At 71.3% G+C, this 57,671-nt stretch carries 46 protein-coding genes and 1 pseudogene (1 of these 47 running past the window's edge); 29 read left to right on the top strand and 18 right to left on the bottom strand.

Features of this window, described 5'->3' with window-relative positions:
• Positions 1-968: the 3' portion of an aldose epimerase family protein gene (locus KUM49_RS32505; protein ID WP_217240542.1), read on the top strand. Its footprint begins 4 nt before the window's first position; the window shows 968 of its 972 coding nt (coding positions 5-972); the start codon falls outside the window, past its left edge; the stop codon is at positions 966-968.
• Positions 969-1,070: 102 nt separating this feature from the next.
• Here KUM49_RS32505 and KUM49_RS32500 read toward each other — a convergent pair whose 3' ends face one another.
• The gene (locus KUM49_RS32500; protein ID WP_217240541.1) at positions 1,071-3,500 is read right to left on the bottom strand and encodes a glycoside hydrolase family 3 protein; all 2,430 of its coding nucleotides are present in this window, start codon (positions 3,498-3,500) and stop codon (positions 1,071-1,073) included.
• Between the two features lie 103 nt (positions 3,501-3,603).
• On the opposite strand from KUM49_RS32500, the gene KUM49_RS32495 reads away from it, so the two are divergent.
• From KUM49_RS32495 to KUM49_RS32485, 3 genes are all read left to right on the top strand, one after another.
• Positions 3,604-4,182 (top strand): TetR/AcrR family transcriptional regulator, encoded by a 579-nt coding sequence (locus tag KUM49_RS32495; RefSeq protein ID WP_217240540.1) that lies wholly within the window; start codon positions 3,604-3,606, stop codon positions 4,180-4,182.
• Between the two features lie 49 nt (positions 4,183-4,231).
• Positions 4,232-4,495, top strand: coding sequence for a hypothetical protein (locus tag KUM49_RS32490; protein ID WP_217240539.1), 264 nt, complete (start codon positions 4,232-4,234; stop codon positions 4,493-4,495).
• A 93-nt stretch (positions 4,496-4,588) separates the two neighbouring features.
• Positions 4,589-5,842, top strand: a complete 1,254-nt coding sequence (locus tag KUM49_RS32485; protein WP_217240538.1) for a pyroglutamyl peptidase — start codon at positions 4,589-4,591, stop codon at positions 5,840-5,842.
• Between the two features lie 254 nt (positions 5,843-6,096).
• On the opposite strand, the gene KUM49_RS32480 is transcribed toward KUM49_RS32485, so the two are convergent.
• Positions 6,097-6,912, bottom strand: a complete 816-nt coding sequence (locus tag KUM49_RS32480; RefSeq protein WP_217240537.1) for an EI24 domain-containing protein — start codon at positions 6,910-6,912, stop codon at positions 6,097-6,099.
• A 266-nt stretch (positions 6,913-7,178) separates the two neighbouring features.
• On the opposite strand from KUM49_RS32480, the pseudogene KUM49_RS32475 reads away from it, so the two are divergent.
• Positions 7,179-7,556: pseudogene (locus tag KUM49_RS32475) on the top strand (peptidase M28); the annotation flags it as partial.
• On the top strand, positions 7,553-8,713 hold the full coding sequence (locus tag KUM49_RS32470; protein WP_217240536.1) for a serine hydrolase domain-containing protein: 1,161 nt from the start codon (positions 7,553-7,555) through the stop codon (positions 8,711-8,713). The pseudogene KUM49_RS32475 and the gene KUM49_RS32470, both read left to right, overlap by 4 nt.
• Before the next feature lie 127 nt (positions 8,714-8,840).
• Here the strand turns inward: KUM49_RS32470 and KUM49_RS32465 are convergent, their stop codons facing one another.
• Complete coding sequence (locus KUM49_RS32465; protein WP_217240535.1) at positions 8,841-9,863, bottom strand: NADP-dependent oxidoreductase; 1,023 nt, start codon at positions 9,861-9,863, stop codon at positions 8,841-8,843.
• A gap of 93 nt (positions 9,864-9,956) precedes the next feature.
• Here KUM49_RS32465 and KUM49_RS32460 point away from each other — a divergent pair, with 93 nt between their 5' ends.
• On the top strand, positions 9,957-10,400 hold the full coding sequence (locus KUM49_RS32460; protein ID WP_217240534.1) for a MarR family winged helix-turn-helix transcriptional regulator: 444 nt from the start codon (positions 9,957-9,959) through the stop codon (positions 10,398-10,400).
• Between the two features lie 38 nt (positions 10,401-10,438).
• On the opposite strand, the gene KUM49_RS32455 is transcribed toward KUM49_RS32460, so the two are convergent.
• Positions 10,439-11,665 (bottom strand): hypothetical protein, encoded by a 1,227-nt coding sequence (locus KUM49_RS32455; protein WP_217240533.1) that lies wholly within the window; start codon positions 11,663-11,665, stop codon positions 10,439-10,441.
• Positions 11,666-12,012: 347 nt separating this feature from the next.
• Between KUM49_RS32455 and KUM49_RS32450 the strand changes: the two genes are divergently transcribed.
• The 8 genes from KUM49_RS32450 to KUM49_RS32415 all read left to right on the top strand — a co-directional run bounded on the left by KUM49_RS32450 (position 12,013) and on the right by KUM49_RS32415 (position 22,298).
• The gene (locus tag KUM49_RS32450; RefSeq protein WP_217240532.1) at positions 12,013-13,170 is read left to right on the top strand and encodes a mandelate racemase/muconate lactonizing enzyme family protein; all 1,158 of its coding nucleotides are present in this window, start codon (positions 12,013-12,015) and stop codon (positions 13,168-13,170) included.
• Complete coding sequence (locus KUM49_RS32445; protein WP_217240531.1) at positions 13,167-14,171, top strand: alcohol dehydrogenase catalytic domain-containing protein; 1,005 nt, start codon at positions 13,167-13,169, stop codon at positions 14,169-14,171. Before KUM49_RS32450 ends, KUM49_RS32445 begins: the two co-directional genes overlap by 4 nt.
• A 112-nt stretch (positions 14,172-14,283) precedes the next feature.
• Positions 14,284-15,255 carry a hypothetical protein gene (locus KUM49_RS32440; protein WP_217240530.1) on the top strand — a complete coding sequence of 324 codons (972 nt, stop codon included), beginning with the start codon at positions 14,284-14,286 and terminating at the stop codon, positions 15,253-15,255.
• 145 nt (positions 15,256-15,400) lie between these two features.
• Entirely contained in the window at positions 15,401-16,513 is a 1,113-nt protein-coding gene (chvE, locus tag KUM49_RS32435) for a multiple monosaccharide ABC transporter substrate-binding protein (protein WP_374200219.1), read from the top strand.
• 33 nt (positions 16,514-16,546) lie between these two features.
• Positions 16,547-18,097: a multiple monosaccharide ABC transporter ATP-binding protein gene (gene mmsA / locus KUM49_RS32430; RefSeq protein WP_217240528.1), complete on the top strand. Its 1,551-nt coding sequence runs from the start codon at positions 16,547-16,549 to the stop codon at positions 18,095-18,097.
• On the top strand, positions 18,094-19,338 hold the full coding sequence (gene mmsB / locus KUM49_RS32425) for a multiple monosaccharide ABC transporter permease (RefSeq protein WP_217240527.1): 1,245 nt from the start codon (positions 18,094-18,096) through the stop codon (positions 19,336-19,338). Before mmsA ends, mmsB begins: the two co-directional genes overlap by 4 nt.
• A 72-nt stretch (positions 19,339-19,410) precedes the next feature.
• Positions 19,411-20,457 (top strand): aldose epimerase family protein, encoded by a 1,047-nt coding sequence (locus tag KUM49_RS32420; RefSeq protein WP_217240526.1) that lies wholly within the window; start codon positions 19,411-19,413, stop codon positions 20,455-20,457.
• 164 nt (positions 20,458-20,621) lie between these two features.
• Positions 20,622-22,298 (top strand): histidinol-phosphate transaminase, encoded by a 1,677-nt coding sequence (locus KUM49_RS32415; protein WP_217240525.1) that lies wholly within the window; start codon positions 20,622-20,624, stop codon positions 22,296-22,298.
• Between the two features lie 242 nt (positions 22,299-22,540).
• Here KUM49_RS32415 and KUM49_RS32410 read toward each other — a convergent pair whose 3' ends face one another.
• From KUM49_RS32410 to KUM49_RS32390, 5 genes are all read right to left on the bottom strand, one after another.
• Complete coding sequence (locus tag KUM49_RS32410; protein ID WP_217240524.1) at positions 22,541-23,977, bottom strand: family 43 glycosylhydrolase; 1,437 nt, start codon at positions 23,975-23,977, stop codon at positions 22,541-22,543.
• Complete coding sequence (locus KUM49_RS32405) at positions 23,959-24,936, bottom strand: arabinan endo-1,5-alpha-L-arabinosidase (RefSeq protein ID WP_217240523.1); 978 nt, start codon at positions 24,934-24,936, stop codon at positions 23,959-23,961. The genes KUM49_RS32410 and KUM49_RS32405 overlap by 19 nt, the downstream gene beginning before the upstream one ends.
• A 170-nt stretch (positions 24,937-25,106) precedes the next feature.
• Positions 25,107-25,415, bottom strand: coding sequence for a hypothetical protein (locus tag KUM49_RS32400; protein WP_254402108.1), 309 nt, complete (start codon positions 25,413-25,415; stop codon positions 25,107-25,109).
• Between the two features lie 238 nt (positions 25,416-25,653).
• The gene (locus KUM49_RS32395) at positions 25,654-26,304 is read right to left on the bottom strand and encodes a DUF4360 domain-containing protein (RefSeq protein ID WP_217240522.1); all 651 of its coding nucleotides are present in this window, start codon (positions 26,302-26,304) and stop codon (positions 25,654-25,656) included.
• A gap of 295 nt (positions 26,305-26,599) precedes the next feature.
• A complete protein-coding gene (locus tag KUM49_RS32390) occupies positions 26,600-27,058 on the bottom strand; it encodes an Rrf2 family transcriptional regulator (RefSeq protein ID WP_217240521.1) in 459 nt (152 codons plus the stop codon).
• Positions 27,059-27,142: 84 nt separating this feature from the next.
• Here KUM49_RS32390 and KUM49_RS32385 point away from each other — a divergent pair, with 84 nt between their 5' ends.
• Positions 27,143-30,139, top strand: a complete 2,997-nt coding sequence (locus KUM49_RS32385) for a beta-galactosidase (protein WP_217240520.1) — start codon at positions 27,143-27,145, stop codon at positions 30,137-30,139.
• 21 nt (positions 30,140-30,160) lie between these two features.
• On the opposite strand, the gene KUM49_RS32380 is transcribed toward KUM49_RS32385, so the two are convergent.
• The 5 genes from KUM49_RS32380 to KUM49_RS32360 all read right to left on the bottom strand — a co-directional run bounded on the left by KUM49_RS32380 (position 30,161) and on the right by KUM49_RS32360 (position 35,892).
• On the bottom strand, positions 30,161-31,675 hold the full coding sequence (locus KUM49_RS32380) for an alpha-N-arabinofuranosidase (RefSeq protein ID WP_217240519.1): 1,515 nt from the start codon (positions 31,673-31,675) through the stop codon (positions 30,161-30,163).
• 69 nt (positions 31,676-31,744) lie between these two features.
• Positions 31,745-32,713, bottom strand: coding sequence for an arabinan endo-1,5-alpha-L-arabinosidase (locus tag KUM49_RS32375; protein ID WP_217240518.1), 969 nt, complete (start codon positions 32,711-32,713; stop codon positions 31,745-31,747).
• A 22-nt stretch (positions 32,714-32,735) separates the two neighbouring features.
• Positions 32,736-33,599, bottom strand: a complete 864-nt coding sequence (locus tag KUM49_RS32370) for a carbohydrate ABC transporter permease (protein ID WP_217240517.1) — start codon at positions 33,597-33,599, stop codon at positions 32,736-32,738.
• A complete protein-coding gene (locus tag KUM49_RS32365; protein ID WP_217240516.1) occupies positions 33,596-34,537 on the bottom strand; it encodes a carbohydrate ABC transporter permease in 942 nt (313 codons plus the stop codon). The genes KUM49_RS32370 and KUM49_RS32365 overlap by 4 nt, the downstream gene beginning before the upstream one ends.
• Positions 34,534-35,892, bottom strand: a complete 1,359-nt coding sequence (locus KUM49_RS32360) for an extracellular solute-binding protein (protein ID WP_217240515.1) — start codon at positions 35,890-35,892, stop codon at positions 34,534-34,536. The genes KUM49_RS32365 and KUM49_RS32360 overlap by 4 nt, the downstream gene beginning before the upstream one ends.
• Positions 35,893-36,153: 261 nt before the next feature.
• Here KUM49_RS32360 and KUM49_RS32355 point away from each other — a divergent pair, with 261 nt between their 5' ends.
• Genes KUM49_RS32355 through KUM49_RS32345 form a run of 3 tightly spaced genes read left to right on the top strand, consistent with a single transcriptional unit; the run spans position 36,154 to position 39,444 of the window.
• The gene (locus KUM49_RS32355; protein WP_217240514.1) at positions 36,154-36,762 is read left to right on the top strand and encodes a toxin-antitoxin system, toxin component family protein; all 609 of its coding nucleotides are present in this window, start codon (positions 36,154-36,156) and stop codon (positions 36,760-36,762) included.
• A 32-nt stretch (positions 36,763-36,794) separates the two neighbouring features.
• Positions 36,795-38,048, top strand: a complete 1,254-nt coding sequence (locus KUM49_RS32350) for an MAB_1171c family putative transporter (RefSeq protein WP_374200225.1) — start codon at positions 36,795-36,797, stop codon at positions 38,046-38,048.
• Positions 38,041-39,444, top strand: a complete 1,404-nt coding sequence (locus tag KUM49_RS32345; RefSeq protein ID WP_217240513.1) for an NAD(P)/FAD-dependent oxidoreductase — start codon at positions 38,041-38,043, stop codon at positions 39,442-39,444. The genes KUM49_RS32350 and KUM49_RS32345 overlap by 8 nt, the downstream gene beginning before the upstream one ends.
• A gap of 518 nt (positions 39,445-39,962) precedes the next feature.
• Here KUM49_RS32345 and KUM49_RS32340 read toward each other — a convergent pair.
• Both KUM49_RS32340 and KUM49_RS32335 read right to left on the bottom strand, forming a co-directional pair.
• Complete coding sequence (locus KUM49_RS32340) at positions 39,963-40,811, bottom strand: SMP-30/gluconolactonase/LRE family protein (protein ID WP_217240512.1); 849 nt, start codon at positions 40,809-40,811, stop codon at positions 39,963-39,965.
• The gene (locus KUM49_RS32335) at positions 40,808-41,581 is read right to left on the bottom strand and encodes an IclR family transcriptional regulator (RefSeq protein ID WP_217240511.1); all 774 of its coding nucleotides are present in this window, start codon (positions 41,579-41,581) and stop codon (positions 40,808-40,810) included. The genes KUM49_RS32340 and KUM49_RS32335 overlap by 4 nt, the downstream gene beginning before the upstream one ends.
• Before the next feature lie 209 nt (positions 41,582-41,790).
• Between KUM49_RS32335 and KUM49_RS32330 the strand changes: the two genes are divergently transcribed.
• A complete protein-coding gene (locus tag KUM49_RS32330; RefSeq protein ID WP_217240510.1) occupies positions 41,791-43,668 on the top strand; it encodes a glycine-rich protein in 1,878 nt (625 codons plus the stop codon).
• A 565-nt stretch (positions 43,669-44,233) separates the two neighbouring features.
• Here the strand turns inward: KUM49_RS32330 and KUM49_RS32325 are convergent.
• Positions 44,234-45,484, bottom strand: coding sequence for a CdaR family transcriptional regulator (locus KUM49_RS32325; protein ID WP_217240509.1), 1,251 nt, complete (start codon positions 45,482-45,484; stop codon positions 44,234-44,236).
• A gap of 3 nt (positions 45,485-45,487) precedes the next feature.
• Complete coding sequence (locus tag KUM49_RS32320; protein ID WP_217240508.1) at positions 45,488-45,640, bottom strand: hypothetical protein; 153 nt, start codon at positions 45,638-45,640, stop codon at positions 45,488-45,490.
• Between the two features lie 345 nt (positions 45,641-45,985).
• Here KUM49_RS32320 and KUM49_RS32315 point away from each other — a divergent pair, with 345 nt between their 5' ends.
• The 9 genes from KUM49_RS32315 to KUM49_RS32275 all read left to right on the top strand — a co-directional run bounded on the left by KUM49_RS32315 (position 45,986) and on the right by KUM49_RS32275 (position 57,535).
• Positions 45,986-46,972, top strand: coding sequence for a DUF3068 domain-containing protein (locus KUM49_RS32315; protein ID WP_217240507.1), 987 nt, complete (start codon positions 45,986-45,988; stop codon positions 46,970-46,972).
• A gap of 199 nt (positions 46,973-47,171) precedes the next feature.
• Positions 47,172-48,323: a glycosyltransferase family 4 protein gene (locus KUM49_RS32310; protein ID WP_217240506.1), complete on the top strand. Its 1,152-nt coding sequence runs from the start codon at positions 47,172-47,174 to the stop codon at positions 48,321-48,323.
• A 35-nt stretch (positions 48,324-48,358) separates the two neighbouring features.
• A complete protein-coding gene (locus KUM49_RS32305) occupies positions 48,359-49,153 on the top strand; it encodes a class I SAM-dependent methyltransferase (protein ID WP_374200224.1) in 795 nt (264 codons plus the stop codon).
• Complete coding sequence (locus KUM49_RS32300; RefSeq protein ID WP_217240685.1) at positions 49,150-53,406, top strand: DUF3367 domain-containing protein; 4,257 nt, start codon at positions 49,150-49,152, stop codon at positions 53,404-53,406. Before KUM49_RS32305 ends, KUM49_RS32300 begins: the two co-directional genes overlap by 4 nt.
• Positions 53,403-54,815: a condensation protein gene (locus KUM49_RS32295; protein WP_217240505.1), complete on the top strand. Its 1,413-nt coding sequence runs from the start codon at positions 53,403-53,405 to the stop codon at positions 54,813-54,815. Before KUM49_RS32300 ends, KUM49_RS32295 begins: the two co-directional genes overlap by 4 nt.
• Positions 54,812-55,540 (top strand): class I SAM-dependent methyltransferase, encoded by a 729-nt coding sequence (locus tag KUM49_RS32290; RefSeq protein WP_217240504.1) that lies wholly within the window; start codon positions 54,812-54,814, stop codon positions 55,538-55,540. The genes KUM49_RS32295 and KUM49_RS32290 overlap by 4 nt, the downstream gene beginning before the upstream one ends.
• A gap of 23 nt (positions 55,541-55,563) precedes the next feature.
• Positions 55,564-56,469, top strand: a complete 906-nt coding sequence (locus tag KUM49_RS32285) for a DMT family transporter (protein ID WP_217240683.1) — start codon at positions 55,564-55,566, stop codon at positions 56,467-56,469.
• Positions 56,466-56,690, top strand: coding sequence for a Trm112 family protein (locus KUM49_RS32280; RefSeq protein WP_217240503.1), 225 nt, complete (start codon positions 56,466-56,468; stop codon positions 56,688-56,690). The genes KUM49_RS32285 and KUM49_RS32280 overlap by 4 nt, the downstream gene beginning before the upstream one ends.
• Positions 56,687-57,535, top strand: coding sequence for an FkbM family methyltransferase (locus KUM49_RS32275; RefSeq protein WP_217240502.1), 849 nt, complete (start codon positions 56,687-56,689; stop codon positions 57,533-57,535). The genes KUM49_RS32280 and KUM49_RS32275 overlap by 4 nt, the downstream gene beginning before the upstream one ends.
• Positions 57,536-57,671: the final 136 nt, after the last annotated feature.

Here is a 57,671-nt window from a genome sequence, read left to right as displayed (position 1 = left end):
ACGAACTCTTCGGAACACTTTCCGACGGCACCCCTGTTCAGCGCTGGACCCTGGAGCGGGCGGGGGTGCGCGTGCGGGTCCTGTCGTACGGCGGGATCGTGCAGTCGGTGGAGGTCCCGGACCGGGAGGGGCGCGCCGAGAACGTGGTGCTGGGGTTCGGGGACCTCGACGGCTATGTCACCCACCCGGACCCCTACTTGGGCGCCCTGGTCGGGCGGTACGCGAACCGGATCGCGGGCGGCCGCTTCCCGCTGGACGGCCGGACGTACGCGCTCGCGCGCAACAACCCGCCCAACTCCCTGCACGGCGGCGAGCGCGGCTTCGACAAGCGGGGGTGGGACGTGGCGCCGGTCGAGCACGGCGTGCGTCTGAGCCGGGTCGCCGCTCACGGCGAGGAGGGCTTCCCGGGGCGCGTGGAGGTCTCGGCGACGTACACGCTGGAGGGGTCCGGTGCGCTGCGGATCGCGTACGAGGCGGTCACCGACGCGCCGACCATCGTGAACCTGACCAACCACAGCTACTTCAACCTCGGCGGGTCGGGGAACGCGGGCGGGCACGAACTGCGGATCGCGGCCTCCCGGTTCACCCCGGTGGACGCGGACCTGATCCCGACCGGCGTCCTGGAGGAGGTGGCGGACACGCGCTTCGACTTCCGGGAGGCGCGGAAGGTCGGGTCCGGGTACGACCACAACTTCGTGCTCGACAAGGGCGTGACGCGGACGCCTGTCGAGGTAGCCGAGCTGCACGAGCTCGCGTCCGGCCGGGTGCTCACCGTGGCGACCACCGAACCCGGCCTCCAGCTGTACACCGCGGACCACCTCGGCGAGCCCTTCGCCCCCGGCGACGGCATCGCGCTGGAGACCCAGCACTTCCCCGACTCCCCGAACCGCCCGGAGTTCCCGAGCACGGTGCTGCGGCCGGGCGAGGTGTACCGGTCGGAGACGGTGTACGGGTTCTCGATCCGTTAGACGTTCCTACCGTCGGACGTTCTTCGCCCATTGGACGTCATGAGCCCCGGCCCAGGGGTCAGGACCCGGGCCGGGGCTGGTCGTGGGGAAACTTGTCCCGGATCAGACGTTAATCGTCGCGGTGAGCCGGCGGTCCGAGATCGAGCGGCTCACCTGGATCTCGTACGAACCCTTCACAAACGACCAGGACCCCTCCTTCTCGTCCCAGACCTCGAAGGCGCGGCGCGGGAGCTCCACGGTGGCCTCGACGGTCTCGCCGGGGGCGGCGGTGACGCCCGCGAAGCCGGCCAGCCTGCGTGCCGGGCGCTCGGTGTCGGGCTCGCCGGGGGCCAGATAGACCTGGACGACCTCGCGGCCGGGGCGGGTGCCGGAGTTGCGCAGGCGGACCCGGACGGTGGTGCCCCGCACCTCGACCGACTCGTAGGTCCAGCCGGTGTAGCCGAGGCCGTGGCCGAAGGGGTACGCGGGGGTGCGGCCCTGCTTCTCCCAGGCCGGGTAGCCGATGAAGACGCCCTCGCTGTACGGGAGCTCGCCGTGGTCCGGGACGACCTGGGTGACCGGGGCGTCGGCGAGGCTGCCCCAGGTGCTGGGGAGGCGCCCGCCGGGTTCGTGGACGCCGGTCAGCACGTCGGCGAGGGCGTCGCCGCCCTCCTGGCCGGGGAACCAGCTCAGCAGGACGGCGGCCACCTCGTCGCGCCAGGGCAGTTCGACCGGGGAACCGGCGTTGACGACCACGACGGTGTTCGGGTTGGCGGCGGCGACCGCGCGGACCAGGTCGTCCTGGCGGCCGGGGAGGGTGAGGTCGGCGCGGTCGAAGCCCTCGGACTCGACGCGTTCGGTGGTGGCGACCACGACGACGGCCGTGTCGGCGGCGCGGGCGGCCTCGACCGCCTCGGCGATCAGCTCGTCGGGGTCGCGCTGCGGTTCCTGGTGGGCGAGGGCGAAGGAGAGGACCTTCATCGGGAGGCCGTCCGGGAAGCTGACCGTGTGGGTGAGGGAGACCTCGACCGGGCGGCCCGCGGTGAGTTCGGCCCGCGCGCGGGGCTCCGGGGCGCCGAAGAAGGTGAGGAACGGGTCGTCCTTGGTGGGGCGTTGGACGTCGTCGTAGTAGGTGGTGCCGTCGACGCGCAGGGTGAAGGCGCCGAGGCCCTTGATGCCGAAGGTGTGGACGCCGGTGTCGCGCGGGGTGAAGATGCCGGTCAGCTTGACGGTGTGGAGACGGTCGTGCGTGACGCCCTCGGGAAGGTCCTCGCCCATCCACTGGAGCTGGCCGTTCGGCGCGGAGGCGGTGCCGATGACCTGGCCGTCGGCGTCGCGGCAGACGGCCCGCAGCTCGAAGCCCTTCTCCGCGACGGCGAGTTCGGTGTTCGGGTCGGCGCCGACGGCGTAGGTGAGGGCGCCTTCGGGGAGGGCGGCGGTGAGGCCGTCGAGCGGGGAGACGATCCGGGCCGGGATGACGGTGGCGGAGCCACCGCCGAGGACGCGGGCGTCGCGGGCGGCGGCACCGATGAGGGCGACCGTCCCCGGCTTCAGCGGAAGTGCCTGGTTCTCGTTGCGCACCAGGACGAAGGAGCGGCGGGCGATCTCGCGGGCCAGGGCCTCGCCGTCGACGGTGCCGGGCAGTTCGGTGACGGCCGGCTCGGCGCCCTCCAGGATGCCGACGCGGGCGGCCAGCCGCAGGACGTTGCGGACGGCGCCGTCGACCGTGGCCTCGTCGACCTCGCCGTCGCGTACGGCCTGGGCGAGCGCGTCGCCGTAGACGGTGTGCGGGCCGGGCATGGCCACGTCCAGGCCGCCGTTGATGGCAGCGGTGGTGGAGCGGGCGGCGGTCCAGTCGGAGACGTTGAAGCCGTCGAAGCCCCATTCGCCGCGCAGGATCTCGTTCACGAGGTGGTGGTGCTCGGTCATCGTCGTGCCGTTGACCGAGTTGTAGGCGGTCATGATGCCCCAGGGGTGGGCGTTGGCGACGATCGCCTCGAAGGGGGCGAGGTACAGCTCGCGCAGGGTTCGCTCGCTGAGCAGGTTGTTCACCGTGAAGCGGTCGGTCTCGGCGTCGTTGGCGACGAAGTGCTTGACGGTGGTACCGACGCCGCCGGACTGGACGCCGGCCACATAGCCGGAGCCGATCAGGCCCGTGAGGTACGGGTCCTCGCTGTACGCCTCGAAGTGGCGGCCGCCGAGCGGGGAGCGGTGCAGGTTGACCGTGGGGGCGAGCAGGACGTGGACGCCCTTGCGGCGGGCCTCCTGGGCGAGGAGGGTGCCGGCGCGGCGGGCGAGTTCCGGGTCCCAGGTGGCGGCCAGCGCGGTCGGGGAGGGCAGCGCGATGGACGGGTCGTCGGCGGTCCAGCGCACGCCCCGGACGCCGATGGGGCCGTCCGACATGACGAGGGACTGCAGGCCGATCTCCGGCAGGGCGGGCAGGGACCAGGCGTCCTGGCCGGCCAGCAGCCGGGCCTTGGCGTCCAGGTCGAGCCGGCTCAGGGCCGCCTCCACGGCCGCCTCCAGGTCCGGGGGTGTCGGGGTTCCCGCCATGGCGGTGCCTCCTCGTTGAAGTCCGTGCGGTCCTCTCATCCTGCCTCGACCACCTGTAGAGCGGTAGGTTTCGTTATTCTGCCGTTACATATGCCCGGGTCAGGTGTCGTACGGTGACGGCATGGGCGCGAGAGTCAGGAGCGAGGAGCGGCGGGCCGCCATCGTCACGGCCGCGCTGGAGGTGATCGCCGAGCGCGGCTACCGGGGCGCGAGCCTCGCGGCGGTGGCCGAGCGGGTGGGGCTGACCCAGCAGGGGCTGCTGCACTACTTCCCGACGAAGGACGCGCTGCTGGTCGCCGTGCTGGAGGAGCGGGACCGCTGGGACGCCGTGCCGGCCCGGCGGTTGCGGCTGGACCTGCTGGCCTCGCTCGTCGAGTACAACGCGATGCGGCCCGGCATCGTCCAGACCTTCTCGGCACTGCTCGGCGAGAGCGTGACCGAAGGGCATCCGGCGCGCGGCTACTTCACCGAGCGCTACGCGCAGGTGCGGGCGAGCATGGCGCAGATCCTGCGCGCCGAGTACGGCGACCGGCTGCCGAACGGACTCACACCGGAGCGCACGGCCCCGCTGCTGGTCGCGGTGATGGACGGCCTGCAGTACCAGTGGCTGCTGGACCCGGAGTCGGTCGACATGCCGGGGGCGTTCCGGGACTTCCTCGCGATGCTCGGCGAGGCCTCCTAGGTACGCGTACTCAGGCGCCCGCCCGGCCTCAGGGACGACGATGAGCCCTATGAGGGGGAGAAACATCATCGCGGTACTCGCTCTGCTGCCCGTCGACATCGCGGCCGTGGGCTACGGGTGGCTGGCGGCCGGCATGACCGGGTGGGCGGCGGGCGTCAACGACGAGCCGTACGAACCGCCGCTGGCCGAACTGAGCATGGCCTGCGGGGCGGTGGCGGTCGTCGGTGTGGTGCTGTGGCTGGTCCGGCTGCGTGGGGCCGCGGTGTTCCAGGTGGTTCCGCTGCTCGTGCTCACCCTGCTGATGGCGCCCTGAGCCACGCCCCATGGCGTAGACCACTTCCGTCACGCGATACTGCGGCCGTTCGCACCCCACGCGCCCCACCGCGACGGAAGGAACTGAACTCCCGTGAACTCCATACGTGTTCGGATCGGCGTGCTCGGACTGGCCCTGGTGGCCGGGCTGGCGGCCCCCACGCAGGCGTCCGCCGCCGAGGCGGTCCTCACACCCACCGTCGAGGAGCAGCGGCTCGACCGGGCGGTGCCGCAGGAGATCCTCCGGCGGTCCGGATTCGACGCCGTGACCGGGGAGTTCGCCCGGGAGCTCGGTGCGGCCCGCTCCTACGCCGAGGCGCGGCGGATCGTCGTACGGGAGGGGTCCGCGCTGTGGCGGCGGGCCGTCGGACGGGCGCAGGGGCGGGGGCCGGCGGGCGGGGATCTCAGTCGGGACGACGACCGGCCGTTGTACTGGGCCCGGCTGGCGATGACGCGGGAGGTGCGCACCTGGGAGCCGGGGTTCGGGTTGGCGGACGACCGGCGTGCGGCTCTGCTGGGTGAGCTGGAGCGGACCTCGCGCGGTCAGACCGCCGTCCGGTATCCGCAGGGCAAGGGGATCAAGCGGGTTCTCGTCACCGGCTTCGACCCGTTCACGCTGGACCGGGACATCCGGATCTCCAACCCGTCGGGGGCGACCGCGCTCGCGCTCGACGGCACGGTGATCGAGACCGCGGACGGGCCGGCGCGGGTCGAGACCGTCGTCTTCCCGGTGCGCTGGCAGGACTTCACGGCAGGGACGGTGGAGCGGACGCTGCGGCCGTATCTGCGGAAGGTGGATCTCTTCGCCACCGTGAGCCAGGGGCGGGTGGGCCGGTTCGACATCGAGCGGACCAACGGGGCCTGGCGGGGCGGCTTCCCGGACAACGACACCATCGGCCGCACCGAGACCGTCCCGGTCGCCGATCCGGCCTCGCAGCCGCAGTGGACGACGACGACCCTGCCGTACGGGAAGATCGTGGCCGCACAGACCGGACGGTTCCCCGTGTACGACAACACGAGCGTGACCGAGATCCCGGCGGGTGGCACGGAGGCCGTCGTGCGGGCGGACGGGCCGACTCCCGGGTCGACCGCGCGGGCCGGGGGCGGCGGGAACTACCTGTCCAACGAGATCGCGTACCGGGCCACGCTGTTGCGGGACCGGCTGGGGTTGCGCGACGTGCTGCCGGGTGGGCATGTGCACACGCCTGTGCTGCAGTTCGGGGCGGGGAACACGGATCCGGCGAGCGGGGTGGTGACGGATGCGGAGTTCGTGCGGAACCGGGTGGACATCATCGCGCAGGTGACACGGATCGTGCGGGTGGCGGTGGAGGGGGCGTCGGGTTCGTAGGCGAGCCGGGGAGGGGCGTGTTCGGCCCCCGCCAGGGCCTGTCCGGCGGATCAGGTCGCAGGACATCCGCGGCGCCTCGTCGACGCAGGTGAGCGGGGCCTGGTGCGTCGAGCTGCAAGGCGACGGAGGGCGTCGACGCGATGGGGGTCCCCCCGCTCGAGCGAAGTCGAGAGTGGGGGAGTCGGCAACCGACGACAACGCCGCAGATCGGCGGGCCAGGCCCCGCGTCTGCGGCATGATCCGCCGGACAGGCCCTAGTCGGCCCGAAGGGTCTTGTCCTCAAGCGCCCCCGAAGGGGAGACCCCCGGACGGGCTGGGTCGTTCGTCTCCTCGCCCAGGAGTGCCCTGGCCATGAGCGTCGCGCCCGCTACCGCGCCCGGCATCAGGAAGACCGCGACGAAGGGGATGAGGAAGGACACGGCCAGCGGGGTGCCGAAGCCCCAGATCAGGGTCCTGCGGGAGCGGAGGAGGGCGAGGCGGTCGCGGAGTTCGACGCGACGGCGCTGGAGGGCGACGGAGGTGAGTTCCTGGGTGAGGAAGAAGCCGGTGACGAGGAAGCCGATCACCGGGACGACCGTCTGGCCGACGACCGGGACGAAGCCGAGCGCGAAGAGCAGGATCCCCCAGAGCAGGGCGCGCACGAGGATGCGGAGGCTGTCGCGGGCCGAGATCCACAGCTCGCGCCAGAGCGGGAGGCCGGACTCGGGGGCGGTGCCGTCGGGCGAGACGTCCCGGTCGACCTTCTCGGAGAGGTTCTCGTAGAAGGGCTGGCCGATCAGGAGGGTGACCGCGGTGAAGGTGATGACGGAGAGGAGGAGGGCGAGGGCGAACAGCACCGCGGTGAGGAAGCCGCGGAAGAGGCCTGCCCAGGGGCTCGTCCAGTCGTCGGCGAACGGGGTCGCCCACGCGACGAAGTCCTCCCCCCACAGCGCGAGGGCGACGAGGACCGCCGCGTAGAGGACGAGGGTGATCAGGCCCGGGAGGAGGCCGAAGCCGAACTGCCTGCCGTGCCGGGCCACCCACCGTTGGCCCTCCAGGAGGTACTTGAATCCCGCCCCGAGATCGCGCATGGGGGAACTCTATCGGGCGGTCGTCGGCTCACTTGTCGGCCCACCTCACCCGGTGCCGCGCCCTCCGGGGCACCCGCGCCACGAACTGCCCCTGTTGCGGTTGAGTCGAACAGGTGCACCTCGCCGTACCGATCTCAGGAAGCCCCTCAGGAGGTACGCGTGCGCACCAGGAGAACCGTTCCTGCGAGACCTGACCCGATCACGGCCCTCGCCGTCACCGCGGCGGCCTCACTTCTGCGCAGCCCTCACACCCGGCCGAGCCGGTCGAGCCGGTCGAGGGCGACGGGGACGCCAACGGCGAGGTTCGGGTGGTGAATTCGGGGCAGGTGACCGCCGGTGCGCCGGACCACGGGTTCGTGTACACGCCCGTCTGGTTCACCGGCCTCGGGCCGGAGGTCCGGGTGGAGCAGACGTACGGGGCCGGGAACCCGCTCGTCTCCGGGCACCGGCGGGCGCTGGAGGACGGCTCCGGCGGTCCCGCACAGGCGGCCGGACAGGCCTCGGTCGTCAGTAGCTCGGGGGCCGTTCTGTTCGGCACCGAACCCCTCTTCCGGGACCATCCGAAGGGGGAATTCGCGCAGGTCGCACGGGCGCTGTCCACAGTGGCGCACGCACATGGCGGTACAGGTGAGGAGAGCGGATGACACAGGAGATCCACGGCACGGTCGCGGACGGATTCGAGGCGGTGCGCGAGGAGTTCGCCGCCTTCGTGGCGGGCGAACTGCCGGACTACGAAGGGCAGTTGTGCGCGTACGTGCACGGGCGGCAAGTCGTCGACCTGTGGGCGGGGGACGGCGCCGACGCCGGATCCCTCTACGGCGTGTTCTCGTCGACCAAGGGCGCCGCACACCTCGTGGTCGCGCTCCTCGTGCAGGACGGCACGCTCGAACTGGACCGCAAGGTGACGTACTACTGGCCGGAGTTCGGCGCCGAGGGCAAGGGCGGGCTCACCCTGCGCGACCTGATCGCCCACCGGGCGGGCCTGGTCGGCCTCGACTCCGGGTTCAGCCCGCAGGAGCTGGCCGACGACCGGGCTCTCGCCGAACGGCTCGCGGACCAGCGGCCGTTCTGGCGGCCGGGCACGGCCTTCGGCTACCACGCCCTCGTCATCGGCGCGCTCACCGGCGAGGTCGTCCGCCGCGCCACCGGCCGTACGCTCCAGGAGGTGTACGAGGAGCGCATCCGCGCCCCGTACGGCCTCGACTTCTTCCTGGGGCTGCCCGAGGCGCTGGAGCCCCGCTACCGGTCCGTGCGGCCGATGGCCCCGACGGCGACGCAGCAGGCGCTGCTGGACTCGGTGGCGACCGGCCCGCACACACTCTCCTCGATCGCGTTCAACCAGCACGTCCCGGACTCGGGTGACCTGGTCGACTACGCCAACTCCCGTGCCGTACGCGCGAAGGGACCGGCGTCGGCGGGCGGGGTCGCCTCCGCTCGCGGGCTCGCCGGGATGTACGCGGCGGCGATCAGCGAGGTGGACGGGCGGCCGCCGCTGCTGAAGCCGGACACCGTCGCCGAGGTGGGGCAGATCCACTCGACCGGGTACGACCTGGTGGCCCGGGCGCACAAGTCGTACGGGCTCGGCTTCCAGGCGACGGCGGACGTCTGGCACCCGTTCCTGGGCGCCGGGACCTTCGGGCACAGCGGCGCGGGCGGTTCGCAGGCCTTCGCGGACCCGCGCGGCGGGCTCGCCTACGGTTACACCCGTCGCCGGATGGCGTTCCCCGGCGGGGCGGCGCCGGAGAACGAGCGGTTGGTGCGGGCGGTGCACAACGCGGCGCTCGCTGCGGACAGCAGGTAGGGACGGAGGCCGCACCCCACGTCCAGGGGTGCGGCCTCCGTCGTCGTAGGTGACGAGCAGGCCGGGCGAACGTCACGGTGATGCCGCCGTTCGCCGCCTTCGAGGTCCGGAAGACGTGCCCCGCAGGTCAGAGCTTGACGATCATCTTCCCGGTGTTGTCGCCCCGCAGGACACCGAGGAAGGCCTCCAGGTTGTTCTCGATGCCCTCGACGACCGTCTCGCGGTACTTGAGCGCGCCCGAGGCGACCCAGGGGCCGACCTCCTGGACGAACTGCGGCTGGAGGTCGTAGTGGTCGCCGACCAGGAAGCCCTCGATGCGGCCGCGGGTCTGGATGAGGCGGGCCAGGTTCCTCGGGCCGGGAGCGGGCTCGGTGTTGTTGTACACCGAGATCATTCCGCAGACGGCGATCCGGCCGTCGCGGTTGAGGGAGCCGATGGCCGCCTCCAGGTGGTCGCCGCCGACGTTGTCGAAGTAGACGTCGATCCCGTCCGGGGCCGCCTCGCGCAGCTGCTGGGCGACCGGGCCGCTCTTGTAGTTGAAGGCCGCGTCGAAGCCGTACTCCTCGACGAGGAGCTTGACCTTCTCGTCGGAGCCGGCCGAGCCGATGACCCGGGAGGCGCCCTTGAGCTTGGCGATCTGGCCGACCTGGCTGCCGACCGCGCCGGCCGCGCCGGACACGAAGACCGCGTCGCCCTCCTTGAAGGCGGCGGTGCGCAGCAGGCCGGCGTAGGCGGTGAGGCCGGTCATGCCGAGGACGCCGAGGTACGTGGAGAGCGGGGCGGCCTCGGGGTCGACCTTGACCGCCTGCTGGGCGTCGAAGGTGGCGTACTCGCGCCAGCCGCCGAAGTGCAGCACGTGGTCGCCGACGGCGATGCCCTCGGCCTGGGAGGCGACGACCTCGCCGACCGCACCGCCCTGCATGGCCTTGCCCAGCTCGAAGGGGGCCACGTAGGACTTGGCGGCACTCATCCGGCCGCGCATGTACGGGTCGACCGAGAGGTACGCGTTGCGCACGAGTACCTGGCCGGGGCCGGGCTGCCGGATCTCCGCCTCGGCCAGCTCGAAGTCCTCGGGCTTGGGCCAGCCGACGGGGCGGCTGAGCAGACGCCATTCGCGGCTGGTGGCGGGCGGAGTGCGGGTGTCGGACATGGAAACCGGGCCTTCCTCAAAATACTTCAGTACCTGAAACAACCATGCTCCTGAATATTTCAGGATGTCAAGTAACCGGGTACCCTGGATCCCATGGCCACACCCGAGAAGACCCGCCGACCCGACGCCCTCACCCTGGAAGTCGTCGAACTCATCGGTGACGTCGTGGCGCGCTTCTACGCGGACTTCGAGGACGCGGCCGCCGGACACGCCCTGACCGGGGCGCAGGCCCGACTGCTGAGTCTGCTGTCCCTGGAGCCGCTGCCCATGCGGAAGCTGGCCCAGAAACTGAAGTGCGAGCCGTCGAACGTCACCGGGATCGTCGACCGGCTGGAGTCACGGGGCCTGGTGGAACGCCGGGCGGATCCCGTGGACCGCCGGGTGAAGGTGGCCGCCGCGACGGAGGAGGGGCGCCTGGTGGCCCGGGAACTGCGGGAGGGGCTGCGCTTCGCGCGCGAGCCGCTGGCCGGGCTGTCGGACGAGCAGCGGCTGGCTTTGCGAGATTTGCTCCAGCAGATGCTGGGGCAGGGCTCCTAGAGGGCGACTGAAGGCTCCCGGCAGTGTTCGCCGGTCGCTCAGCTGCACCACCACAGGAACCGGTCGCACGTCTCCGACGGCGACGGTTCCGCGGTCGGCTCCGACGTCGTCGGGTCGGCCGTCGGGGTCGGAGACTGCGCCGGGGACGTGGGGTCCGCGGTGGGGGACGGATCCGGGGCCGAGCCCGTCGCCGCAGACTGGGCCTCCTTGTCGTCCTCGTCCTGCTTCGACTTGTCGTCCTTCGCGGACTTCGAGGCCGAGGGAGAGGCCGACGCGTCCGGCGAGGCCGAGTCCGACGCGTCCGCTCCCGCACCCGCCGCGCCGGCCGACGGCCGGCTCGTCTCGTCGGCCTCCGGCGACGCCCCGCCCTCCGGAGACTCGCCGCCGGCCACCGCGGGCTTGGGGCCGGAGCCCGGCGCGTCCATGCCCAGTTCCGCCAGGCTCAGTCCGCCTGCCGCGAGCACGAAGCCCGCGGCGATCAGCAGGGTCCGGCGCCGGCGACGCCGGTGCGCGGCGGCTTTGCGGTCGCGGCGACTCGCACCGGCCGCGGGACCGTCGTCCGCCTCGTCATCGTCCTCGACGCCTTCGAGGCCCTCGGGATCGTCGTGGTCGCCGTGGTCCTCGGCATCGTCGGGAGCCTCGACGCCCCGGCCACGACCACGCCCCCGGGCGCGCCGACGGGCCGCCCGGCCGCCCGGCGGCTCCGCCGCCGGGCCACCGCCACCGCCACCGCCGTCGCCGTCGCCGTCGCCGTCGCCGTCGCGACTGTCCCGCTCGGCGCCGCCGCCGTCGCCGCTCGCACGCTCGTCGCCGTAGGAGGCGCTTCCGTGGCTGTCTCCGTACGAGGCGCCTGCGTGCTCGCCCTCGTGCGAGACGGGCTCAGGTCCGCCCCCGTACGAAGCGGCCCCGCGGCTGTCCCCGTACGCCGAGGGAGCCTGCCCGCCTCCGTACGCGGGGGCCTGCCCGCCTCCGTACGCCGCCGCAGGGGCCTGTCCGTCCCCGTACGCCGCCGCAGGGGCCTGTCCGTCCCCGTACGCCGCCGCGGGGGCCTGTCCGTCCCCGTACGCCGCGGTCGCGTCCGTGTAGCCTCCCCCGTACGTTCCGCCCGTCGCGTAGCCCTGGTACGACCCGCCCGGTGCCACGCCGGCCTGGGCCGGCGCAGGTGGCTGCGGCGCGTGCGTGGGGTGGGGTTCGGCCGGGGTGCCGCATCCAGGGCAGGCGAGGGCGCCGTTGAGGTGCCGTCGGCACGGGAGGCAGTAGTCCATGTCGCGGGAAGGTTAAGTTCCTCTCAGCTGACGTTCATAGTCACAGCTGTGAAAGTTGTGTAGGGAACCATCCGTTCCGGAGAGATAATTCGCGCCAGGACCCACCTTTTCCAGCCAACCTGCGACTTCCGGGCAGCGCGGCGCCTTCCCACCCCATCGCGTCGAAACCGCCCCCGAAAGCCCTGTCGAAAGCAATGTCGAAACCGTTACCCGCTCGACCCATTGACACTGCCCTCGCACCATCCTTACTGTCACGCCAGCATTTCGAACGTGTGACGAAATTTCGAACACACGCCAAGTGAGTCGGCGAAGCAGACAGACACAAAACGCAGCAAGGGGCTACTGCCGTGCGCATCACCGGAATCAGCACACACGTCGTCGGGACGCCGTGGCGCAACCTGACATACGTCCTGGTCCACACCGACGAGGGCATCACGGGTGTCGGAGAGACCCGCATGCTCGGCCACACCGACGCGCTGATCGGCTATCTGCGGGAGGCCCAGACCAATCACATTCTGGGCTCCGACCCGTTCGCCACGGAAGACCTCGTCAAGCGGATGAAGTACGGCGACTACGGGCGGGCCGGCGAGATCGTGATGTCCGGCATCGCCGTCATCGAGATGGCCTGCTGGGACATCAAGGGCAAGGCCCTCGGCGTGCCGGTGTGGCAGCTGCTGGGCGGCAAGGTGACCGACAAGGTCAAGGCGTACGCCAACGGCTGGTACACCACCGAGCGGACGCCCGAGGCCTACCACAAGGCCGCCAAGGGAGTCATGGAGCGCGGCTACAAGGCGCTCAAGATCGACCCCTTCGGCACCGGGCACTTCGAGCTCGACCACCAGCAGAGCCTGTACGCCGTCTCCCTCATCGAGGCCGTGCGCGACGCCATCGGGCCGGACGCCGAGCTGATGCTGGAGATGCACGGGCGCTTCTCCCCCGCCACCGCCGTCCGGCTGGCGAAGGACCTCGCGCCCTTCAAGCCCGCGTGGCTGGAAGAGCCCGTACCGCCGGAGAACCTCAAGGCGCTGGAGAAGGTCGCCGCCAAGGTGGACATCCCGGTCGCCACGGGTGAGCGGATTCACGATCGCATCGAGTTCCGGGAGCTCTTCGAGAGCCAGGCCGTCGACATCATCCAGCCGGACGTGGGTCATATCGGCGGCATCTGGGAGACCCGGAAGCTGGCCGCGACCGCCGAGACGCACTACGTGCTGGTCGCCCCGCACAACGTGGGCGGCCCGGTCCTCACCGCCGCTTCCCTCCAGGTCGGCTTCACCTCCCCGAACTTCAAGATCCTCGAGCACTTCAACGACTTCGCGGACGCGGAGATCAAGAAGGTCGTCAAGGGCGCGCCCGAGGTGATCGACGGGTACTTCCACCTCTCCGACGCTCCCGGTCTGGGTGTCGAGCTGGACGTCGACGCCGCCGCCGAGTTCCCGCAGCAGCAGGCTCGGTTCGACCTGTGGGCCGAGGGCTGGGAGCAGCGCAAGCCGAAGGCCGCCAAGTGAGCACGGCCGTCGTCGTCGAGGCACCGGGCGAGCACCGGCTCGCCGGGCACACGCCCCGCGAGCCCGGCGCCGGCGATGCGCTGGTGCGGGTCCACGCCGTCGGCATCTGCGGCAGCGACCGTGAGGTGTACCAGGGCAACCGGCCCGAGGGGTACGTCCGCTACCCGCTGACGCCCGGCCACGAGTGGTCCGGGACGGTCGAGCAGGTGGGCGCGGGCGTGCCCGAGTCCCTCGTCGGCCGCAAGGTCGTGGGGGAGGGCTTCCGCAACTGCCAGGTCTGCGACCGCTGCCACGCGGGCGAGACCACGCTGTGCACGGCGGGGTACGAGGAGACCGGGTTCACCCAGCCCGGGGCGATGGCCACCACCCTCACCCTGCCCGCCCGGTTGCTGCACGTCCTGCCGGACGACGCCGACCTGACGGCGGCGGCCCTGCTGGAGCCGGCCGCGTGCATCGCGGCCGCCGCGATCAAGGCGAACGCGCTGCCCGGGGAGCGGGTCGCCGTCGTCGGCACCGGCACCCTCGGCATGTTCGCCGTTCAGTTCCTGAAGGCGGGCTCCCCGGCGGAGCTGCTGGTCGTCGGCACGCGGAACGACCGCGAGACGCTGTCCCGGCAGTTCGGAGCCACCGACTTCCGTACGAAGGACCAGGAGCTCCCCGACGACTTCGACGTCGTCATCGAGACCGCCGGGTCCGCGTCCGCCGCGGGCACCGCCGCCTCCCTGCTCAGGCGGGGCGGGCGGCTGGTCCTGACGGGCATCCCGGCACCGGGCGCCGAAGGCCTGGACCCGACCGACCTGGTCGTACGGCAGCTGGAGGTGCACACCGTCTTCGGGGCACCGCCGGACGCCTGGGCGCACACGGTGCGGGTGTTCGGGGCCGGGCTGCTCGATCCGCTGCCGCTGGTGACGCACGAGCTGCCGCTCGACGGGTTCCAGGAGGCCATCGAGCTGGTGGGGTCCGGCGACCCGAAGGTGGGCAAGGTGCTGCTCCGCCCCTGAGACGTACGCCGGTACGGAGGCGACCTGACGGCCCTCGTACCGGCGTACACCAATTGCCCCCACGACTTGAGCCGCGAACCTCGTCCGACATATCGAACACAAAGGACAGCTTGTGACGACCGACGCTTCCGCCACGGCAGCCCGCAGGCCCGGTGAGCAGGCGCTCACCGCTCTCGGCCTGGGCGCGCCCGCCCTCGACCCCGCCGACGCATCGCCGCACACCTTCCCCGGTGGCGGCCGCTGGCGCACCGAGATCCCCTCGTGCGAGGGTCCCGAAGCGCTGGCCGTCGTCCTGAAGGAAGCCTCGCGCCTCGACGTGCCGATCCACCGGATCAGCCAGGGCAGTGGCGTGTGGATGCTGACCGACGACGAGATCACCGAGATGGTCGACGCGACCGGTGAACGCGACATCGAGCTCTGCCTGTTCACCGGCCCGCGCGGCACCTGGGACATCGGCGGCTCGACCCGTACCGACTCGCGCGGCGGCGGCCTGCGGGCCCGCGGCCACGACGCGGTCGCCGGGTGCGTCGAGGACGCCGTCCGCGCGACGGAGCTGGGCGTCAAGTGCCTCCTCGTCGCCGACGAGGGCGTGCTGTGGACGCTGCACCGGGCGCGCCGCGCCGGGATCATCCCGGCCGACACCACGCTCAAGGTCTCCGCGCTGATCGGACCCGTGAACCCGGCCGCGTACGCCGTGTACGAGAACCTGGGCGGCGACTCGATCAACGTGCCCAGCGACCTGACGCTGGACCACCTCACCGAGATCCGGCGGATCTCGGCCGCCCCCATGGACATGTACATCGAGGCCCCCGACGATCTCGGCGGCTATGTGCGGATGTACGAGGTCGCCGAGCTGATCCGGCGCGGCGCGCCGCTGTATCTGAAGTTCGGTCTGTCCAAGGCCCCGGGGCTCTACCCGTACGGGCACCACATGCGTGATGTGACCCTGAACACCGCGCGGGAGAGAGTGCGCCGCGGCCGGCTCGCCCTGGACCTTCTGGCGCGGCACGGAGTGGGTGACGACATGGCTCCGCTCGGTTCACGTCTGCCGGGCGATCTGCGTCGGTTCGAAACTCCCTCATAACGTTCCGGACAACGCCCCTTCACAAAAGACGACGCAGCCGCACACAATCCCACACACCCTCTTCTCGGTCTCACCTCGTACTCGTGCCACGCAGCGGCCCCGCAACGCCAGACCGAGCCAGCCCCACACATCAAGGATGATGATCATGCGTACTCGTCGAGCCGCACTGGCCGCCGTAGCCGGAGCCGCCTCCCTCGCCCTCACCCTGTCCGCCTGCGGCCAGAGCAGCGAGGGCGGCAGCGAGGAGGCCTCGGACAGCTCCAAGGGCGCCACCATCGGTATCGCCATGCCCACCAAGTCCTCCGAGCGCTGGATCGCCGACGGCAAGAACGTCGTCGCCGACCTGGAGTCCAAGGGCTACAAGACCAAGCTGGTCTACGGCGAGGACGACCCGGACCAGCAGGTCTCCCAGGTCGAGAACCTGATCACGCAGGGCGTCAAGGCGCTGATCATCGCGGCCATCGACAACAAGTCGATGAACAACGTCCTCCAGCAGGCCAAGGACGCCGACATCCCGGTGATCTCCTACGACCGCCTGATCCTCGGCACGGAGAACGTCGACTACTACGCCTCCTTCGACAACGAGAAGGTCGGCGAGCTCCAGGGCAACTACATCGTCGAGAAGCTCGGCCTGAAGGACGGCAGCAAGAAGGGCCCGTTCAACATCGAGCTCTTCGCCGGCTCGAACGACGACAACAACACCCGCTACTTCTTCCAGGGCGCGATGAACGTCCTGCAGCCCTACATCGACAAGAAGCAGCTCGTCGTCCGGTCCGGCCAGACCAAGCTGACCCAGGTCAGCACCCTGCGCTGGGACGGCGGCGTCGCCCAGAAGCGCATGGACGACATCCTGACCTCGGCCTACAAGAGCGAGCGGGTCGACGCGGTCCTGTCGCCCTACGACGGCATCTCCATCGGCATCCTCTCCGCGCTGAAGTCGGACGACTACGGCTCCAAGAGCAAGCCGCTGCCGGTCGTCACCGGTCAGGACGCCGAGGTCGCCTCGGTGAAGTCGATCATCGCCGACCAGCAGTCGATGACCGTCTACAAGGACACCCGCGAGCTCGCCAAGGTGTCCTCGAACATGGTCGACGCGCTGCTGAACGACAAGAAGCCCGAGACGAACGACACCAAGACGTACGACAACGGCTCGAAGGTCGTCCCCTCCTTCCTGCTGGAGCCGGTCGCCGTCGACAAGGCCAACTACCAGACGGTCGTCGTCGACTCCGGCTACATCAAGGCCAGCGACCTGAAGTAACCGCCACCCCCCTAGTGATTGGAAGGCACGACCATGGCGGGACCCGTCCTGGAAATGCGCTCGATCGTCAAGACCTTTCCCGGCGTCAAAGCGCTGTCGGACGTCACACTGACCGTCCATCAGGGCGAGGTCCACGCCATCTGCGGGGAGAACGGCGCCGGCAAGTCGACCTTGATGAAGGTCCTCTCCGGCGTCCACCCGCACGGCACGTACGAGGGCGAGATCCTCTTCGAGGGTGACGTCTGCGAGTTCAAGGACATCCGGGCCAGTGAGCATCACGGCATCGTGATCATTCACCAGGAGCTGGCCCTGGTGCCCTACCTCTCCCTCGCGGAGAACATCTTCCTCGGCAACGAACACGCCTCGGGCGGGTTCATCAACTGGAACGACACCCTCAAGCACGCCAGCGAACTGCTGCGCCGGGTCGGTCTCTCCGACCACCCGGAGACCCGCGTCGCCGACATCGGCGTGGGCAAGCAGCAGCTCGTGGAGATCGCGAAGGCACTGTCGAAGAAGGTGAAGCTGCTCATCCTCGACGAGCCGACCGCGGCTCTGAACGACGAGGACAGCGGCAAACTCCTGGATCTCATCCTGGAGTTGAAGAAGCAGGGCATCACCTCGATCATCATCTCGCACAAGCTGAACGAGATCCGCAAGGTCGCCGACTCGGTGACGATCCTTCGCGACGGGCGCACCATCGAGACGCTCGACGTGAAGGCGGCGGAGACGACCGAGGACCGGATCATCAGCGGAATGGTCGGCCGCGACCTGGAGCACCGCTTCCCGGAGCGCTCCCCGCACGAGCCGGAGGAGGGCCAGGCGCCCGCCCTGGAGGTCCGCAACTGGACCGTGCACCACCCGATCGACCAGCAGCGCAAGGTCGTCGACGACGTCTCCCTGGCCGTACGGCGGGGCGAGATCGTCGGTATCGCGGGCCTGATGGGCGCCGGCCGCACCGAGCTCGCGATGAGCGTCTTCGGGCGCTCCTACGGCCGGTACGCGGGCGGCAAGGTCTTCAAGGACGGCACGGAGATCCGTACGAAGTCCGTCCCCGAGGCGGTCAAGCACGGCATCGCGTACGTCACCGAGGACCGCAAGCACTACGGCCTCAACCTCATCGACACCATCGGGCGGAACATCTCGCTCAGCGCGCTGGGCAAGGTCTCCACGCGCGGAGTGGTCGACGAGCACGAGGAGCGGCAGGTCGCCGAGGGCTTCCGCAAGTCCATGAACATCAAGGCTCCAACCGTCTTCGAGCCGGTGGGCAAGCTGTCCGGCGGCAACCAGCAGAAGGTCGTCCTCAGCAAGTGGATCTTCGCGGGTCCCGACGTGCTGATCCTGGACGAGCCGACGCGCGGTATCGACGTCGGTGCCAAGTACGAGATCTACACGGTCATCGACCAGCTGGCCGCCCAGGGCAAGGCGGTCGTCTTCATCTCCTCGGAGCTGCCGGAACTGCTGGGAATGTGTGACCGCATCTACACGATGGCCGCGGGACGGCTGACCGGTGAGTTCTCGCGGGCGGAGGCCTCGCAGGAATCGCTGATGCGCCAGATGACAAAGGACAAAGAGGTAACCCGATGAGCACGGACGTGACCGCCAAGACGCCGGCCCCGTCGCCGCCCGGCAAGGGCGGTGCGGCAACCGGTGACAGCCTGCTGCAGCTGATGCTGGACGGCATGCGCCGCAACATGCGGCAGTACGGCATGTTGTTCGCCCTCGGTCTGATCGTGGTGCTGTTCGCCGTGTGGACCAACGGTGACCTGCTGCTGCCGCGCAACGTCTCCAACCTGGTGCTGCAGAACAGCTACATCCTGATCCTCGCGATCGGCATGATGCTCGTCATCATCGCGGGCCACATCGACCTGTCGGTCGGCTCGCTGACGGCGTTCGTGGGCGCGGTGGGAGCCGTGCTGATGGTCAACCACGACATCCCCTGGCCCATCGCCCTGGTGATGTGTCTGGCCATCGGAGCGGCGGCCGGTGCCGCGCAAGGGTTCCTCATCGCCTATCTCGGCATCCCGTCGTTCATCGTGACGCTGGCGGGCATGCTGACCTTCCGCGGGCTCACGGAGATCTTCCTGGAGGGCCAGACGATCGGCCCGTTCCCGGAGGGTCTGCAGAAGGTCGCCAACAGCTTCCTGCCCGAGGTCGGCCCGGACACCAACTACCACAACCTCACCCTGCTGCTCGGCCTCGCCGTGATCGTGTTCGTGGTGCTCCAGGAGCTCCGCGACCGCAAGCGGCAGCAGGAGTTCGCCCTCGAGGTGCCGCCCGCCAAGCTCTTCGCGCTCAAGCTCGTCGCGCTGGTGGCCGCCGTGCTCACCGTCACGATGCTGCTCGCCAGCTACAAGGGCGCCCCGATCGTGCTGCTGATCCTCGGCATCCTGGTCGTCGGCTTCGGCTACATCATGCGCAACGCGATCATCGGCCGGCACATCTACGCGATCGGCGGCAACCTGCCGGCCGCCAAGCTGTCGGGCGTCAAGGACAAGAAGGTCACCTTCCTCGTCTTCCTCAACATGGGCATGCTCGCGGCCCTGGCGGGTCTGGTCTTCGCCGCCCGCTTCAACGCGGCCTCGCCCAAGGCCGGCCTCAACTTCGAGCTGGAGGCCATCGCGGCCTCCTTCATCGGCGGCGCGTCGATGAGCGGCGGTGTCGGTACCGTCCTCGGCGCGATCATCGGCGGTGTGGTCCTGGGCGTGCTGAACAACGGCATGAACCTGGTCGGCATCGGCACCGACTGGCAGCAGGTCATCAAGGGCCTGGTGCTTCTGGCGGCCGTCGGCTTCGACGTGTGGAACAAGCGCAAGGTCGGTTCGTAACCGACCACGCCGGCACGTGAGGGCCCCGCCGGAAGGCGGGGCCCTTTCCACGGGAGGAACAGGAGGAAGCCTGTGAAGTCGCACTTCGGCACGCTCGCCGACGGCACCGAGATCCACAGCTGGGCGCTGGAGAACGGCGGCACCCGCCTGAAGGTCCTGTCCTGGGGTGGCGTCGTCCAGTCCCTGGAGATCCCTGACCGCGAGGGCCGGTACGCCAACGTCTCCCTCGGCTTCGGCACCATCGAGGACTACGTCGCCGGGAGCCCGTACTTCGGCGCGCTGATCGGCCGCTACGGCAACCGCATCGCCGAGGGCCGGTTCACTCTGGACGGCACGAGCCACCAGGTGGACGTCAACGACGGCGTCAACAGCCTGCACGGCGGCGCCGAGGGCTTCGACAAGCGCGTGTGGGACGTCGAGCCGTTCACCGAGGGCTCCGACGTCGGCCTGTACCTGTACCGCACGAGCGCCGACGGCGAGATGGGCCACCCCGGCACGCTCACGACGAAGGTGACGTACACCCTCACCGGGCAGGGCGACTGGCGCGTCGACTACGAGGCCACCACGGACAGGGCCACCGTCGTGAACCTCACCAGCCACGTCTACTGGAACCTGGCCGGCGAGAACAGCGGCACCGCCCACGACCACGAGCTGGAGATCGCGGCCTCCCGCTACACGCCCGTCGACTCCGGTCTGATCCCCACCGGCGAGCCGGCGGAGGTCGCCGGCACCCCCTTCGACTTCCGCCGCACCAAGACGGTCGGCCAGGACCTCCGGGCCGCCCACCAACAGCTGCTGTACGCCAAGGGCATCGACCACAACTACGTCCTCGACAAGGGGAGCACGGACGAGCCGGAGCACGTCGCGACGCTGAGGGACCCGTCCTCCGGACGGACCATGAAGATCGCGACGACCGAGCCGGGACTGCAGTTCTACTCGGGCAACTTCCTCGACGGCACTCTGGTCGGCACGGGCGGCGGCATCTACCGCCAGGGGGACGCCCTCTGCCTGGAGACGCAGCACTTCCCGGACTCGCCGAACCAGCCGTCGTTCCCCTCGACGGTGCTCCGACCTGGGCAGACGTACCGGTCGACGACCGTGCACTCGTTCCACGCGTGACCGTTCTCCACAGGTGGCGCACAAGTTCCTACCCGTTTCTCAGCGGTTGAACAGCACCACCCGAGCCTCCGTATGTAAGGGCGGCCCGTGCTCCCCCGCGCGGGCCACCCAATGACGACGGGCCCAGTCGTCCCCACCGGGCCCGCCCCATACGGAGGCTCCCTTTGGCTGACAACGTCACCTCGCTGTTCCGCAGCACCGCGGCGCACAGCCCGTCGATGGCGGCGCTCACGCGGGAGGGCGGCGAAGGAGCCGGTCCGGTCGACTTCTGCATCCCCTGCAACCCGTACTTCCCCACGCCTGCCATGTTCGAGGAGATGGCCGGACGGCTGCGGGACATCATCACGTACTACCCGAGCAGCGCCGACACCATCACGGCCGAGCTGTGCAGCCTGCTCCAACTCCCGCCGCAGTGCGTGGCGATGGGCAACGGCTCGACCGAGCTCATCACCTGGATCGACCACCTGCTGGTGCGGGAGTCCCTCGCCATCCCCGTCCCCACCTTCGGCCGCTGGACCGACCAGCCGATGGAGACCGGCAAGCGGGTCGACATGTTCCCGCTCCAGGAGTCCAGCGGCTTCGCCCTGGACCTCGCGCAGTACGCCGAGTTCATCCGGGCGCGCGGCACCCGGGTGGCCGTGATCTGCAACCCGAACAACCCCGACGGCGGCTTCCTGCACAAGCACGCCATCGTGCAGTTCATGGACGCGATGGCGGACCTGGACCTGGTCATCATCGACGAGTCGTTCCTGGAGTTCGCGGACGCGGAGGTCGAGCCGAGCGTCGTCCAGGAGGCGATGCTGCGGCCGAACGTGATCGTGCTGCGCAGCCTCGGCAAGAACTTCGGCCTGCACGGCATACGGTTCGGCTACCTGGTCGCCAACCCGTCCCTCGCCGGCCGCATCCGCTCGATGCTGCCCAAGTGGAACCTCAACTCCTTCGCCGAGCACGTGGTGTTCATCCTCAAGCAGCACGGCGCCGAGTACGCGCAGAGCCTCCAACAAGTCCGCCGCGACCGCCTGGACATGGCCGGCCAGCTCGCGTCCCTGCCCGGACTGACGGTCTACCCGTCACAGGGCAACTTCCTCTTCGTACGCCTGCCCGTGGGCGCCGAAGGCACCGTGGTCCGGGACCGGATGCTCACCGAGCACCGGATCCTCGTCCGCGAGTGCGGCAACAAGATCGGCTCCTCAAGCCGCTTCCTGAGACTCGTGGTGCGCCCCCAGGTGGACGTGCGTCGCCTGGTGTCCGGCCTGGAACAGGTGCTCTACGGGACCAGGAGGGGAGCCGCCGTGCCCGAGCTGGCTACAGGGACCAGCTACAGCTCGGGTACGGCGGCAGTCGACCGGTTGGTCGGCGCCACCAACGGCTCCGGCATGCAGGGCCTCGCCGCTCAGGCCATGGCCGCCGCCCCGGAACCCCAGGCCGCCCCGTCCATCGGCGCCGGCATGCCGATGCCCGCCGCGGCCCAGACCCCACAGCCGGGTCAGCCGTTCGGGGCCGGGATGCCGATGCCGGCGGTGGCCCAGGCGGCCCCACAGCCGGTCGGCTACCCGGCCCCCGCCCCGGCTCCGGTGCCGTCGCAGGCCCCGAACCCGATGCAGCCCCCGAACCCGGTGCAGGCGCCGGCTCCGGCCCCCATGGCCGCTCCGATGCCCGCCGCCGCCGCGATGACCGGCCAGACCCCGCCGGGTGTCCCCGCCCGCGGCGGCCTCACCGCGGCCCAGGTCCGCGGCATGACCGCCCCGGCCGGCGTACAGGACCTGTCGACGGCTCCGGCGACCGGCTGGCCGGGTGCCCAGCGCTGGCCGAACGCGGCGGGCATGGGCCAGGCCGGCTGAGACGCCTGGACGCCGCAGGTTTGTGACTGGTCGCGCCCCCGCCGCCCCGTCCCGCCCCGTCCCGCCCCTGGGGGCTCCGCCCCCAGACCCCCGCTTCGGCCCGAAGGGCCTCGTCCTCAAACGCCGGACGGGCTGAAATTCAGCCCCTCCGGCGTTTGAGGAGCGGGGGTTTGGGGGCGGAGCCCCAGAAGGACGGGAACGGGAAGGGGCGGCGGGGGCGAGAACCGCCCTTGCGGGCTGCCTTAAACCGGGTTCAGCCTCCACTGCTGGCAGGCGTTGTTCAGCCAGGACCACTGACGTACGTCGGCGGCGTCCGCGGCGGAGCAGTTCGCGACGTCGGCGACCTTGCCCGTGGCCTGGTTGACGATGCGGACGTAGCCGCTGTCGGTGGCCAGGAACCGGAACCGCTGGCAGGTGTTGTTCAGCCACGACCACTGCCGCAGGTCGGCACCGTCGGCGGACGAGCAGTCGGCGGTGTCGAGCACCTTGCCGGTGGCGACGTTCACGAGCCGGCTGGTGTCGTCGCCCTGGTCCTCGATCCGCCACCTCTGGTTGTTGCCGCTGCCGCACGTGTACTGCTGGACGTTGGCACCGTCGGCCGTCGAGCTCCCGGCGACGTCGAGGCACTTGCCGCTGTTGCGGTTGCTGATGGTGTACGTCGTCGACGCGGTGGACGGCTCACCGGACGGGCCGGTCAGGCTCGCCCCGAGCCTGACCGGCGTACCGAAGTTCGGCGTGCCGTCGGAGTTCCAGGTGAGCTTCTGAGCCCGCGCCGTACGCCCGTTGTCGCAGCCCTCGGAGGCGGCGTCGTTGGCGTGGTAGACGATCCAGTCCTCGGTGCCGTCAGGGGACTTGAAGTGGCCGTGGTGACCGGGACCGTAGACACCGTTCGCGTCGTTCCGCTGGAACACCGGCGTGGACTTCTTCGTCCACGAGGACGCGGACAGCGGATCGGAGCCGGTGAGGGTGAGCTGGCCGAGCTTGTAGTCGGGGGTCCAGCAGCCGCTCGCCGAGTAGATGAGGAAGGTCCTGCCACCGCGTTGGAGGATCTCCGGCCCCTCGTTCACCGGGGCGCCGGACGTCTCCCACGAGTTGGTCGGCGTGGAGATGGTGGAGAAGCCGGTGGCGAGGGTGTACGGGTTGGACATCCGCGCCGCGACGAGGTTCTGGGTGCCGCCTCCGCCCGCGCTGCCGAACAGGTACAGCTGCCCGTTGATGGTGGCGACCGTCGGGTCCAGCATCCAGGCGGAGTTGAGCTGGTTCTTGTACGTGTACGGGCCCATCGGATCCGAGCCCGCGCTCTCCAGGACGTGCGTGCGCTGGGTCGGGTTGTAGTCGGAGACGTTCTGTCCGGCGACGTAGTACAGGTACCAGCGGCCGTTGAGGTAGTGCATCTCGGGCGCCCAGGTGTTGAAGCCCGGGGAGGCGGCGTCGCCCTTCCACACCTGGACGCTGGGCGCGGTGGCCAGGCCGGCGAGGGTGGCGGACTTGCGCAGGGTGATGACGTCGGTCCAACTGGTCGTCACCATGTAGTAGTTGCCGTTGTGGAACGAGATCCAGGGGTCGGCGCCCTTCTGCGCCTTGATCGCGTTGGTGAACGAGGCCGCGCTCGCGGACGACTGCCCGAGCGAGAGAGCCAGCAGCAGCGCTGCCAGCAGGGTCAGTATGCGACGGGCCATCCGGAGCTCCAGTTCAGTAGGTTGACGCCCAGCTTGGGCGTGCCGTTGTCGTTGCCGTCGTAGTAGTGGTAGACGATCAGGTCCCCGTCGGAGTCGTTCATGATCGACTGTCCGCCGGGGCCGATCACGCTCCCGTGGGTCTCCAGCACCGGCGTCCCGCCGTTGTTCGTCATCGGGACGCCGTTCTTGTCGTGGTACGGCCCGGTGACACTGGTGGCGCGGCCGACCTTGACCTTGTACGTCGACCCGGTGCCGGCGCAGCAGGTGTCGTACGAGGCGAAGAGGTAGTAGTAGCTCCCCCGCTTGACGATGGACGGGGCCTCGACGGCCTTGGTCCCGGTGGGGCGGGAGGCGATCGAGTAGCGCGTGGTGTTGCCGGCGAGCTGCTTGCCGGTGGCGGGGTTGATCTGGATCATCTTCAGGCCGGTCCACCAACTGCCGAAGGACAGCCACCACTTGCCGTCGGTGTCCACGAAGAGGTTCGGGTCGATGGCGTTGTAGTCGCTGGAGGTGGTGGAGGTGTAGACGGTGCCCTGGTCGGTCCAGGAGCCGGGCAGCCCGGTCGCCGAGGTCGCCAGTCCGATGGCGGACCTGTTCGACCCGAAGGTCGAGACGGCGTAGTACATCAGGTACTTGCCGCCGTGGTACGAGATGTCGGGCGCCCAGGCCTCGGTGGCGTACGACGACCACCAACCCGGCTTGGCGGAGAAGGCGTCGGCGCCGCCGACGAAGGCGGTCCGGTCGGTGGAGCTCTTGTGGTCGAGGCCGCCGCCGGTGCCGTAGAGCAGGTAGCGGCCGGAGGAGGTGCGGATCATCGTCGGGTCGTGGACGACGATGTCGCCGGTGACCCGGCCGGGGTTGGGGTAGGCGGACGCGCTGCTCGGTATCAGGGCGAGCAGGACGGCTGCTGGGACGGCTAGGAGGGCGGTTCGGCGGGGTGTACGGGAGGTGCGGCTCACGCGGGGCCTCCTTGTGCGGGGGGATACGGTCCGTTCGGTATTTCGATCACCGATCAGAACTTCGGACGGACCGTAGAATCGAACCCCTTCCGCGTCAATGGTCCGCGCAGCCCCAGTAATCGCTCCCCCGGTACGGCACCTCCTCGATCACGGCCGCGGCAGGCCCTTTCTCACACCCCCGGCCCGAAGTCCGCCTCCAGCCGTTCCCGCCAGCCCGCGTCCGCCAGCCCCGCCCCCACCAGCACATCGCGCCAGTCCTCCTTGGCCAGCTGCAGGGCGTCGAGGAGGCGGTCCATGCGGCCCCGGCTGCACAGGAGGGTCGCGGCGGCGATGCGTTCCTTGTCCTCGCTGTCGCCCCGCTCGGTGAGGTGGTGGACGAGTTCGGCGAGGAGTTCCTCCACGACCCGGCCGTCGCGGCCGGGGAAGTCCTTGGCGATGCGCTGTTCGACGCGTCCGGTCAGCCTCATTCGTACTCCCATGCGAAACCCTTCGAAGCTTTTGACCCGTTTTATCCCTTTAGGTCGCCACGCTACCTCGCCCCGCCTCGCACGACGGGCTGTCTCGCAAGGACTTGACGGATTGTCGCCTTACCCGACCGGCGGAAGACCGACGGAACCGGCTCGCTCAATAATGTCGTGCTCATGACAGTTACTCTCACGCGCGCCATGGACGGACCGGCGGTGGCCCCGCCGCTCGCGGGGCCACCGCGGTACCTCGTCAGGACTCCGGGCACTCCTTCCACGCCAGGTGGTACACCGTGCTGATGTCCCCGTCCGTCGAGTCCATCGTCATGAAGCTGACCTTGCCCGGCGCCTGGCTGCCGGCCGTCACGCGGAGCTCGGTGTTGATGTTGAAGTTGCGCTGGACTCCGCAGGGTGCCCAGACCAGTTGGGCCCAGTCCGTGGTGTCGGTGGCCTGCCAGTTGTCGTTGTAGGGGCCGGCGAAGGGGTGGCTCTTGAACACCGTGCTCGAGGAACCCTGGAAGTAGTACGAGGCTCTCTGGACGGCGCTCGCGCCGGACTGGAGTGCGGCGAAGCCGCGGTAGTCCGCGCTGGCGACGGCGTACGTGAAGCCCTGCGGGACGTGCACGAGCAGGTTGAGCTGGCAGTTCTTGCGGAAGGCCGTGGGGTCCGAGTTGCCGCCGGCCTGGGCGAGGTAGTCGCTGTAGGTCACGGTGAAGGCGGTGTTGTCCTCGGAGACGGCCACCGCGGCGGTGCCCTGCGGACAGCCGGAGCCGTTCACCGTGGCGACCTTGATGACGATCTTGTCCGGGGGCGGGTCCTCGAACCCGGAGGACGGGCTTTGCGCGGGCAGTGCGGCGGTGAGGAGCGCGGCGATCGCGCCACCCATGAGCAGGCCAGTGGTCACTGTCCCTCCCTTTCGATGGGATCGGTGGGGGGTGGATGGGCCCCGGCTCCGGGTTCCAAAGCTGTGGAGACTCTGTGCAGTTGCCGTGGAGGCGCGAGGCGATCGCATCGTAGGGAGACCTGACATGTCATGGACAGGTCGAACTCCGGCCATTCACCCCGACCCGTTCACACCGTCACGGGCGGGCGTGCCGTCGTCGTAGGTTTCCCGGTGGCTGAGCAGGGATGAACGGGACGTGACCGCGGGTCGTCATTCCGGGTGGAACCCGGGACCCGGAGGAGGGGCCCTCACAGGCTCAGGGGTTCTCCCAGGCGGCCGGTTCCGCCGCCAGCCGCTGTACCGGCTCGGGCAGGGCGTCCGCCGCGATGTCGGCGATGGTGACGCCTTCCAGGATCTTGCGGACGTTGGCCCGCAGCGCGATCCACAACGGCAGCAGGGGCTGGGCCGATCCGGTGTACGCGAGTCCGGTGGGCCGTTCGCCGCGCACCGACACGATGGGCCCGTCGACTGCGCGGATGACGTCGGCGACCGTGATCGCCCCGGCCTCGCGGGCCAGCCGGTAGCCGCCGCCCCCGCCGCGCCGGCTGTCGACGATGCCGCCGCGTCTCAGGTCGCCGAGAATGCCTTCCAGGAACTTGTGCGGGATGCCCTGGACGGCCGCGACGGTCTCCGCCTTCACCGGTCCGCCGTCCTGCCGTACGGCGACCTCCAGCACCGCCCGTACCGCGTAGTCCGCCCGCGCAGAGATCCTCATACGACAATTGTGCGGTGTCCGACCGTACAGAATGACCCAGCACCCTCGGTCGCGGACGGCACAGGCACTACAGGAGGCGCTCCCTTGGGGCTCAGCAGACGTACATTCAGCGCCCTCGCCGGCACCACGGCGCTCGGCCTCGCGCTGAGCGGCAGCGGCGGCTTCGCGACGAACACCCCCGTGTCCCGCAGCGTGCCCACGGGCCCCGCGCCGGGCCCGCCCGCCGCCGACCGCCGCCGCCACTCGGTCGGCTTCGACCGGTACTCACTGCTCGTCGACGGCAGGCGGCTGGTGTTGTGGTCGGGCGAGATGCACCCGTTCCGGCTGCCGAGCCCCTCGCTGTGGCGGGACGTCCTGCAGAAGATGCGTGCGCACGGCCACAACGCGGTCAGCGCGTACGTCGCCTGGAACCACCACTCCCCCGCACCCGGCGAGTACGACTTCACGGGCGTCCGCGACCTCGGCCTGTTCCTGCGCACGGCCGCCGAGACCGGCCTGTACGTCATCCTGCGCCCGGGCCCGTACATCGACGCGCAGGTCGACGCCGGCGGCTTCCCCGGCTGGCTCACGGCGACCGAGGGCCGGGCGCGCACCTCCGACCCGGCCTACCTGAAGTACGCCGACGAGTGGCTGACCGAGGTGAACGCGATCGTCGCCCGGCACCAGTTCACCCGGGGCACGGGCACGGTCCTGCTCTACCAGATCGAGAACGAGTACGACTCCTTCGCCGGCGACCCGATCGGCCGGGCGTACATGTCCCACCTGTACAAGAAGGTGCGGGCCGACGGGATCGACGTCCCCCTGTTCCACAACGACAAGGGCAGGAACGGCCGTTGGCTGCCGGGGTCGTTCGACACCGGAGGCGAGAGAGGGCGCTGGCTGTACGGCTTCGACGCGTCTCCCGATCCCGCTCAAGCGCCACCGGACCTGGGGCACTTCGGCGCCGGCGGCAGCAAGGGCGGGGCCACGGCCGCCCCCGGGACGCCCGGCTTCCTTTCCGAGTCCGGCGGAGGCGGGTCCGACGCGTGGGGCGGTGTCACCTTCCAGGGCAAGGGGTACGCCGAGGCGCGGCGCACCCGGGACGCGGCCTACGAGCGGCGCTTCCACCTCACCAACCTCGCGGGCGGCATCACGCTGAACAACGTCTACATGACCTTCGGCGGCACCTCCTGGGGCTGGCTGCCCGCGCCGGCCGTCTACACGTCGTACGACTACGGGGCGGCCATCGACGAGGGGCGCAGGGCCACCGCCAAGCTGACCCCGATGCACCAGCTGGGGCATCTGCTGCAACGCGTGCCGGACTTCGCGAAGCTGGACCCGGCGGCGCAGGTGAGGGCGACGGACGACCGGCTGAAGGTGTACCACCTCACCAATCCCGACACCGGCTCCCATGTCTACGTCGTGCGCAACGACACCGACGATGACATCTCCTCGACCATGCCGGACGCCGGGTTCGCGGTGCCGTTCACCGTCCCGGCCCGGGACGCGCTGCTGCTGACCGCCGATCTGGCCCTGGGGCGGCGGAAGTTGAAGTACGCCACCGTGCCGCCCATGTTCTGTCTCACCGCGGGGCGGCTGGACATCGCCCTCTTCGCGGGGCGGCACGGCGACATGGCACAGATCGCGCTGGAGAGCCCACAGGACGTGGAGGCGACCCGGCTGGACCCCGAGGGCGCGTGGATCTACGACCGCGGTCTGCTGCGCGTGACCGCGCCGCTCGGCGTCGGCGGGCTGACCCGGGTCAGGGTCGAGGCCGCCGGGTCCGAGCGGCCGATGCTGCTGCTCTTCGCCGACGACGCGAACGCCCGGCGGATGTGGCCGTTCGACACCCCGTCGGGCACGGTGCTGGTGTACGGCCCGCCGCTGGTGCGCGAGGTGACCGTGCGCGGCGACACGGTGCACCTGACCGGCGACACGCACGGCGCGACCGGCCTCGAGGTGTGGGCCCCGAGGGGTGTCGGTCACGTCACCTGGAACCAGCGGCCGCTGCGCACCAGGATCAGCGCCACCGGCAGTCTGCTGGCCGAGCCGCTGCTGCCCGGCGTGGGCCCCGTGACGCTGCCCGCGCTGGCCCCTGGCTGGCGACGGCGGACGGAGGACCCGGAATCGGAGCCGGACTTCGACGACTCCGCCTGGACCGTCGCCGACAAGAAGACGTCGTTCAGCATCACGCCCGTGCCCGAGGGGCAGCCCGTCCTCTTCGCGGACGACTACGGCTTCCACTACGGCGACGTCTGGTACCGGGGGCGCTTCACCGGCGCATCCGGCGCCGAGTCGGTCTCCCTCTCCTACAGCACGGGCACGCAGGGCCTGCTGATGGCCTGGCTGGACGGGACGCCGCTGGGCACGCACCGCATGCCGGTGCCGGACGCCGACACGGTGGGGAAGGGCAGCTGGGCGGAGACGGCCACCTTCGCCCTGCCCGGGAAACTCCGCGAGAAGCTCCGTGAAGGGGGCGGTGACACCCACGTCCTGTCCGTCCTCGTCCGCCGTATGCAGCACGACCGGGACGGCGCGGCGGACGACGCGCACAAGGTGGCACGCGGCCTCACCGCGGTCACCTTCAAGGGGGCCTCGCCGCAGCCGAAGGTGAGCTGGCGGCTGCAGGGCACGGCCGAACCCGACCCCGTGCGCGGGCCGATGAACACTGGCGGGCTGTTCGGGGAGCGGGAGGGCTGGCACCTGCCCGGGTTCGCGGACGGCGAGTGGCGGACGGTGGACCTCCCGCACGCCGACCACGGACAGGGCGTCACCTGGTACCGGAAGACCTTCCGGCTGGCCGTCGACCCCGGGACCGACGCCTCGATCGGGCTCACCCTCGACGACGACCCGACCCGCGCCTACCGCGTCCAGATCTTCCTGAACGGCTGGAACATGGGCCAGTACATCAACGACGTGGGCCCGCAGCACACCTTCGTCCTGCCGAACGGGATCCTGCGCACACGTGGCACCAACACACTGGCGCTAGCGGTCCTGTCCGACGGGACCACACCGTCGGGCTTGCGGGACGTACGGCTGACCCTGATGGGGGTGGCGGCCGGAGGAGTGCCGGTGGCACCGGTGGACTCCCCCGGCCGCTGATCCCTGACTGCTGCGCCGCTGCTACGCCAGCCGGATCACGTTCCAGGACAGCGGCTCCAGTACGGCGGTCAGGGTGCCGTCCGTCAGGGCGGAGCCCTCGACCGGGTGCGGGGCGACCCGCTCGGGGTCGTCGAGGGTGTTGCGGGCGTCCGGGTCGGCGTCCGCGAGGGCGCTGTGCTCGACGACCGAGGACAGGTCGAGGCCGCTCAGGGCGACCTCGAGCGGCAGCGCGTCGGACTGGCTGCGGTTGACCGCGAAGACGGTGACCGTGCCGTCCTCCGCGCGGACGGCGGTGGCGTGCAGCAGGTCGGCCTCGCCGTACTTCTTCGTCTCGTACGTCGGCGAGTCGACGCGCACGTCGAGGACCTGGCCGCGGCCGTACTTCGAGGCCTGCGCGAACGGGAAGAACGTCGTCTGCCGCCAGGCCGGGCCGCCCGGCTCGGTCATGATCGGGGCGATGACGTTGACGAGCTGGGCGAGGCAGGCGACGGTGACGCGGTCCGCGTGCCGGAGGAGGGCGATGAGCAGCGAGCCGAAGACGACCGCGTCCGTGACGCTGTAGTTGTCCTCCAGCAGGCGCGGGGCCTCGGGCCAGTCGTCCTGCTGGAACGTCTTCGCGTGCTCCTCCCACTCGGGCAGGTACCAGACGTTCCACTCGTCGAAGGAGAGGTTGATCTTCTTCTTCGACTTGAGCTTCGCGCCCACGTGGTCGGCGGTCGCGACCACGTTGTCGATGAAGGACTCCATGTCGACGGCGGAGGCGAGGAAGGAGTCGACGTCGCCGTTCTCCGGCCAGTAGTAGGCGTGCAGGGAGATGTAGTCGACGAGGTCGTACGCCTCCTTGAGGACCGTCGCCTCCCACTCGGCGAAGGTCGGCATGCTCTGGCTGGAGGAGCCGCAGGCGACCAGTTCCACGCTCGGGTCGATCTGGCGCATCGCGCGGGCCGTCTCGGCGGCGATGCGGCCGTACTCCTCGGCCGTCTTGTGGCCGGTCTGCCAGGGGCCGTCCATCTCGTTGCCCAGGCACCACAGCTTGATGCCGAAGGGGTCCTTGTCGCCGTGGGCGATGCGCTGCTCGGCGAGGGCGGTGCCGGAGGTGTGGTTGGCGTACTCCTGGAGTTCCAGCGCCTCGGCGACGCCACGGGTGCCGAGGTTGACGGCCATCATGGGCTCCGCCTGCGGGCCGAGCTTGCGGAGGAAGGCGATGTACTCGGACAGGCCGAAGCGGTTCGTCTCGGTGGAGTGCCAGGCCAGGTCGAGGCGGCGGGGGCGGTCCTCCGCCGGGCCGACGGAGTCCTCCCACTTGTAGCCGGAGACGAAGTTGCCGCCGGGGTAGCGGATGGCGGTCGCGCCGAGTTCGCGGACCAGGTCCAGGACGTCGGTGCGGATGCCGTCCTCGTCGGCGGCGGGGTGGCCGGGTTCGAAGATGCCGGTGTAGACGCAGCGGCCGAGGTGTTCGACGAAGGAGCCGAAGAGGCGGGGGTTCACTTCGCCGATGGTGAAGGCGGGGTCGAGGGTGAAGCGGGCGGTGCTCATGCTTGCCTTTCGGGGGTTCGGTTTCTGTCTGCGGGTGGGTGGGGGCTGGTCGCGCAGTTCCCCGCGCCCCTAAACGACGTGTGGCCAGCCGCTCTTTTTCCAGTTCAGCTTGTTGAGCCCTAGCTTTGGCGTGCCCTCGTCGTCCGCGTCGTAGTAGTGGTACGCCAGCCAGTCCTGGCCTCGGTCGTCGAACACCGACTGGCCTCCTGTGCCGATGAACCTGCCGTGGCCGGCGAGGAGCAGGTCGCCGCCGCCTTCCAGCATGGGCTTGCCCTTGCTGTCGACGTACGGGCCCGTCACCTTCGTCGATCTGGCCACCCTGATCTTGTACGTCGAGTTCACGCCGGAGCAACAGGCGTCGTAGGAAGCGAAGAGGTAGTAGTGGCGGCCCCTCTTCACGATGTAGGGGCCCTCGACCGCGTACGGCGCGTCCGGGCGCGTCGCCAGGTGGTGGACCGTGGTGTCCGGTACCGCCTTGCCCGTCCTCGGGTCCAGCTCGACCATCCGGATGCCCGTCCAGTACGACCCGAACGACATCCACAGCCGGCCGTCCGCCCGGATGATCGCCGGGTCGATGGCGTTCCAGGTGTCGGTCGTCCCGGAGGTGAAGGCCTTGCCGTGGTCGGTCCAGGTGCCGGGGAGGCCGGTCGGGGAGGTGGCGACGCCGATCGCGGAGTGGTTGGTGCCCCAGGAGGAGACCGCGTAGTAGAGCCAGTACCTGCCCGCCCGGTAGGAGATGTCGGGGGCCCACGGGTCGCCGGTGTCGTTGTACTCGTACCACCAGCTCGGCGGCTCGGCGAAGGCGTTGCCCGCGTCGTCCCAGTGGACCCGGTCCTCGGAGACGCGGGCGCCGATCACACCGCCGGTCGAGTAGGCGACGTAGCCGCCGGACTTGAGGCGGATGACGGTCGGGTCGTGGATGATCCGCTGGCCGGTGATCGGCTGCGGGTCGGGGTGGGTGACGTCCGCCGTGGCCGTGGTGGGCAGCAGGGCGAGGAGGGCGGCGGCGACGATCGCCGCGAGTCTGTGGCGCTTCAACTGTGTAGCTCCTTCAGGGGAGTTACTGGCCCGCGAGGCCGGTGTGCGCGACACCCGCCACGATCTGGCGCTGGAAGAAGACGAAGACGATGATCAGCGGCAGGCCCGCCATGAGGCCGCCCGCCATGAGCTGGGCCCACTGGATGCCGTAGGAGTTCATGACGGTCGCGATGCCGTTCGGCATGGTCATCAGGTCGGGGTTGTTGGTCACCATGTACGGCCACAGGAAGTTGTTCCAGGAGGCGATGAAGGTGAAGATGCCGACCGCCGCGAGGGAGGGGCGGGAGAGCGGGAGCACGATGGTGAAGAAGACCCGCCAGCGGCCCGCGCCGTCGATGAAGGCGGCCTCCTCCAGCTCGCGCGGGATGCCCTGGAAGAACTTGTAGAGGATGTAGACCATCGCGGCGGGCGCGCACTGCGGCAGGATCATGCCCCAGTAGGTGTCGACCATCCCCATCTGCTGGACGGTGGTGAACAGCGGCACGCCGAGGACGGCGGGCGAGACCATCAGACCGGTCATGACCAGGCCCAGCAGGGCGTTCTTGCCGCGGAACTCGGTGCGGGCGAAGCCGTATCCGGCGAGCGCGCTGACGAACAGCACCACGGCGGTCACGCAGACCGAGACCACCACCGAGTTGACGAACCAGTTGGTGATGTTGCCGGTCTCGAAGATCGCCGACCATGCCTGGGTCGTCCACACCTTCGGCAGCCAGTGCGGGGGCACCTCCACGGCCTCCGTCTCGGACTTCAGCGAGGTGAACAGCGCCCAGACGAGCGGCGCGAGGAAGACCAGGGAGACGGCGGCGCCGAGGAGCGTGAGGACGATCTGGCTGGGCGTCCACGCCTTGCGCGAGGACTTGACGCGTACGTGTGCGGCGGTGCTCATCGGCCGCCCTCCTCACGGTTGCGCAGCAGCCACATCCGGGCGAGGGCGACGGCCGCGATGATCACGAAGAAGATGATGGAGATCGCGGAGGCGTAGCCGACGCGGTAGCTGGTGAAGCCCTCTTCGAGGGTGTACTGCACGAACGTCCGGGTGGATCCCTCGGGTCCGGGCAGGAAGTCCATCATCACCACGGCCTGGTCGAAGACCTGAAGCGAGGCGAGGATCTGCAAGGCGATGACGAGGCCGGTGATGCTGCGCAGCATCGGCAGGGTGATGTGGACCATGCGGTGCCAGGCGTTGGCGCCGTCCAGCCTGGCGGCCTCGTAGAGGTGCGCGGGGATACCCTGGAGCGCGGCGAGGTAGAGCAGGAAGCTGAAGCCGACCGTCCACCACAGGGTGCAGATGACGACGGCGAGCATCGCGTACGACTTGTCGTTCAGCCACGGCGTCTCGATGCCGAAGACGTGGTTGAACATTCCGGTGCCGGGGTTGAACAGCCACTGCCACAGGTTGGCGGCGACGGTCGACGGCAGCAGGAACGGGGCGAAGAAGCACAGCCGCCACAGCCACTTGGCGCGCTCGATGTGGTGGGCGAGCATCGCGAGGAGGAAGGCGAGGACCGTGATGCAGGGCACGACCAGGAGCGTGAAGTACGCGCTGTGGCCGAGCGACTCCCACACCAGTGGGTCGTCGAGGGCCTCGCGGTAGTTGTCGAGTCCGACGAAGCTCGTGGCGTCGCCGGAGATGTTGGCGTCGGTGAAACTGAGGTACACGCCGCGCAGCAGCGGCCAGATCACGAACAGCACGAACAGCAGCAGGAACGGGGCGACGAACCAGCCACCGTGCTGGAAGCCCTGCTTGCGGCGTACGGTGGCGCTGTCCGCGGCGGTCCGTGCGCGGGGGGGCGCGATGACGGTCTCTGCGCTGGTCGTCGTCATGCGACCGTACCTCCCTGCGCGGCGGTCCGGCCGTCCATGGGGTTCTTCGAGGCGAGCAGCCCGGTGAGCGTGCTCTTCATGGAGCGGGCGGCGGCGTCCGGCTTGGCGGAACCCATCGTCGAGGAGACGACGATCGGGCCGACGCGCTGGGCGAGGATGCCGGTGGAGCCCGCGAACCACACCTTCGGCTCGGTGGCCTGGTGGTCCATCGCGGTGACGTACTCGTTCTGCGGGCTCAGCTCCTGGTACGCGGCCGTCGAGAGGGTCGGCGTGTAGGCGGGGATGTGGCCGCCGGCCGCCCACTGCCTGGCGTGCTGGACGATGTAGGCGGCCAGCCGGTGCGCGCCCTCGTTCGTGTCGCCGCCGCGGCCGGACTGGTGCGGCAGGACGAAGGCGTGCGACTCGGCGTGGGTGGCCTGCCTGCCGAAGACGGGCGGCAGCGGGGTGGCGCCGTAGTCGATCTTCGCGCTGTCGTAGACCGGCACAGACCAGTTGCCCTCCCAGACGAAGGGGCCGCCGTTGACGAACTGTTCGGCGCCCGCGCCACCCGCGAAGTTCGGGTTGGCGTACCCGTCGGTGATGTGCCGGCGCAGGAACTCCAGGACCTGGGTGGCCTTGTCGGTGTCGAAGGTGACCTCGGTGTGGGAGTCGTCGAACCAGGTGCCGCCGAGCTGGGTGTAGAAGGCGACGAAGAACCACCACTGGAAGTTCTGGTCGCTGGACCACATGCCGATGGTCTGCAGGTCCTTCCTGGTGGCCGCCTTGGCCTCCTTGAGCACGTCGAACCATTCGTCGACCGAGGTCACGGGCACGATACGGCCGTCCTCGCCGAGCAGGCCCGCCTTCTTCAGCACATCCTTGCGGTAGAAGCAGAGCTGGACGTGGATGTCGAGCGGGAGGGCGTAGAGCTTGCCGTCGATGACCGCGCGTTTCCACAGCGCCGGGTTGAAGTCCGCTTCCCGCACGCCGTACTTGGCGAGCAGGTCGACGTCCCAGGGGTCCAGGAGGCGGCCGGGCGAGAAGCCGGTGACCCGGCCCAGGTGCATGACGCCGAGGTCCGGTGCGCGGTTGCCCGCCGCCGCCATGGCCAGTTTGGTGTAGAAAGGGCTGCCCCACTGGAGGGTGGAGTCCTTCACGTCGATGCCGGGGTTTTCCCTACGGAAGGCGTCCAGCATGGCGATCATGTTGTAGCCGTCGCCGCCACTGAAGAGGTTCCAGTACCGCACGCGGGTCTGTGAGCCGGAGGCGAGCGCGTCGGCGCCGGTCCCGAGTGCGGCGAAGCCTAAGCTTCCCGCGACCGCGAGACCGCCCGCCGCTGCCAGAAGTTGCCTGCGGTTCAGGCCAGGTTGTCCCATTCCCCGCCCTCACTGTTCGATATTCCGGATCACGCTCGTAGCTTCGAACGGGACCGTAAGTTCGAAGCGCTTGCGCGTCAATGGGGCGGGTGTGAAGCGCCGCACCGAAAACCACCCCGAAAAGCGGTCGAAAAGAGACGGCGGGGCTTTCGGGAAATGATCGTTCCCGATTTGAACAACGGTCACGGGATCGCATGACGCGGACAGTTCCGGACGCGTAATCTCGGACGGGCCGCCGAACGGCGGTGAGAAGGGGGCACGATGGACATCGCGGGCGCGCGGAGGACTGCGTCCCGGATCGCCGCGGCGCTGCGACGTTCGCGGCGCGGCGCCACGATGCGGGCTCTGGCGGCCGATCTCGCCACCGCCCTGCGTGCCAGACCCCGTCCCCCGTCCGACGTCCGCGAGTTGTGCGCCGCACTGTGCGAGGAGATGAGCGTCCGCCGCGGCGGACGGCCCGTCGAGCTGCGCTTCGAGCGGTTCCCCGACGAGATCGAAGTCACCGGCCTGTGGGTGGAGTTCCAGGACTTCGACCTCGTCATCGTCGAGGAGCGGGCCGAGGCCATGCAGCAACTGGTCATCCTCGGACACGAGTTGTGGCACATGACCGCCGAACACACCCACCACCACGTGGCGGGTACGGCGGCGGCGCACGCTCTCGCCGAGCAGCCCGGCTGGAAGGACGTGGCGTTGACCGTGGCCGCCCGCGACGGCTCCCGGCAGCGCGACGAGTCCGAGGCCGACGACTTCGGCCACCGCCTCGCCGCCGTCTTCCGTCCCCTGCTCTCCTTCGAAGGGGCCCCGAACGCGCCCCTCGACCCGGTGCAGCGGTCCATGGGCTACCGCGGACGCGGAGGTACGGCGCGGTGATCACCGCCTTCGCACCGGTGTCCCCGCACGCGGTGGCGGGCCCGGCGTCCCTCGCGCTGGACCCCTCCCGTCTCCTCGGCGGGGTGCACATCTCCTTCTGGCTCCCGACCGCGGTCCTGACCGCCGCCCTCGCGATCAAGCTGCCCAGCATCGTCAAGATGTGGCGGGACCCGCTGCTGCGTGCCGTCGGCGGCCTGCTGCTGTTCGCCTGCGCGGTGTTCGTGTTCGCCGCCCCGGGCACCATCGCCTGGACCAACCGGGTCACCGGCGTCCCGAACATCTCGTCGCCCTGGGTGTACTCCCTGCTCACCACGCTCTGCGCGTCCTGGCTGCTGCTGATCATCGCCTGGCGCAACGGCCTCACCGACCGTGCGCACCGCACCCGCCGCGCCACCCGGTGGGTCGTCTCCGTCTACGCGGGGGTGATCGTCGCCCTGTGGGTGCTCTTCGCGCTCGCGGACACGCCCGTGGAGCGGCTGCGGGACCTGGACACCTACTACGCCAACACGCCGTTCATGCGCGAGCAGATCGTGCTCTACCTGACCGCGCACACGGTCGCCTCCACGGTCACGGCCCGGCTCGTCTGGAACTGGATCCGCACCGACGGCCTCGACGCCTGGCTGCGCTGGGGGCTGCGGCTGCTGGGTATCGGCTTCACCACGAACCTGTTCTTCGCCGCGGCCAAGCTCACCGCCGTGATCGCCCGCTGGACCGGTCACGACCTGGACTGGCTGTCCACCAACGTGGCGCCGTCGGCCGCCTGCGTCGCCGCCACCCTGGTCGCGGTCGGCTTCATCGTCCCGCACGCCGGCCAGTACCTCCAGGAGCGCTGGCGGCTGCGGGACCGCCACCGGCGCCTGCGGCCCCTCTACCTGCTGATGCGGACCGCGACGGGCGGCCGCGAGCCCTTCACGCTGCGCGCCACCGCCGAACTGCGCCTGATCCGCCGCGAGACGTTCATCCGCGACGGACTGCTCCACCTGGCCCGGCACCTCGACGAGGACCTGCGCGCCCGGTCCTACGAGGCCGCCGTCGCCCTCGGCTTCGAGCGCGGCCGGGCACAGGCCCTCGCCGCCGCCGTGACGATCGTGGACGCCGCCTCGGGTGAGCGGCCCCCGGAGGGGGCGCCGGAAGCCGACGGCGAAGGGCAGCCCTCCGAGCCGGACACCACGTATCTGCTGCGGGAGATCCAGGCCGTCTCTGAAGCCCTCCGCAGCCCCGACGACATCTTGGCGGTGCGCACCCGCGCCGCCGCCCCGGCAGAGAGCGTGTCCGCGCATGACTGAACCACCCACCCCCGCCAGAACCGCCGTCGTGCTGGGGGGCTCCCACACGGGCATGCTCGCGGCACGCGCACTGGCGGAGTTCGCCGACCGGGTCGTCGTCGTCGAACGCGACGTACTGCCCGAAGGTCCCGAGCCCCGCAGGGGACTGCCGCAGGCGCGGCACGCCCACATGCTGTGGTCGGGCGGCGTGCGGGCGGTGGAGGAGCTGCTGCCGGGAGCCACCGGCGCGCTCCGGGCGGCCGGGGCGCGCCGGGCGCCGGTCACCACGGACATGGTCGTCCTCGGCACGCGGGGCTGGTTCCGGCGCTGGCCCGAGTCCCACCACGTGATCCTGGCCGGCCGGGACCTGCTGGACGCGACGATCCGCGCCCAGGTCCTCGCGGACGAGCGGATCCAGCTGCTCGGTGCGACCGAGGTGGTGGGGCTCGAAGGCACGGCGGCCGCGGTCACCGGCGTGCGGGTGCGCGAGCGCGACGAGGGCGAGCGGGTCATCGAGGCCGGCCTGGTCGTCGACGCCACGGGCCGCGGCTCCGGGGCCTCCCGGTGGCTCACGGCCCTCGGGCTGCCCGAGGCGGAGCGGCGCGAGGTCGACTCCGGGCTGGTGTACGCCAGCCGTCTCTACCTCGCACCGGAATCGGCCCGGGACGGCTACCCGGTCGTCAACGTGCAGCCCGACCTCAGGGAAGGAGTCCCGGGCCGGGCGGGCTTCCTGCTGCCCATCGAGAACGGCCGGTGGATCGTCACCCTGAACGGCACCCGGGGCGGCGAACCCTCCGCCGCCGGCGACGACTTCGTGCGGTTCGCCCGCGAGGAGCTGCGGCACCCGGTGATCGGCGACCTGCTGGAGCAGGCCGAGCCGCTGACCGACGTGTCGGTCACCCGCACGACGCTCAACCGCCGCCACTTCTTCGAACGGATGCCGGTCTGGCCCGAGAACTTCACCGTCCTCGGCGACGCCCTGGCCGCGTTCAACCCCCTCTACGGTCACGGCCTCTCGGTCGGCGCCCAGAGCGCGCTGATCCTGCGGAAGGTGCTACGGCGTCAGGGATGGGGCGCGCCCCGGCTGGCCCGGCGGATCCAGAAGGCGGTGGTCCGGCCGGTCGGCGCGGCCTGGGACCTCGCCATAGGCCAGGACGTGTTCTACCCGGGCGCCACGGAGAACGGCCCCACGCTCAGGGACCGGCTCCTGGCCGGGTACGTCGACCGGCTCATGTACACCGCCACGGGCAACGGCCGGATCGCCCGCCGGGTGACCGACGTGACGTCGCTCGAACGGGGGGCGGCGGTGCTGCTGTCCCCGTCGGTGCTGCTGGCGGCGGCAGTGGGTCCGCTCAAGCCCGCGCTGAACGGCCCCCCGCTGACAGAAATGGAGCGAAAGGCCGCCGGCCTGGCGTGACACCCGCCGAGCCAACGGGCCGTCCGCCACCGAGGCCCCGGACGGCCACTGCCGCCAAGCCGCACGGGGTGCGACCGCAGGGCCGGCTCCCGCACCGGAGGGACACGGCACCCGGCGCGGCCGACAGGCGTGACGCCGCCTGACCGCGCGCGGTTCGGCCGGCGGGCCGGCACCCACACCGGAGAGACGCGGCACGGCTGCCGGGCTCCCGTGACACCGCCTGACCGCGCACGGTTCGGCCGCCGGGCCGGCACCCACACCGGAGAGACGCGGCACGGCTGCCGGGCTCCCGTGACACCGCCTGGCCCCGCGCGGTTCGGCCGCCGGGCCGGCACCCACACCGGAGAGACGCGGCACCGGGCCGCACGAACCAGCCCCCGCCACCACAGGCCGTCCGCTCCTGAGGCGGCGCACGGCCAACGCCGACAAGCCGCGCGGCGATCGGCCGCCGGGCCGGCTTTCGCGCCGGAGAGGCGCGGCGCCGGGCCGCGTGACCGAGGCGCCGGCGCCGGCAGGACTCAGCCCGCGAACGCCGGTTGCGCCAGGCCCTTGCCCGCGCCCGGTACCACCAGCAGCGAGCCCGCGACCGGGTGGGGTGCGGACAGCCCCACGCGGGCTGTCGTGATGTACAGGTCGGTCAGGTCGGCGCCGCCGAACGCGCAGGCCGTCACGCGGGGCGTGGGCAGGTCGATGACGCGCTCCAGTTCGCCGGCCGGCGTGTAGCGGCGTACCGCCCCGCCGTCCCACAGGGCGACCCACACGCAGCCGTCGGCGTCGACCGTGAGGCCGTCGGGAAAGCCCGCGCCCTCCTCGATCTGCACCAGCGGGCGCCTGTTCAGGGGGCGTCCGTCGGCGAAGTCGAAGACGTCGACGCGGCGGGTCGGCGAGTCGATGTAGTACATCAGCCGGCCGTCGGGGCTCCAGCCCGTGCCGTTGCTCACCGCCACGTCGTCGAGGACGACGTCGGCCGTGCCGTCGCCGGTGATCCGGGACAGCGTGCCGCCGCCGGGTGCCTCGTCGTAGCGCATGGTGCCGGCCCACAGGGAGCCGTCGGCGGCGACGGCGGCGTCGTTGGCGCGGCGCCCGGCGACGGGCTCGTGGTGCAGCCACCGGAACGTGTCGTCGGGGTCCAGGAGGCCGACGCCGTCCCGGAGGTTGAGGACGAGGCCGCCGCCCGCGCGCGGCTTGGCCGCGCCCACGTGCTGGTCGGTGGTGCGGGAGGTACGCCGGCCGGAGACCGGGTCGTAGGTGTTGACCCGCGAGCCCAGGATGTCGATCCAGAGGAGCCGGCCGGCCGCCGCGTCCCACGTCGGGCCCTCGCCGAGGGTCGCCTCCGCCCGGACCGCCACCTCGTACGCGGAGGTCACGGCATCCTCCGGTGGCCGAGCCGCTCGGACAGTTCGGCGGCACCCTTCGCGGCGAGCTGCTCCAGCTCGACACGGCGGTCGTCGCTCCAGCGGATCATCGGCACCGAGATGGACAGCGCGGCGACGACCCGGCCGGTGCGGTCCTGCACCGGCGCGGCCACGCAGGAGACGTCCGGGTTGGACTCGCGGCGCTCCACGGCGACCCCGCGCTGCCGGATCTCGGCAAGGGCCTCGCGCAGGGCGTCCGGCCGGGTGATGCTGTTGGGTGTCATCGCGACCAGATCGGCGTCCTCCGGGACACGCGCCGACAGCTCGTGCTCGGGGAGGGAGGCCAGCAGCATCTTCCCGACGGAGGTGCAGTGGGCGGGCAGTCGCCGGCCCGCCGCGGAGACCATGCGCACGGCGTGCGTGGAGTCCACCTTGGCGATGTAGATGACGTCGGTGCCCTCCAGGATGGCCACGTGCACGGTCTCGTCACAGGTCTCTGCGACCGTGCGGGCCACCTGCTGGCCCTCGGCGGCGAGGTCGAGCTGCTCGGCGTACCGGCTGCCCAGCTGGTACGGCCGTACGCCGAGCCGGTAGCGTCCCGGCTGTCCCGGCACCTGGACGATGTACGACCGGGCGGCGAGCGTGGTGACCAGCTCGTGGACGGTGGTGCGCGGCAGCTGCAGCCTGCGCACTATGTCGGGGGCGGAGAGTGTCCCGTCCCCGTCGAGAAAGAGCTCGAGAATGTCGAGAGCTCGGGTCACCGCAGGTACCAGGCGTCCCACGACCGGCCCCCTCCCTTGTGGTCTCAGCGCCTGTGTTCGAAATTTCAACAGACGATCGGCATGACGAACACAGGCTAGTCATAGAGGTATGTCCGGGCAATGGGCATGGCAGGTCACTTCCGCCTCATGCGTACAACCTTTCCTCCACCGAACCGTCATATCTGTGGAACTCCCATGGGGGGAGCTGGTTTCGAGCTATGGAGTGGTTGATGATTCGCGATTTCGCCGGCCTGCGCCGTGTCCGCCTCAGACGCGGCGCCGCCGCCCTGGCCCTCGTCACGCTGAGTGCGGGCGGCTGGGCCTCGGCGCCCACCGCGACCGCCGCCACCACGGTGGCCGGCTCGGCGTGCGTGCCGACGGCGGGCTTCACGGGCTGCCGACTGTACGACTTCACCGGCGGCAAGGAGAGCTTCCAGGTCCCGTCCGGCGTGAACTCGCTGGACGTGCGGGCCTGGGGGCAGGGCGGCTGGGGCAGCAGCATGGCGACCGGCGGCGCGGGCGGATACACCGCGGGCACGCTGAAGGTCACGCCCGGCGAGACGCTGTCCGTCGCGGTCGGCGGGTACTACGTCGGCAAGGCGTTCGGCGACGCGCTGGGCGGCGCCGGCGGGGGCGGCTGGGCCGAACCCGGCGGCAACAGCAGCGCCATCCGCACCAGCGGCGGCGACGCGCTGGTGATCGCCGGCGGCGGAGGCGGCGCCGGCGGCATCTCGATGGGCTACGGTTCCGGCGGTGCCGCGGGCGGCGAGAAGGGCCAGGACGGCTCCGAGTCGACCTTCGGCGGCAAGGGCGCCGACAAGAACACCGGTGGCGCGGCGACCGGCAACGGCGCCGCGGGGGCCGACGCCACCGCGGGCGGCCGCGGCGGTGCCGGCGGCAAGGGCAGCTCCGGCGGTGGCGGCGGCGGTGCCGGTTACGCGGGCGGCGGCGGTGGCGCGGGCACGGACGACCCGACCGGCAAGGGCAGCGGCAGCGGCGGAGGCGGCACCGGGTACGCCGACCCCGACCGGGTGACCGGAGCCCGCCTAGAGAGCGGCGACCGCTACACGGCGCCCGCGAAGGACGACCCGTTCTGGTCGAAGGGGTGGGAGCCGGAGACCGAGGGGATCGCCGAGGGCGGCGCCAACCTCATCGGCGGCAACGGCCGCGTGGTGATCCAGTGGAAGGGTGCCGTCGCGCCCGCCGAGCTGAGCCCGGCCACCCCCGCGGAGCAGTCCGTCGAGCCGCTTTACGAGGTCCCGCCGATGGCCGCGGTGGTCCGGGACAAGGACGGCAAGCCGGTCGAGGGCGTCTCGGTGAAGTTCGCGATCGACGACCCGCAGAAGCTGGGCCTGATCTTCGGCGCGCGTGACAACGCGACGTCCGTCGTCCTGGCGAGCGACGCCCAGGGCCGCGTGGAGACGCCGACCATCTACGCCGGCGGCAAGAAGGGCGACTTCACCGTCCGGGCGACGGCGCCGGGCGGCCTCTCCACGACGTTCACCGTGCACATCAAGGACCTGGCCAACGAGGTGAAGGTCACCGGCGGTGACAAGCAGCAGGCCGAGCCCGGCGAGCCCTTCGCCGAGGCGCTCCAGGTCCTGGTGACCGACGAGGGCAAGCCGGCCGTCGGCGCGAAGGTGAACTACCTCGTCCAGAGCACCAGTTCGAACCGCCCCAAGTTCGAGGGCAAGGCCGACGGCGTCCAGGCGACGGCCGACGACGAGGGCAAGGCCACGTCGCGCGAGTTGGTCGCCGGCACGGAACTCGGCACGTACACGGTCGTCGCGACGGTCGGCACCGGCGGCGCGTCCGCGACCTTCACGGTCGAGGTCGTCGAGAAGGTCGAGTCCGACCCGTCGGCCTCGGCCTCGCCCAGCCCGTCCGGCTCCGCCGACGGCGTCACGGGCGGCACCGGTGACGACGACGGCTCGACCGCGGGTTCCGGCAACGACAACTCGACGCAGACCACCGGCGGCGGTCTGGCCAGCACCGGTGCGGGCGGTATCGGTCTGATCGCGGGCGTGGCCGCTCTGCTCGCCGCCCTGGGCGTCGCGGCGGTGCGCTTCTCGCCGCGGCTGCGGACCCGTTTCCAGAGCCGGGCCTGACCTCCCGGAGCAGGTGATCCCCTGACCGGGGTGCGGGGCGTACGACACGCCCCGCACCCCGGTCGTCGTTCGGGTACGCCTTCAGAACGCCTGCGGACCCGGGCAGCGTTCCGGCCCGGCGTCCGGCCGACGGTCGGAGGAGTACCGCCCGGCACCTCGGCGACCGTCGTCCGCACGCCGAACCAGAACCAGAACCATGGGCCCGACGGCCGACGCCGACCGCGCTTGAGGCCAGGCGGAGGCCGCGGCATCGGCGAGAGCGGGCCCGGCGACAGCGTTCATCGGCGTAGGGCTGCCGCGGCGGCCGGTGCCAGGCCACCGCAGGCGGGTGCGGGACGTGAGCGCACGGCGCGGTGAGAGCGGGCCCCGCGACAGCGGAAGCGACGGCATCGGCGCGACGGCCCCCTCGACAGCGGAAGCCACGGCTCGGCGAGACCGGGCCCGGCGAACATGCGGCGCGGCGGATCCGGACGCGGTGGTCGCCGGCGGCGGTGTGGCCGGCCTCAGGTCACTCCTTCCGCGCGGAACCCCGCTCTCTCACCCCCGGCCTCTCACGCCCGGCACCTCACCCCCGCCCCGGCGTCTCCCCCAGCGTTCCCCGCAACCGCTGGGCCCTCAGCACGAGTTCCAGCTCGAAGCGGCGGTCGGGGTCGTCGATCTCGGCGCCCCACAGTTCCCGGATCTGCCGGAGCCGGTACCGCACCGTCTGCGGGTGGACTCCCAGGCGTGCCGCCACTTCCGGCGCGCCGCCCCTGGTCTCCAGCCACGCCAGTAACGTCTCGGCGAGCCGTCGGCCGTGGGTCGGCCCGCAGTGGGTCAGCGGGGCGAGGCAGCGCAGGGCGAGGTCGTCGATGAGTTCCTCGGGCTGGAGGAGGACGAGGGCCTCGGTGTGCTCGGTGCAGTACAGGACCTCGCCGGCCGGCAGCAGGCCGCGTTCCATCAGGCCCACCGCCGCCTCCGCCCAGCGCAGCGACTTCGCCGCGTCGACAAGCGGGACCGGCGGGCCGATGGCGCCCGCCCATCCGGTCAGGGCCCGGTGCAGGAGTTCCGGGCGGCCGCCGGCGTCGGGTTCCGGGACGACCATGCGGGGCTGCTCGTACTCCATGTCGAGCAGCACCCCCTGCCCGACCGCCGGGGCGACCGCTTCCCGCGCCGGGCGCAGCAGTACCCCCACGGCGACCTTCTCGGGCAGCGACCAGCCGATGCGGGCGGCGCGCTCGGTGAGGGCTTCGGCGGGGTCGCCGCGGTGGTACTCGGCCAGCAGCAGTTCCATCAGCCGGCGCTGCAGGCGCAACCGCTCGCCGGCCTGGCGGGCCGCCGCCTCTGCGTAGCCGCGTACGGACTGGTCGACGAGGCCGTCGAGGTACTGGTAGCCCGCGTCCACCAGTTCGTACATCGCCGGCGGCGGGATCTCCACGCGCTGGCCGATGTCGGCGAAACGGCGCCAGGCCAGCCGTACGCCCATGCGGTAGATCGCCTGGAGCGAGTCGAGGCTGCGACCGCCCAGGCCCTCGCCGCGGCCGAACTCCTGGAAGACGCCGGGGGGTACGGTCGGGCGGCCCTCCGAGTGGTCGGAGTGCTCCAGGTGCTGGACGAAGACCTCGATGGCGCGGCGGATGCCGATGAGGGCCATCGGTTCGCCGGACTCGTCGAGGACCTCGGGCAGGTGCGGGTACTCGCGGCGGATCTCCCGCAGGATCTCCTCGGCGAGCTCGGGCGCCTCCGCCATGGCGATGGCGGCGAACCGACGGACCTGGATGCGCGGCACGTCGTGCCAGGCCGAGCGGGTGGTGACGCTTGCCGGGTGAGGCGTCACGGGTCAACTCCCCTGGCCCGCTTGCTCGTACGTGATCAAGGGGGTGTTGGGCTGGTCGGGCGTCGCTTCGAGCAGCGCGACGACGCCGAGTGCCGCGCCCACGGCGAGTACGGCGCCGAGTGCCACGGCGAGTGCGGCGGCAAGCAGTCTGGACATCGCAGGGTCAGCCTCTCTGTCCGGCTCGATCCGGAGGTCCCACCCCGGCGTCCACCCTGTCCGTCGGGCCCTAGTGTCGACAAGACATTGACACTCCGTCAAGGGGCGCCTACGGTTCCCGGCCCAAGGGCCCTGTCGTCACGCTCCCGTCTGCCCCACGGCGCCTGGCACGCGCAGCTGCGGCCTTGTCGTCGGTCGCCGACGCCCCGCGTCGACTCCCTCCTCCGCCTTGCAGCTGCACGCACCAGACCCCGCGGGGCCCGCCGTCCGGGCGGACGACGGGAGCCTGACGACAGGGCTCAGAGCGGCCCGAACTCCGTCATCCCACGCCCCAGGAGTGCCCGGATGCGCCGTACCGCCTCACCCATCTCTCTGATCCTGCTGGGACTTGGCTCGTTTCTGCTGGTACTGGCGCCCTTGCTGGCCTGGTACGTCGAGCCGCGAGCCGCCGTCAATCCCATCGACATCGACACCACCGCCGTCTACCGCGGTACGGGCAGCGTCTTCGACACCGAGCGTGTCGAAACCGTCCCCGACCAGCGGATCACCGTCACCCAGCGGGTGCGCGGCAACGTCGCGGACAGCGAGCGCAGCGGCAACGCCGTCTGGGACGTGACGACCACGGTCGACACGGACAAATCGCTGCCGGCCGCCGATCCGCACGACGCGCTGGACTTCGTCCCGCACCGCTGGGTCATGGACCGCAAGACCACCAAGCCGGTGCACTGCTGCCGGGAAACCCCGTACATCGAGGGCGAGGCCTACCTGAAGTTCCCGTTCGACGTGCAGAAGCGCTCCTACCGCTGGTGGGACAACACCCTCGGCTCGACGGTCACCCTGAACTACCGGGGTACCGAGAAGGTGCACGGGCACACGGGTTACCGGTTCACCGGCACGGTCCCGCCGTCGAAGGTCGGTTCCCGGCTGGTGCCGGGCGGCATCGTCGACCAGCCCCAACGGCCGCAGGTGCTGGCCGAGGAGTGGTACTCCAACCACGGCGTCGAGCTGGTCGTCGACCAGGCCACCGGCCGGGTGATCTACGCGCAGACGGGCCCGAAGCGCACGCTGCGGGCGCCCGGCGCGGACAAGGACGCGGTGGTGCTGCTGGAAAGCCGGAAGATCGCGTTCACCACCGCGACACAGAAGGAGGCGGTGCGGCAGGCCGAGCGGGACAGCGGCCAACTGCGCGCGGTGGGCACGACGTTGCCGATCGGGGCGGCCGTGGCCGGATTCGTCCTGGCGGCCGTGGGGGGCGTTTTGGTGGCACGGGGCAGCAGGCGTCCCGAATCCGCCGAAACACCCGATACGCCGAGGGTTCCCGTCACGATGTGACGTGACGTCAGCTCTAATAAAGCCGGAAATTGTCACTTGCGTGAGTAGCCGTGGCGAACGGCGGGGCGAAAACTGTCCACCCCACCCCGAACACAGTCCATCCACACCCACCTCGCAAGAAGCACCCAGGTTCCCCACAGACCGAAAAACCCTCTTCCCCCACGCTGAGTTCCGCACCCTGAGACGAGTTGGAGCACCCATGCCCCAGCACGTGCCATCCCAGCTGCGTGCCCCGGTCCCCCGGGCGTCGCAGCTCCCTCCGGCGCTCCCCCCACCGCCGCGCCGAATCGTTTTCCTCGCCCATCGAGATCTGGACAACCCGGCCGCCGGCGGCTCAGAGCTGCTGGTCGACCGACTCGCCGACGGCCTGACCCGGCTCGGCCACCAGGTGACCCTGCTGTGCGGAGGGCCCGCCTCGTACCGTGACTACCGGGTCGTGTCGGCCGGCGGCGAGTTCGGCCACTACCTGCGTGCCCGCTCGGCCTTCACCCGTCAGGTCGGCGACTGCGACCTGCTGGTCGAGGTCTGCAACGGCATGCCGTACCTGGCACCCCTCTGGCACCGCGGCCCCACCCTGTGCCTGGTCAACCACGTCCACACCGACCTGTGGCAGATGCGGTTCGGCGGGCCGCTGGCCCCGGCCGCGCGCATCGGCCGAAGACTCGAACACTGGGCGCTGGCCGGTGCCCAGCAACGGAACCTGCTGGTCGCCGTCTCCCCGTCGACGGCCCACGCCCTGCGCGCGATCGGCGTGGAACGCGACCGCATCCGGGTCGTGCACAACGGCGTGGAGGAACCCGGCCCGCGGGCCGACCGTTCCCCCGAGCCGCTGTTCGTCGCGGTGGGCCGGCTCGTCGAGTACAAGCGGATCGATCTGCTGCTGAGGCTGTGGGAGCGGGTGCGGCCGGTCACCGGCGGCCGGCTGCTGATCGTCGGCGACGGGCCCGAGCGCGAGCGGCTGCAACAACTCGCCGGTCCCGGCGTGGAGTTCACCGGTCATGTCTCCGAAGCGGAGAAGCACCGTCTGCTGTGCGAGGCCTGGCTGCTGCTGCATCCCTCCGCGGTGGAGGGCTGGGGCCTGGTGGTCACCGAGGCCGCCGCCCGGCAGACCCCGTCGATCGCCTTCGACGTTCCCGGCCTGCGCGACTCGGTCGTGGACGGCGAGACGGGCGTCCTCGCCCACGGCGAGTCGTCCTTCGCGGCGGCCTGGTGCACGCTGGCCCTGTCGGGCCATCGCCGGGAGCTGATGGGGAAGGCGGCGCGCGACCGGGCGGCACAGTACCGCTGGGACCGGACGGTGAAGCAGTTCCGGGCCGTGGCCGCCGAGGCGGTGCGGGGATGGGTGCCGTGACGCCTACTCGCCGTGGCGGAAAGGCCGTCTCGCGGATGTCCGCCCTGCGCGGCTGGTCGCGCGGTTCCCCGCGTCCCTTGGGGGACACTGTGCGGCAGCCGAGTCTGAAGGACCCCTCCTTTCGGCGCTCTCTCACCCTCTTCCGTGCCTTCCTGCACGAGCAGGAGGACCCGGAGGCCTGCTACTCGCTGCTCGCGCGGGACGCCGTCGACCAGGTGGAGGCCTACGACGGTCCGGTGGCCGGCCGTACGGTCGTGGACGTCGGCGGCGGCAGCGGCCACTTCACCGCCGAGTTCCGGCGCCGCGGCGCGCAGGCCCACCTCTTCGAGCCGGACGTACGGGAGCTGGGCGAGAAACCGCCCGAGGGAACCGTGATCGCCGACGGTTACCTGCTGCCCCTGTCCGACGGGGCCGCGGATGTGACTTTCTCCTCCAACGTCCTCGAGCACGTGGCCGATCCGCAGACCTTCATCAGTGAGCTGGTGCGGGTGACCCGGCCCGGCGGGCTGATCTACGTGTCGTTCACCAACTGGCTGTCCCCGTGGGGCGGTCACGAGTGGGCGCCCTGGCACTACCTGGGTGCCGAGCGGGCCCGTGCCCGCTACCGGCGCCGTACCGGAAAGGCCGCAAAGCACACCCTCGGCGAGAACCTGTTCGCCGTGCACATCGGCCCGACCCTGCGGCAGGTGCGCGCCCGCGACGACATCACGGTCGTCTCGGCGCGCTCCCGCTACTGGCCGTTCCTCGCGGAGACCGTCGTAAGAGTCCCCGGGATCCGCGAGGTGGCTACCTGGAACCTCCTCCTCATCCTCCGGCGGTGTCCACCATGACGACGTCCACGGTCCAGGCCCCTCCTCCGGCGGCCGTCCCCACCACCGCGATCATGTCGCGCCCTCCTGAGGGGCCGAGGTCACGGCGCTGGCTGCTGGGGTTCTGGGCCGTGGTGTTCGTGCTGTTCCTGGCGGTCCGTCCGGGCCGCCAGACCTTCGACACCAAGCTCGGCGTCACCACCGACCCGGGCCGGTTCCTCGCCGACCTGGGCCAGCTGTGGCACGACCAGGGCTCGTTCGGCGGGATCCAGGACCAGTACGTCGGCTATGTGTGGCCGATGCTGCCGTTCTACTGGCTGGGCCACGCCGTGCAGCTGCCGGTGTGGCTGATCGAGCGGCTGTGGCTGTCGCTGGTCGTGTCGGTGGCCTTCTGGGGTGCGCTGCGGCTGGCCGAGCGGCTGCGGATCGGCAACGGAACGTCCCGGCTGCTGGCCGCGGTGGCGTACGCGCTGTGGCCCGTGTTCACGGTCGTCGTCGGCTCCACGTCGGCCGCCGCGCTGCCCGGCGCGTTCCTGCCCTGGGTCCTGCTCCCGCTCGCCGACGAGCGCTACACCGCCCGCGTCGCCGCCCTGCGCTCGGCGCTGATCGTCCCGTTCATGGGCGGCGTCAACGCCGCCTCGACCCTGGCGGCCCTGCTCCCGGCCGGCCTCTACCTGCTCTCACGCCCGTCCGGCCCGAGACAGCGCAAGCTGATCGCCTGGTGGGCGCCGGGAGTGCTCCTGGTGACGGCCTGGTGGTGGATCCCGCTCCTCCTGCTCGGCACCTACGGCGAGAACTTCCTTCCATACGTGGAGAGTTCGCAGACCACGACCGAGACCATGTCGGCGACCGAGGCACTGCGCGGCGCCGGCAACTGGGTCGCCTACCTGCACCTGGTGGAGGCGTGGCTGCCGGCCGGCTGGACGGTGGCGTCCTCGGTGCTCGTGATCCTCTGCTCGGCGCTCGCCGCCGGGCTGGGACTCGCGGGACTGGCCCGGCGGGACATGCCGGAGCGGCGCTGGCTGGTGCTGACCGTACTGACGGCCGTACTGGTACTGCTCGCCGGATACGGCGGCGCGTTCGGCGCGCCCTTCCACGGGGCCGTGCAGGACTGGCTGAACAGCGGTCTCGCGCCCTTCCGCAACATCTACAAGTTCCAGGTGGGCCTGGCCCTCGCCCTGGTGCTGGGCCTCGCCCACCTGGTGGGCGTCGCCGCCGAGCCGCGCGGCGCCCGCGAGGTGCGGGGCCGCCGGTTCGCCCCGCTGATCGCGGCGGTGCTCATCCTGCCCGGGCTGATGTGGCCGTACCTCAACGGCTCGATCCTCCAACCGGGTTCCTTCCAGGAACTCCCCAAGTACTGGCACTCCACGGCCGACTGGCTGGAGAAGTACTCCCCCGACTCGCGCGCCCTGGTCGTCCCGGCCACCGCGCACGGCATCTACACCTGGGGCTCCCCCATCGACCAGCCCCTCGACGTGCTCGCCGAGTCCCGCTGGGCGCAACGCGACTACGTCCCCTTCGGCACCCCCGGCAACCGGCGCGCCATGGACGCGGTGGAGGAAGCGCTGCTGACCGGCGGCGAAGTCCCGGGGCTGGCCGACTACTTGAGCCGGGCGGGCGTCTACTACGTCGTCGTCCGCAACGACCTCGACCCCGACCAGATCGGCAACGTGCCGACCTCGACGGTCAAGCGGACCCTGGAGCAGTCCGGCTACGAGCGGGTGACGGGCCTCGGCCCGCTCATGACGGGCGGCGAGATCCAGCCCGACACCCCGCTCCAGGTCGAGGGCCTGTACCCGAGGCAGCGGGCGGTGGAGATCTACCGTCCCGCGAGCGAGGACGTGCGGCGGCCCGGACAGGCCGGACTGGCTCCGGTCGCCGACACCGCGGTGGTCTCCGGCGGCCCCGAGGCGCTGCTGCCGCTGGCGGCCGAACTCCGCGGCCGGGCGACCGTGCTGACCGGCGACAACCACCCCGGGCTCGGCACCCCGCCGCTCCAGGTGGTCGGCGACGGGCTGCGCCGCGCGGACACGCGCTTCGGGCTGGTCAACGCGAACACCTCGTACACGTACACCCGCGACGAGCGCAACGCCTCCGGGGCCGCCCAGGACGCCGGTGAGGCACCGCACCAGATCCTGCCGGTCACCGGTCAGGACCACCAGACGGTGGCCGAACTGCGCGGCGCCCGCACGGTCACGGCGTCCTCGTACGGCAACTGGCTGTTCCACCTGCCGCAGTTCGACCCCGTGAACGCCTTCGACGGCAACCCGGACACGGCGTGGACGGAGGGCGTGGCTGGCTCGCCGAACGGCCAGTGGCTGCGGATCGCCTTCTCGGACGACGAGTTCGACATGCCGTCCTCCTTCAAGGTCACGCCGTTGCCGCAGGAGAGCGTGCGGTCGGCGGCGACCCGGGTGCGGGTGGAGACGGAGAAGGGGTCGGTGAGCAGCTTCCTCCGGCCGGACGGCTCCACGCAGAGCATCAAGGCGCCTGCCGGCGCGACGAGCTGGATGAAACTGACGATCACCGACTCGGTGGCCCGGCGGACCGGGCTCGCGGGCGCGGGCTTCGCCGAGATCGACCTGCCGGACGTCCAGGTGACCCGGCTGCTCCGGCTGCCCACCGACGCCGCGGGCGCCGAGAACGCGGCCGCCTCCGCCGAGGTCTTCTCCCTGCACCGCACCGCCGACCCGGCCGGGTTCTCCCCGACGGGCACGGAGGCCGGCCTGCACCGGCGCTTCTCCACGGAGTCGGCGGGGACGTACGAGGTGGAGGCGAGCGCGGTCCCGGTCACCGGGCCCGAACTCGACCGGCTGCTGTACGAGATCGCGCCCGACCAGGCAGGCCGTATCACGGCGACCGCCGACTCCACGGCCGCTCTCGGCGCGGGCCTGTCGGCGCGCAACCTCACCGACGGCGACCTGACGACGGCGTGGATCGCGGGCGACCGGCCCACGATCCACCTGCGCTGGCCCGACAAACAACCGGTCGGCGAGATCGTCCTGCCCGCCGCGGGCGGCCTGTCCACCCGGCCCACCGAGGTCGACATCAGCTCCCCCGACGGGGCGGTGATCGCCGGCGTCGACGACAACGGCTGGGTCCGCTTCCCGGCGATCACCACGGACCGCCTGGACATCACCATCACCAAGACGGCCCCGATGACCCTGCACAACCCGGTCGCCGACGAGGACCTGCAACTGCCGGTCGGCCTCACGGAGGCGTACATCCCGGCCCTGGACCGCTACCGCACGCCCCAGCCGAAGGCGACGCGCACCTTCTCGCTGCCGTGCGGGTCGGGGCCGGTGCTGGCGGTGGACGGCGAGCTGTACCAGACCGGCGTGAAGGGAGCGGTACGGGACCTGACCGAGCGGCGGGCGGTGGAGGTGACGCTCTGCCAGTCGGGGCGTGCCGACGGCGGGCTGGAGCTGGCGGCCGGCTCGCACCGGGTCGAGGGCGGCGACGCCGGACCGCTCACGCTGACCGACGTGACGCTGACCCGCGGCACGGTCACGGAGCCCACCTCGATCGCCCGTGACCTGCGGATACGGGACTGGCTGGGCGACCAGCGCGCCGTGACGGTCGGCTCGGGCGCCGCGTCCTACTTCACGACGTACGAGAACTTCAACGACGGCTGGAAGGCCACACTGGACGGCAAGGAACTGTCGCCGGTGCGGCTGGACGGCTGGCAGCAGGGCTGGCGGATCCCGGCGGGGGCCGGCGGCACGGTGAAGCTGTCGTACGAGCCCTCGACGACGTACGACGCCGGGCTGATCGGGAGCGGGGTGGCGGTGGTCGCCCTGCTGGGCCTGGTGCTGTGGCGGCGGCACGCCCCCAACCCGGACGGCCCGCAGCCGCTGCCGCCGACGCCCGGCCTGTGGCTCGGCACGGTGGCGCTCACCCTGGTGGGCATCGTGATCGCCGGGTGGTTCGCCCTGCTCGTACCGGCGCTGGCGCTCCTCGCGTACCGACGGCACTCGCTCCTCGTCCCGATCACCTTCGTGGCGCTCGCGGGCGCGGGGATCGCGGCGGCGGTGGGGGCCGGGGAGCCGGTGGGCGCGGAGCAAGGGGCGTTCGGGCCCGCGGCCCAACTGCTCGCGTTGATCGGCCTGTTCGCCGCGCTGGTGAGCGTCCGCGAACGGACCGGGACCGCGACGTCCGGGACACCGGCGACCTCCGGGACACCTGTGGCGTCGGAAGCACCTGCGGCGTCCGAGGCGCCGACGCAGCACCTGCCGCCGGCCGAGGCGAACAAGGGGAGGAACGAACCCGCATGACGAGCACACCGCTGCGCATCCCGTTCCCGGTGGTGGACGAGGTGGCCCGGCACTGTCTCCAGGAGGAGGAGCCGGAGACGGTCCACATCGAGGTGCACCTGCCGGGGCAGCTGGACCCGGCGCGCCTGCGGAAGGCCTTCACCGAGGCGCTGCACCGGCACCCGCGCATCCTCATGCGGGAGGCGGCGGGGCGGTGGTACCGACGCCGCTACGAGTGGGAACTGACCTCCGAGCCGGACGTGGAGGTGGTGAGCTTTCCCGCGCCGGGGCGGGACGCGTTGCGGGACGCGCGGACGCGGGCGCTGGTGGAGGCCCCACCGCTGTCGGCTTCGCCGCCGGTGCGGCTGGAGGTCGTCGAAGGGGCAGGGCCGGTCGAGGGCAGCGAGGCGACGGACGCGGTCGGCGCGGCTGCGGGCGGTCGTGCCGCCGGGGCGGCTCCCCGCCCGCGGAGAGCGGCACCCCGCGACCGCGGGCAAGCACCCCCACCGTCCGGCAGCAATCCCGGCCAACGCCCTCCAGGCACCGTCCTGTTCCTCACCATCAACCACACCGCCCTCGACGGCCCCGCCTGCCTGCGCGTCCTCGCCACCGCCGCGGAACTGTACGGCGGCAAGGACAACGCCCCGGCAGCCCCGCCCCTGCGCGCTCCCGAACCCCCCTCGCTCCCCGAGAACACCCCCTCCGTCTGGGCCAAGCCCGCCCGCGTGGCCCCCGGCGCCCCCGAACTCTCGCCCGGCAACGGCCTCCTCGTCACCGAACTCGCCCTGCCGCACCGCCCCAAGGGCTCCCCGTACACCGTGAACGACCAGCTCATGGTCGCGACGGCGCTCACCCTCTCGCACTGGAACCGGGAACACGGCGTCCGGCCCCGCCCGCTGCGCATCACCATGCCCGTGGACGACCGCCCCCGCGACACGGCCATGCCCATCGGCAACGGCACCCGACTCGTCGAAGTCCCCTTCGCGCCGGAGGAGTTGGACCACCCTCCGATGCCCGACCTGCTGCGCCGCACGGCGACCCGCACACGTGCCCTCAAGTCCCTCCCCCGCCCCCAACTGGGCCACGGCGCCTCTCTCCTGACCGCCCCGGTCACGCCCGTGGCGTGGCGTGCCGCGCTCACCCGGGGTCTGCGCAGGGCCGCCGCGCCCTGGACGTCGACGACCCTGCTCAGCAACATCGGGCGGATTCCCTACCCACTGGACTTCGGCGAGGAGGCCGGCCGCGCGCACGCCGTGTGGTTCTCCGCGCCGGCCCGGATGCCCCGCGGGCTCACCGTCACCACCGCGTCCACCGCGGGCCGCCTCCACCTCGCCCTGCGCTGGTCGCGCTCCCTGCTCGGGCACGGCGACGGAGCCCACCTGCGGGACCTCTTCGAGCACTACCTGCACACCACGGAAGCCGGCACATGACCTCTGCCGCGCAACTCCCCAAAGACCTGCGGGACTTCTACGAGGATCCCGCCGTCCCGGTGGCCTCCGGCACCCCCCGATCCCTGCGTCAGGCTCGCATGCTGGCATCCGCGCTCGGCACCGGGAGGGCCCGGACGATCCTCGACATCGGCTGCGGCGACGGCACCGCGGCGGCCACCGCCGCCCCCCTCCTCCCCGGCCACCGCATCGTCGGCGTCGACTGGTCCCAGGACGCCCTGAAACGCGCCCGCGCGCACCTGACGTACGCGATCCGGGGTGAACTCAGCGGCAGCGGGCTCCCGTTCGGCACCGGCTCGGCCGACGCCGTGCTGTTCAGCGAGGTGATCGAGCATCTCGTCGACCCGGACGCCGCGCTCGACGAGATCCGCCGCGTCCTGCGCCCGGGAGGCCACCTCATGCTGTCCACCCCGAACCTGGCGGCCTGGTACAACCGGGCCCTGCTGCTGGCCGGCGTCCAGCCCGTGTTCTCCGAGGTCAGCCTGCGGGGCATTCACGGCCGGCCCGGCAAGGAGGTCGTCGGCCACCTGCGCCTCTACACCGCCCGCGCGCTGCGGGAGTTCGTCGGCGCGGCCGGCTTCGAGGTCGTACGGCTCGAAGGCGCCCCCTTCCACGGTGTACCGCGCCCGCTGCGGCCGCTGGACCGGCTGGCCTGTGCCAGACCGTCCCTCGCGTCGATCCTGCTGCTGCACGCGCGAAAGACGTAGGGGGGCCGGCGATGTGGTGGGGAGTGGCCGCGGCGCTGCTGGCGAACGTCCTGTACAGCACCGGATTCGTTTTGGAGAAACGGGCGTTGGCCGCCCTGCCCGAGGTCAGCATCCGGCAGCCGGCCCGGCTGCTCGCCCTGGTGCTGCGCAGTCCGCTGTGGATCGGGGGGTCGCTCTCGCTCGCCGCCGGATTCGCCGCGCAGCTCGCCGTGTACCGGACGCTGCCGATCGCCGCCGCCCAGGGCATCTTCGTCTCCGGCCTGGTGCTGCTCGTGCTGCTGTCCGCCCGGCTGCTCGGCGAGGAGACCACCGGCCGCGAACGGTACGCGCTGGGCGCGATCCTCGCCGCGCTCCTGATGGTCGTCCTGTCGCTGAACGAGCGCTCCGACACGGTGAGCCAGGAGGCGCCCTACCCGCTGATCCTGCTGGTGTGCGTGCCGTCGCTGGCGGCGGGCGTATGGCTGTACAACTCCGCCGAGCGCCGCACCCGGCACCGCCACCGCGCACCGACGACGGGCGTGGAGTACGGGGTGGCGGTGGGCCTGCTCTACGGCGTCAGCTCCCTCGCGATCAAGGGCATGTCCGGCTACCTCACGTCGAGCGGTCTCGGCGGGGCCGTGGTCGACGTGCTCCGTTCCCCGTATCCGTATCTCCTGCTCTTCACCGGCGCGTTCGGTCTCGTCCTGTCGCAGGCGGCGCTGCAACGCTGCCGGGCCTCGCTGATCGTTCCCGTGTGCACGACCGTCACCTGCCTGTACACGGCCGTGCTCGGCACGCTCTCGTTCGGCGAGGCGCTGCCGCACGACCCGATCAGACTCGCGCTGCGCCTCGCGGGCATCGTGCTGGCCGTGGCCGTACTGCTGGCCATGCCGAAGCACGACAAGGCGCCTCAACCGCCCCTCGGTGCCAAGGAGTTGACACCCCCGTGAAACCCGACGACCCGCTGCTGAAGATCCTCGCGTGCCCGCTCGACAAGGGGCCGCTGCACCTCGTCCCGCCGGACGGTCCGGCACAGGGCGAGGTCCTCTACAACCCACGCCTGCAACGGCGTTACCCGATCCTCGACGGCATCCCCCAGCTGCTGCCGGCCTCCGGGGAACAGGTCTCGGACGACGAGCACGAGGAACTGCTGAAACGGATGAACCCGTGACGGGCCCCGCGCGCACCTTAGCGGCCCGCGTGGCCCCCCACCTGCCCACCCGCCTGGTCGCCGCCGCCGCCCGGGCCGTCTATCCGCGGTTCGAACCGGAGCTGGCGCGGCTGTCCGACCTGTGCCCGCACGACTGCGGTACGGCCGTGGACGTCGGCGGCTGGTACGGCCCCTGGACCCGGCGGCTGTCCGGGCGGGCACGCCGGGTGGTGACCGTCGAGCCGGTGCCGCACCTGGCGCGGCTGCTGACCTCGGCGGCCCCGGCGAACGTCCGGGTGATCCAGGCCGCCGCCGCCGACCGCCCGGGCACCGCCCAGCTGTGGCTGCCGCCGGACGACGCGGGCGACCGGGGGGTGTCGTCGCTGGTGCGCCGGGACATCCACGGCCGAGCGGTGGACGTCCCCTGCATCACCCTCGACGAGCTGGCCCTGCGTGACGTCGGCTTCATCAAGGTCGACGTGGACGGGAGCGAGCTGGCGGTGCTGCGCGGGGCGACCGGGCTGCTGGCGCGCGACCGGCCGGCCCTCTTCATCGAGCTGGAGTCCCGGATCCAGCCGATCGCGCCGGTGGTGACGTACCTGGCCATGCTCGGCTACGACGGCTGGGTGCTGCCCCGCGACAACTGGGTGCCGCTGGCGGGCTTCCCACTGGAGGCCCACCAGTCGGTGGCCTCGTACGTCGTCGCCCACGGCCTGCTGCGCCGCGTCCTCCCGTTCCGCAATCGCCCCCGGTACGTCAACTCGGTGCTGTTCCTGCCGGACGGCAGGCGTCCGGGCCCCGGCCGCGCGGAGCCGGAGGGCGCGTCGGAGTCGAGTGGGCGAGCGCACGGAGGCCCGAAGGACTGAGCACCGTCGTCCCCTCAACACCGACCGAGGCGCCCGGAGGCGGAGCGCCGAAGACACGCGCCGAGCCGGAGGGCGCGTCGGAGTCGAGGGGGCGAGCGCACGGAGGCCCGAAGGACTGAGCACCGTCGTCCCCTCG

The sequence above is a fragment of the Streptomyces sp. AC555_RSS877 genome (assembly GCF_019049245.1).
In the GTDB taxonomy this organism is placed as follows: domain Bacteria; phylum Actinomycetota; class Actinomycetes; order Streptomycetales; family Streptomycetaceae; genus Streptomyces.
Note: the sequence above shows the minus strand (reverse complement) of the source record. Positions and strands in the feature narration are given on the sequence as shown.

What these genes read in the sequence shown, in the direction of transcription:
- KUM49_RS32500 (WP_217240541.1), bottom strand. Translation starts at nt 3,500, where the DNA reads ATGGCGGGAACCCCGACACCCCCGGACCTGGAGGCGGCCGTGGAGGCG.
- KUM49_RS32490 (WP_217240539.1), top strand. Translation starts at nt 4,232, where the DNA reads ATGAGGGGGAGAAACATCATCGCGGTACTCGCTCTGCTGCCCGTCGAC.
- KUM49_RS32480 (WP_217240537.1), bottom strand. Translation starts at nt 6,912, where the DNA reads ATGCGCGATCTCGGGGCGGGATTCAAGTACCTCCTGGAGGGCCAACGG.
- KUM49_RS32470 (WP_217240536.1), top strand. Translation starts at nt 7,553, where the DNA reads ATGACACAGGAGATCCACGGCACGGTCGCGGACGGATTCGAGGCGGTG.
- KUM49_RS32465 (WP_217240535.1), bottom strand. Translation starts at nt 9,863, where the DNA reads ATGTCCGACACCCGCACTCCGCCCGCCACCAGCCGCGAATGGCGTCTG.
- KUM49_RS32460 (WP_217240534.1), top strand. Translation starts at nt 9,957, where the DNA reads ATGGCCACACCCGAGAAGACCCGCCGACCCGACGCCCTCACCCTGGAA.
- KUM49_RS32455 (WP_217240533.1), bottom strand. Translation starts at nt 11,665, where the DNA reads ATGGACTACTGCCTCCCGTGCCGACGGCACCTCAACGGCGCCCTCGCC.
- chvE (WP_374200219.1), top strand. Translation starts at nt 15,401, where the DNA reads ATGCGTACTCGTCGAGCCGCACTGGCCGCCGTAGCCGGAGCCGCCTCC.
- mmsA (WP_217240528.1), top strand. Translation starts at nt 16,547, where the DNA reads ATGGCGGGACCCGTCCTGGAAATGCGCTCGATCGTCAAGACCTTTCCC.
- mmsB (WP_217240527.1), top strand. Translation starts at nt 18,094, where the DNA reads ATGAGCACGGACGTGACCGCCAAGACGCCGGCCCCGTCGCCGCCCGGC.
- KUM49_RS32410 (WP_217240524.1), bottom strand. Translation starts at nt 23,977, where the DNA reads ATGGCCCGTCGCATACTGACCCTGCTGGCAGCGCTGCTGCTGGCTCTC.
- KUM49_RS32400 (WP_254402108.1), bottom strand. Translation starts at nt 25,415, where the DNA reads ATGGGAGTACGAATGAGGCTGACCGGACGCGTCGAACAGCGCATCGCC.
- KUM49_RS32390 (WP_217240521.1), bottom strand. Translation starts at nt 27,058, where the DNA reads ATGAGGATCTCTGCGCGGGCGGACTACGCGGTACGGGCGGTGCTGGAG.
- KUM49_RS32380 (WP_217240519.1), bottom strand. Translation starts at nt 31,675, where the DNA reads ATGAGCACCGCCCGCTTCACCCTCGACCCCGCCTTCACCATCGGCGAA.
- KUM49_RS32370 (WP_217240517.1), bottom strand. Translation starts at nt 33,599, where the DNA reads ATGAGCACCGCCGCACACGTACGCGTCAAGTCCTCGCGCAAGGCGTGG.
- KUM49_RS32365 (WP_217240516.1), bottom strand. Translation starts at nt 34,537, where the DNA reads ATGACGACGACCAGCGCAGAGACCGTCATCGCGCCCCCCCGCGCACGG.
- KUM49_RS32360 (WP_217240515.1), bottom strand. Translation starts at nt 35,892, where the DNA reads ATGGGACAACCTGGCCTGAACCGCAGGCAACTTCTGGCAGCGGCGGGC.
- KUM49_RS32355 (WP_217240514.1), top strand. Translation starts at nt 36,154, where the DNA reads ATGGACATCGCGGGCGCGCGGAGGACTGCGTCCCGGATCGCCGCGGCG.
- KUM49_RS32345 (WP_217240513.1), top strand. Translation starts at nt 38,041, where the DNA reads ATGACTGAACCACCCACCCCCGCCAGAACCGCCGTCGTGCTGGGGGGC.
- KUM49_RS32330 (WP_217240510.1), top strand. Translation starts at nt 41,791, where the DNA reads ATGATTCGCGATTTCGCCGGCCTGCGCCGTGTCCGCCTCAGACGCGGC.
- KUM49_RS32320 (WP_217240508.1), bottom strand. Translation starts at nt 45,640, where the DNA reads ATGTCCAGACTGCTTGCCGCCGCACTCGCCGTGGCACTCGGCGCCGTA.
- KUM49_RS32315 (WP_217240507.1), top strand. Translation starts at nt 45,986, where the DNA reads ATGCGCCGTACCGCCTCACCCATCTCTCTGATCCTGCTGGGACTTGGC.
- KUM49_RS32310 (WP_217240506.1), top strand. Translation starts at nt 47,172, where the DNA reads ATGCCCCAGCACGTGCCATCCCAGCTGCGTGCCCCGGTCCCCCGGGCG.
- KUM49_RS32305 (WP_374200224.1), top strand. Translation starts at nt 48,359, where the DNA reads ATGTCCGCCCTGCGCGGCTGGTCGCGCGGTTCCCCGCGTCCCTTGGGG.
- KUM49_RS32300 (WP_217240685.1), top strand. Translation starts at nt 49,150, where the DNA reads ATGACGACGTCCACGGTCCAGGCCCCTCCTCCGGCGGCCGTCCCCACC.
- KUM49_RS32295 (WP_217240505.1), top strand. Translation starts at nt 53,403, where the DNA reads ATGACGAGCACACCGCTGCGCATCCCGTTCCCGGTGGTGGACGAGGTG.
- KUM49_RS32290 (WP_217240504.1), top strand. Translation starts at nt 54,812, where the DNA reads ATGACCTCTGCCGCGCAACTCCCCAAAGACCTGCGGGACTTCTACGAG.